Raw genomic sequence first — 57,671 nt, 5'->3', positions numbered from 1 at the left:
TGGAATCCAAATGTATCTGTTATTTATAGCAATGCTTTCCGTTAATTTAGGGTTACTTAACTTACTACCTATACCAGTGCTTGACGGCGGACATTTAATATTTATATTATATGAAGCAATTACAGGTAAATTACCGAATCCTAAGACTAAAAACATTTTGTTACAATTAGGAGCAATAATCATAATTTTTCTTATTATAATTGCTGTTTCCAACGATATACAAAATTTGTTTTCCTAAATTTATAGATTTGCTTGCTCTCGTTTATATTATCTACTATAGTGGGGTACATTCATTATGTTTAAATGCATTAGTTAGGAGAACTTTATATATTATTCTTAGCTAAAAGCGGGAATCTAGTTCTTTGTCATCCTGCGACTTGAACGCGGTATCTAATTTATTATTTTTACCGTGGTCAGGCCACGGGATGACATTGGGTTTAAACACAGAAATTTAAATTAAATCTTAAAGCAGGTTTTAGGTGACAATCAGATCAATTAGTAAGTTAACAATTTTATTATTAACGATTTTTTATTATCATATTTCATTAGCTGACTCTGTAATTCGTAAAATAACTATCGAAGGTAACCATAGGGTTGAGCGTTCTACTATTGAGAGCTATTTAAAGCTTAAGGCAGGAGAGACCTATAATAATTCTAAAGAAGATGAGGCAATAAAACGTTTATATGCCACCTCACTTTTTAGAAATATAAATATGCATATAACAAATGATGGTAATTTAATAGTTAACGTTACTGAAACGCCTTTTATAAGTAGTGTAGTATTTAGCGGTAATTCTAAAATCAAAACTAATATGCTCGCTAAAGAAATTTACACAATGTCGGGTGAATCTCTTAGCCAAGCTAAAATTGAATTAGATGTAAAGAAAATATTAGAAATTTATAAACGTAGCGGACGTTTTGCTACTATGGTAACACCTAAAATCGAAAATTTAGAAAACAACAGAGTTAAGGTTATTTTTGATATAGCAGAAGGACCAAAAACCGGTATTAAATATATTTATTTTAGCGGTAATGAAAATTATAGTGATTCAGAACTTAAATCTATTGTTTTAACTAAAGAATCTCGTTGGTTTCGTTTTTTAGAAAGTAACGATACTTACGATCCTGATAGAGTGGAATATGATCAAGAATTACTGAGAGAGTTTTATCAATCTGTAGGTTTTGCAGATTTTAGAGTAATTTCGGCATCAGCAGAACTCAATAATACTAAAGAATATTTCACCCTTACCTATTCCATTGAAGAGGGGGGAAAATATAGCTTCGGTAATATTACAATAGACAATAAATTAACTAATATAGATATAACAGCGTTTAATAAAATTGTTAATATTAAACAAGGCAAGGTTTTCAATATGAAAAAGGTTGACGATATAGCTGAAAAAATCAGAGAATATTTTACAGCGAACGGTTACCCTGCAGTAAATGTTTATCCAGATATAATGAAAAATGCTAATCATACTGCAGATATTAAATTTATTATTGAAAAAGCCGATAAAGTTTATATTAATAAAATTAATATTATTAATAACCTTAAAACCGAAGACCCTGTTATAAGAAGAAAATTTAAAATAGAAGAAGGTGATATAATTAATCGTTCATATATTGAAAAAGGTGAGCGTAATCTTAGAAATTTAGATTATTTTGAGAAAGTAGCAATTAGCTTAGCTCCAACTAAAGCTAAAGATAAATATGATGTTAACGTTGAAGTTGATGAAAAATCTACTTCCTCTATAGGTTTTGATTTAGGATATAATACTGCTGGCGGTTTATTCGGACGTTTCTCTTTCTTAGAGCGTAATTTAGTTGGTACCGGGAAACTGCTTAATGCCGGTGTACAAGTAAGTAAAAACACTACAAGCTATTACGGTGGTATTACCGCACCGCACTTTTTAGATCGTGATTTATCACTTAGCGTAAACACATTTAGAAACTATACCGGACGCGGTGCTAGTGTATTAAATACCACTGATCAAAGCTATAAGTTACACTCTATAGGAGTCAAAACTTCTCTTGGTTATGAAATTAAAGAGGGTTTAGGTCACGAAATAGATTATTTAATCAAACGTGATATTTTAAGTGCTCCAACTCCATCAAGCTCAATATTCTTAAAGGAACAAATGGGAAAGTTCATTACTTCTGCTATAGGACATACTATTACTTATGATCAAGCCGATAATAAAATTGTTCCAAAGGATGGTTATTTAGTAAGTGGCACACAAGAATTTGCCGGCGTTGGAGGTGATAACAAATATATAAAGCATGAAGTTGACGGTAAATATTATAAATCTTTCATACATAACAAGCTTACTTTAAAATTATCTGCTTCCGGAGGTGATATTGCAGGGCTTGGAGGAAAAATTATTAGAATTTCCGATCGCTTTAATTTAGGTGATTATAGTTTAAGAGGCTTTGCAAGCGGTGGTGTAGGACCTCGTGAAAAGGTCACTAACGAAGGACTTGGCGGTGAGCGATATTACACATTCTCAACAGAGCTTAATTTTCCAACACCTATACCTGAGGAATTTAATTTAACTGGTGCAGTCTTTATGGATTTAGGAAGCGTTTGGGGAGTAGGCCTAAATAAGAAACAATATCAAACTCCAAACGGTTTTTATAACGATAAATCTCTTAGAGCTTCCGTTGGTTTCGGCTTTATTTGGGTAACACGTTTTGCACCGATCAGAATGGATTGGGGTTTCCCGGTTAAGAAGAAGAAATATGACGATACGCAGCATTTCCATTTAAGATTTTCGACGCATTTATAAAGATGTTTCATTGTCACCCCATGGCTTGTCCACGGGGTCCAGTTAAGGCTGCTAGTCTTTAGCATTTTTAAATTTTTTTATTGGATTGCCACGCTCCTTGTCAGTCGTTGCTTGCAATGACAAAACATGTCTCGTAGGAATCAATATCTCAGCATAATATAATCATATTTCAGCCGATGTAGCTCAACTGGTAGAGCGACGCATTCGTAATGCGTAGGTCTGGGGTTCAAATCCCCACATTGGCACCATTTTCTAAATAAAAACTATAACCCTATTTGTGGTAAATAACTTAAAATACTAATCATCTATTGTCACCATCAATCCAAATGGTCAAAAAGTCCAGCAGAACCTAAAGCGGTTTTAAAAATCTAAAATGCTTATAAAATAAGTAATGATACTGAAAGACTTATTGCTGTTGATATAAAAAATGACCAGTTTGTAATATTTGATAATACAGGTGGTAATGTAGCTCCTCATGTAAGGACATATAAAGAAATAGAGAAAAAACATGCAAATAAGGTAATAAAAACTTTAATGAAATCTTGAAACAGTATAAATTATTGGGATAACAAAATGAAATAAACAATGACAGATAAATTATGGTATGAAAAAATAAATGAAGAAGATGCATATATCAGAAAAACACTTCAAAAATATATAGATTTATATTTCTTTGATTCTATAGAATTTAAAGCAGTAGAAGATATAACCTTAGAAAATTTAGGTGAATTTTTAGAAGTAATATTAAAACATTATCAATAATATCATTTTCATTTAGGCGAATTATATGATACTGGAACAACATTAGAAGAATATTTCGATTATGTTTTTATGGATTATGAAAAATATATAAATTATCCTAAATATTCTAAAGAGAATAGACGTAATTTAGGTTGGTTAGATAATATATACAAATGTGTAATCCAAGACTATTTCCAGAAGATGTCCCGCATTTAATAGGATTTTTATACGCTAAAGATGGAGAAGTGACAAAGGCTTAAGAAAAGCTAAATACCTACCTTGCCCAATTTGATTTAATGAAAAGACAAGATGAAGATTACAGATGCTGAGAAACAATCACAAAAGAACGTCAGCAAACTATAGCAGAAAATAAACCTTTACCAATAAGACCTATGAGTATTGAACTATCAAACTGCTTGAAAGATTGAAGTTGGAAACTTTTTTAAGACCATCATAGAGCTAGCGAAAACATCGGGAGTACAGTTGGCGAGATGATAGCGATAGAGAAAGTAGCGGAACTTGCAGTAAATGCTGTAAATAACAACGCACTATCTGGTTTAGGGTAGAAGATAGAAAATAAAATAGCGGGAAGCGTTACTCCAGCTTTAAATTCTAATAACGGGATATTACTAAGTGCTTACAGTCTTTTAGAGCAGGACGATAACAAGAGAACATAACGCCATTCGTGATTCCCTGAGCCATAATATGGGCAAGATTGCAGCAACTGCGGTAATGCACTTTATTAACCGCAAGGTCACCTAAGTATTTTAAACTGGGTCTCGCTACAAATGAACTAGGATGACAGAGTGGAATTAATCCATGCAACAACACCAATGCTACACGGACATGACAATAAGGTCTTTTTAAGAGTGGTGTAAAACAAAACTACCTTTTTTAGGTAATTCCATTATATTTTGTAAAGAACTATAAGTTTTTGCTAAAAAATAATATATACTTAGCTTTATATAAAAAGTGAAAGTCAATTGTCACCTTTTATATTCAACTTCTTAAGCCGAATAGCAGATCATACAATAATTCGCTATTCGTGTTAATTAACTATTATCTTTTTTCTTGGAGGAATATAGATTGTTTCATCTTCAGCATACGAAATCTTTTCTAAAAGCCCGATAAAACGGTTGTTATTAGGTACTAACTTTACTATCGCCCATCCCTCTTCTATTGATTTCTTTATGCGTTCTATATCAGATTTATGCTCCGAAAAAGATATAACTTTTTGTGCTGGGTTTTGCATATTGATAAATCAATTATAGTGAACCAACATTATAGTAAATATTTTTAATAAATCAACTACATATTTATTATTTGCTAAATATAAATAAAATGATTACTATATATTATGTCTTGTCTACTTATATCCTAATAAATAGTTCAATTAAAAAATTAAAAGTTGTACGATAATTTTTTATTTTAAACATATATGTCACTTATTAACTTTATTTAATTTAAACTGTATAATTTAATTATGTCAAATGATAATTTACAACCGCCTGCTCTTTCTAAAAAGCAATTATTTGCTTTTTTTGGTATGGTTGTCGGCATGTTTATGTCGGTACTTGATATTCAAATTGTCGTTAGCTCATTACCCCTAATAGCTGCCGGTCTTGCCGCTTCAAGCGATGAACTTTCTTGGGTTCAAACATCGTACTTAATAGCCGAAGTTATCATTATTCCTATTACCGGCTTTTTAGCAAGGTTACTTGCTACTAGAATTTCTTATTTTATTGCAGCTTTAGGGTTTACGGTTATGAGCGTATTATGTTCGCTTGCAACTAATATTGAATCCATGATTATCTTTAGAACATTACAAGGCTTTTTTGGCGGTGCTATGATACCAACGGTCTTTAGTACTGTTTTTATACTTTTTCCTGCATCGCAACGTCCTATCGTTACTATCTTAATTGGACTTGTCGTAACTGTTGCCCCTACTTTAGGACCTACACTCGGTGGATATATTACGGAGATTTTATCATGGCATTTTATATTTTTATTAAACGTCATACCCGGTATTTTCGTATGCACGGTAGTTTTTTTATATGGGGATTTTGATAAACCAAATTATAAATTACTGAAAAATTTTGATTTTCTCGGTATATTATTAATGGCTTTAACGCTCGGCTTATTACAGTATGTGTTAGAAGAAGGAAACAAAAAAGGTTGGCTTGAGGATAATTTAATACTATTCTTAAGTATTGCAGTAGTTTTAGGTTTTATTTTATTAATTATTAGAGAACTAACCTTTATTAATCCAATTTTAGACTTAAAAACATTTCTTTATAAAGACTTTACTTTTGGTTGCCTTTATTCGTTCGTTATGGGTATCGGATTATACGGGGTAGTATATATATTACCGCTATTTCTCTTTACTATTGCCGGATATAATACATTACAAATCGGGGCTACTATGATGGTGACGGGCGGAGCACAATTTTTATCTGCACCACTCGCCGTTAGAATGTTAAGGCTAGGGATAGATTTACGCCTGATGCTTATTATAGGGCTTGGAGGGTTTGCTCTTGGATGTCATTTAAATAGTTTTCTAACGCCTGATTCTAAATTTGCTGCATTTGTGCTTCCTCAATTTGTTAGAGGGCTTTCATTAATGTTTTGTTTTATACCGACTAATAATATAGCTCTTGGTAATATGCCGAAAGAAAGAATAGGCAACGCTAGCGGGCTTTATAATCTTACTCGTAATTTAGGAGGAGCGGTAGGGCTTGCAATAATCAGTACTATACTTACTAATGATACTAAAACCTTTATGCAATATTTATCGGAAAATATCTCGTCTACTTCTATAATGGCATTAGAACAACTAGATTCTTATACTGAATTATTAAGCAGAAAAGTTTTGAATCCCGAAAAAGCATCATATTTGTTATTAGCAAACAAATTAAATCATGATGCTTTTGTAATTGCAATAAATAATATATTTAATATGATAGGGTTGTTATTTGTATTTATAATGCTGCTAATACCTTTTACTTCAAAAATCAAATTAACCGAAAATGTTAATGCTCACTAAAATTAAATTTATATTATATTTTCCCTGGTTATTATTAGAAATATGGGAATCGGCTTTCGCAGTTATTAAAATAATTTGGCAAAGAAAGATAGGAATAGAGCCGGTTTTTGAATGGGTTGACGCAGAAGGGCTAGAAGAAATAGGCGAAATGATGTATGGTAATTCGATTACTCTAACTCCAGGTACAGTAGCACTTGATATAAATAATAATATGTTATTAGTGCATGCACTCAATAAATCATCGATTACCAACCTACAAAGAGGTATAATGATTACAAAAATTAAGCAGATATTCAAAACAACTTGAAGCAGAAAATGATATCAGATATAAACGCTCTAAAGTATAAAAAAGTTTTACTTAAAGTGTCAGGGGAAGCTTTAATGGGAGATAAGCAATTTGGGCATGAATATAACGTAATAAAAAAGATTGCCAGCGATATTAAAGAAGTTATCGATTTAGGAGTAGAAGTCGCTATTGTAGTCGGCGGTGGAAATATTTACCGCGGGATTAATGCAGCACTTGTCGGTATGGACCGAGCTTCAGCGGATTATATAGGTATGCTTGCAACGATGATTAATGCTTTAACTTTACAAAACGTTATGGAAAGCCTCAATATCTATACAAGAGTTCTATCGGCTATTCCTATGATGAGCGTGTGCGAGCCTTATATTCGCCGCAAAGCTAAAAGACATATGGAAAAAAAGCGTGTAGTAATTTTTGCCGGCGGTACGGGTAACCCGTTTTGTACAACCGATAGTGCCGCAGTACTTCGTGCAATCGAAATGAATTGCGATATTTTATTAAAAGCAACTCAGGTTAACGGTGTATATGATTCCGACCCTAAAAAAAATCCGGATGCTAAAAAATATTTCACTATTAGCTATAAAGATGTTATAACTAATAACCTGCAAGTCATGGATACGGCAGCTATTGCAGTTGCAAGAGAAAATAAATTACCTATAAGGGTATTTTCGATAAAAGAACAGGGCAATTTTGCTAGAGTAATACAAGATAAAGGGGAATATACAACAATTGAGGAATAATATATTGTAGTGTGAATTGTTGTATGATTTTTATGTCATTCCAGCATAGGTGTTGTTGCGTAGGGATCAAATCGTCATTGCAAGCAGCCATAGGCTGCGTGGTAATCTAGAAAAAATAATAAAATTCTGTAACTCAGAATTTTTACTAGATTGCTTCGTCAAAACTTATAGTTTTTCCTTGCAATGACGGCAAAACCAATCTACACAGGAATGACATCGGGGGCATTTCCTAATACACATAAAACAATGTCTCAATTCGTGTACTAATAATAATATATGGATAAATCAAGATGAATAAAGAGCATTTAAAGAAAAACTTACAAGAAAAAATGGAGAAAGCTCTAAAAGTTTTAGATCATGAGCTTAAAGGGCTACGTACCGGTAGAGCTTCAGTTAATTTACTTGATAGCGTAACCGTGGAAGCTTATGGGAGTAAAATGCCACTTTCACAAGTTGCTTCTCTATCCACCCCTGATGCACGAACAATTAACGTGCAGGTTTGGGATAAATCTATGGTATCATCGGTAGAGAAAGGAATTACGATAGCAAATCTTGGCTTAACTCCTGCAACGGATGGTCAATTAATCAGACTACCGATACCGGCTTTAACTGAAGAAAGACGTAAAGAACTGGTAAAGCTTGCTCATAAATACGGTGAAGATGCTAAAATTGCATTACGTAATATTAGAAGAGATGGCAATGAAGAACTTAAAAAGCTAGAAAAGGATAACGTTATCGCAAAAGATGAGCATCATAGCTTATCTGAACAAGTACAAAAGCTAACCGATGATTATAGTAGTAAAGTTGACTCGGTAATAAAACAAAAAGAACAAGAAATAATGACTGTTTGATTTTCTATGTCATTCCTGCTTTAGATTTGTTGCGTGGACCGGTAAAATCCACTGTGTCAACTTGTGGCTTGACCACGGGGTCCATAAAAACAATAAAAAATACTAATAATGTTAGTATTTTTAACTGGATCCCGCAATCAAGTTGCGGGATAACAGCGGGGGAATTGATCTACGCAACAATACCTTACGAGGAGCGAAGCGATGTGGCAATCCAGAAAAATCGATCCAGGCAACAATGCCAAGCGAGCATGACATAAATTGAATCTATACTCAAAATAAAATGACAAAATTAGTTAGAGATTTAATTCCAGAAATTATTTTAAAATCAGGCAGAATACCAGTTACTCATATTGCTGAATCATATGAGTATAAAGAATTATTAAAAAATAAACTACTAGAAGCAGTAGAGGAATTTTTACAAGATGAGTATATGGAGAAGTTGCCGATATATTGAAGTACTTGAAACAATCTGTAATAGAACCTTGTATCACAGGCTGTATCCAGGATCTAGCTCACAAGTCGCAGGATGACAGAAATACCGTTAACACATAGGCAAGCCTTCATGGAAATAACATCAGATTATACCATTCAAAATAATAAAACTATGATAACAAAAGCAAAAGCACAGAAAATAGCAAAATTAGCTAGATTAAAATTTGAAGAAGATATTGTAGAAAAATTTTCTACTCAGCTTAGTACTATTATGGATATGATCGATATTTTAAATGAAATAGATTGCAAAGATATAGAGCCTTTAACTTCAGTTTCTAATATGAATGCTAGAATGCGAGAGGACGCCGTTACAAGTTCTGATTTATCAAGTGAGTTATTTGATAATGTAAGTGGAAATAGTGCTCCGCTGGCTAAAGAAGTAAAGTATTTTATTACTCCAAAGGTTGTTGAATAATTATGACAGAACTAAACAAATTAACAGTAGCAGACAGTATAAAAGGTCTAAAAAATAAAGATTTTACAAGTACGGAATTAATATGTGCACATATTAAACAAATAGAGAAGCATAGAAACCTAAATGCTTATGTTACCGAAACTTTTGACTTAGCTTTAAAACAGGCTGAAGCAGCCGATCAAAATTATGCTCGAAATAACGCAAGAACCCTTGAGGGTATCCCGTTTGCCGCTAAAGATCTTTTCTGCACGAAAGGAATTAGAACTACGGCATGTTCTAATATACTAAAAAATTTTATACCTAATTATGAATCAAGTGTTACACAAAATATTTTTGATAAGGGCGGTGTGATGCTCGGCAAAACCAATATGGATGAGTTTGCTATGGGTTCAGCAAATATCACTAGTTGTTTTGGAAATGTAATTAGCCCTTGGAAAGCAAATGATGATAATGCTGACTTAGTTCCAGGTGGTTCTTCAGGCGGTTCAGCTACGGCAGTTAGCGGATTTATGGCATCTGCTGCTCTTGGTAGCGATACAGGCGGCTCGGTACGTCAACCTGCAAGCTTTACAGGTTTAGTCGGTTTTAAACCAACATATGGTCGTTGCTCAAGATACGGAATGATATCGTTTGCTAGCTCCCTTGATCAAGCAGGAATATTTACTAGAAGCGTTTTAGACAGTAGCATTATGCTTGAAGCGATGATGGGGTTTGACGAAAAAGATTCTACTTCGATTAAAGAAGAAGTTCCAGAGCTACAATCCGCTATCGGAAGTTCTATGAAAAATATGAAGATAGGCGTGCCTCTTAGCCTTAGTGAGGGCAGCATTATTGAACCTGATATTATGAAAATGTGGCAAGATACCATAGAACTACTTAAAAACGCCGGTGCTGAAATAGTTGATATTACTTTGCCGCATGCTAAATACAGTGTTGCTGTTTATTACGTAATAGCACCGGCTGAAGCTTCTTCAAATTTATCTAGATATGACGGTGTTAGATACGGTCTTCGCGTAGAACGTGAAAATATGACACTTGACGAAATGTATGAAATGACTAGATCAGCCGGATTTGGGGAAGAAGTAAAACGTCGTATTATGATTGGAACATATGTGCTATCATCTAGTGGTATGGATACATATTATCTAAAAGCTCAAAAAGTACGTCGTTTAGTTGCAAACGATTTTAATAATGCTTTTGCAAAAGTTGATGCCATTTTATTACCGGCTGCCCCGACTGCAGCTTTTAAAATTGGTGAAAAACAAAATGATCCGACTATTATGTATTTAAACGATTTATTTACTATTCCTGCAAGTTTAGCCGGTTTACCTTGTGCATCAGTTCCTGCTGGATTATCGGCACGCGGTTTACCTCTTGGGATACAGATTATAGGTAAACAATTAGACGAATATAATGTTTTGAAAGTAGCATCGACAATTGAGTCAGGTGTAAAACATATTAAATTTGAGCCAAAGGGTTTTTAATTATGGTATATATTGAAGGTAATACGGGGAAATGGGAATATGTAATAGGGCTTGAAATCCATGCTCAAATTTCCTCAAAATCTAAGCTTTTTTCAGGAAGTAGTACTATTTTTGCAGCAAGTCCAAATTCGCAGGTTGCCTATGTTGATGCAGCAATGCCCGGGATGTTACCGGTATTAAATAAGCATTGTGTACACCAAGCAATTAAAACAGGACTTGGGCTTAAAGCTAAAATAAATAAATATTCAGTATTTGATCGTAAAAATTATTTTTATGCCGATCTACCGCAAGGGTACCAAATTTCACAATTTTACTATCCTATAGTACAAAACGGCACTATGGAAATATCGACTAGTACCGGCGGTCTTAAAACTATTCGTATTAACCGTTTGCATTTAGAGCAAGATGCAGGTAAATCTATGCATGATCAATCACCACATTACAGCTTTATCGATTTGAATCGTGCCGGTATTGGGCTTATGGAAATTGTGACCGAACCTGATATATCATCACCGGAAGAAGCAGCTGAATTTGTAAAAAAGCTAAGAAATTTGTTACGTTATATTGGCAGCTGTGACGGTGATATGGAAAAAGGCTCGATGCGTTGTGATGCTAATATTTCAGTAAGACGTAGCGGCGAACCACTCGGTACAAGATGTGAAATTAAAAATATTAATTCAATTCGTAACATCATTAAAGCAATAGAATTTGAAGCCAAGAGACAAGTAGACTTGATTGAAAGCGGTAAAGAAATAATTCAAGAAACACGCCTATTTAATACCGATAGCGGCGAAACAAGAACTATGCGTTTAAAAGAAGAAGCACTTGATTATAGATATTTTCCTGATCCTGATTTATTACCGCTTGTTATTTCTGATGAGTTAATAAATGAGCTAAAAGCAAGTTTACCTGAGCTACCTGATCAAAAGATTGAAAAATATATGAAGGAATTTAGCTTAAGTAAATATGATGCCGAAGTAATAGTAGCCGATGAATCGGTTGCTGAGTATTTTGAGAAAGCAGCAAATGAATGTAACCCTATAATGCTTACTAATTGGCTAACTAGTGAATTGTTTGGCCAATTAAATAAAGCATCGATAAAAATAAATGAATGCAAAATTACCCCTAGTAACTTTGCAAAACTGGTAAAATTAATAGAAAATGATACTATTTCCGGTAAAATTGCAAAAACCGTTTTTGCCATTATGTTTGAAACTGGTAAAGCACCTGATAAAATAGTAGAAGAAAAAGGGCTTGTACAAGTTTCAGATAATAACGTGCTACACACGGTAATTGACAAGGTAATAGCTGAAAATCCTGAATCAGTAGAGGGTTATAAAAGTGGTAAGGATAAATTATTCGGTTTCCTTGTAGGGCAGGTCATGAAAAAAACCGGCGGTAAGGCTAATCCGAAGCTTGTGAATCAGATTTTAAAGGAGAAATTGAGTTCTTGATGCTATTCCTTTGAAGGTATTGCCCGCATGGATAGATTTTCCTGTCATTGCGAGCAACTATAGACTTTGTTGCATGGCTCGGTTTCATCGTCATTGCAAGCAGCCGTAGGCTAAGTGACAATCACGCCAAATATCCTGAGATTGCTTCGTCAATTACTACATAATTTTTCTCGCAATGACGATTTGATATCCGTACAACAAGGGCAATGCCTCGTAGGATGCAGAACATACTCAAACTTAAAACATTATTTTTATGAAATTTCTGAAAATATTTTTACTATCTTGCTTACTAGTTTCTTGTGAAAAAAAAGAAACGGAAAAAACTTTAATAGTTGGTACTGCTGCAGATAATCCTCCTTATGAATTTATCCAAAACGGAGAGATTGTTGGAATCGATATTGATATTATCAAAGCAATAAGCGAACGTCTAAATAAAAAAGTTATCATAAAAAACTTCGACTTTAACGGTTTACTTGCAGCTTTGGTTAGTGAAAATATTGATGTTGCGGTGGCGGAGCTTTCTGTAACACCGGAGCGTGCCGAATATATCAGCTTTTCCGATAATTATGCTACTGCAAGATTTGCTATAATATATAGAACAGGCGATAATATACAAAATAGCAAAGATCTAGAAAATAAAATAGTAGGGGTACAGCTCGGTAGTGTTTTAGAAAAAAAAGCACACGATCTATCACAGACGATAAATATTAAAGTTCATTCTTTAGCAAATCATTTAATGTTGGTTGAAGAATTAAAAGCTAGAGTCATAGATGCTATTATTTCTGAGGAATTTCAAGGCAAAAAATTAAAAGAAAATAATTCAAATTTAGAAAGCAGTATTTTAGAAGAATTTTCATCCGATTTTGCTATAGGCATGTCTAAAAACTCAGGACTAATTAATGAAATTAATGAGGCAATCGATTCATTAAAAAAAGACGGAACCATTAACAAAATTATGAAAAAATGGCTGGGACAGTAACAGAAAGTCAATTTAAAGATGCTATGAGCCGATTCCCTAAGGGAGTAACTATTATAACAACAAATTACAATAACGAACTTTTTGGCTTTACTGCTAGTTCTCTTACTTCCGTATCTTTAAAACCGCCATTAATATTATTTTGCCTTAATAAAAACTCTTTTAGTATAAACAGTTTTCAAAAAAGCGATAGGTTTGCAATTAGTATTTTAGCAGAGAATCAAATTGATATCTCAAAACATTTTGCTAAATCACAATCTAATAAATTTACAAAAATTGATTATGAGCTTGGCAACAAAACTGATTGCCCTTTAATAAACGGTGCAACTTATCATATAGAGTGTAATAAATATGCTTCTTACGATGCCGGTGATCATGTTATATTTATCGGTGAAGTAATAAATACCGCTATTAAAAATGATTTAAAGCCTCTATTATATTTTCATAAATCGTATACAAAGATTTAATTTTGGTTATTTTTTGCTGCAAATTATAAGATTTTTTGAAATATAAGTAACTATTCCAGCAAAAATCTTATTAATTTTCGCTAGAAGTACCTCAAAATAGCTAATCAATTAAAAATATTCACAGAACCTAGTTTATTAATTTGAAAAATTGGCATCGTCTAATAAGATCTGTGGTTCGAACTATATTATAAGTATCCAAGGACTTTAGACGCCTTGCTATTATCCAAATTAAACTTCGTCTACTTACTATTCATTTATTAGGAGTATACATTGCCAATATGTTAAATATCGGTCTTAGTGGTTCTACCGGTAAAATGGGAGAAACCATTCTAGAGAGAATAGATAAATTTAAAGATTGCAAAATTGCAGCAAAATTTAATAGTACTAATAATTTAGATGATTTAGATGATTTTTGTAAAAATTCTGATGTGATCATCGATTTTTCTACCCCTGAAATATTAGAAAAATTAATTAATTATGCATTAAAACATAATACAAAATTAGTAATCGGCACCACAGGTCTCCAACCTCAACATTTTAAGCTTTTAGAAAAAGCAGCTCAAACTTTACCTGTTTTATATTCTGCAAATATGAGTATAGGAGCGAATTTGCTTAGCTATCTAGCTAAAGAAGTAACAAAAATACTAGATGATTATGATGTTGAAATTCTAGAAACGCATCACCGTAATAAAAAAGATTCACCCTCAGGAACTGCTGTTATGCTTGCTAAAACAATTGCAAGCAAAAAAGGATTAAATATAACATTTAATCGTGGTAATAGACTAAGAAGCGAAAAAGAAATAGGTATTTCCTCGCTCCGTGGTGGAAATGTTCACGGTATACATGAAATATCTTTCCTAGGTGACGATGAAATAATCACCTTAAAACACGAAGCTCTGAATAAAAATTCTTTTTCTATTGGTGCAATTAAAGCCGCTATTTGGCTACAAGATAAACCTTCTGCTTTATATTCAATGCAAGATATTTATAAAATATAATTAATATAGCTTGAAAAAATACCTTTAAGAGGCTATATTTTATTATGTAAATAACATAAAGGTTACTTATGATCGATTATACAAAAACTCTAACTGCCACCTCAAAAAATAAAACTTTTGATGAAGGCTTAAGAAAATATATGCTTAAAGTATATAATTATATGACTTTAGCACTTTTACTAACCGGTGTAGCAGCCGTAACGACTATATCAGTTGAGCCTATTTATAATTTAATGTTTCAAACAGGTTTCGGTACTATTATAATGTTTGCTCCGCTCGGTATTGCTTTATATTTCTTTATGGGCTTCGGACGAATGAACCTGCAAACAGCACAAATATTATTTTGGGTTTATGCCGGTTTAACCGGTATGTCGCTTGCATATTTAGCTCTTATTTATACCGGTGCATCAATAGCTCGTACTTTCTTTATTTGCTCTTCCGTTTTTGGAGCAATGAGTTTATACGGTTATAGTACAAGTAGAGATTTAACATCTATGGGTTCATTTTTTGCAATGGGTCTTATAGGTCTTATCATTACTTCATTAGTCAACTTGTTTCTAAAAAGTTCGGCTCTTTCTTTTGCTACTTCTCTTATTGGAATAGTAATATTTATGGGATTAATTGCTTGGGATACTCAAAAGATTAAGTCTATGTATTACATGGCAGGGAATGATGAAGTAGGGCAAAAGCTTTCTATTATGGCAGCCTTTACTTTATATTTAGATTTTATAAATCTTTTCCTACATTTAATAAGATTTTTAGGCAATAGAAGAGATTAATTGGTATCATTTTTGTAAAGTCATGATTTTATTTCATTGCTTCGGTTTTTTCCTTGTTATGTCATGATCAAATCTATAGTACTGAATAGTTTTTAAAAAGACCTCGATGTTATATCCCCGCAAAAGCGGGGACTTTGTTGCACGACTTGGAAATTTATTCAATGTCATTCCTACGTGGTATTGTTGCGTAGTTTCCTCACCATGATGAGGATTTTGACCCACGTAACAACATTTTTTCACTATTAGTTAATATTAATCCGGTTATTTTTATGTCTTAAAGAGAAAACTCAACAGAAATTATTATTACACGAGCAGCTTTTTAAAACCCTGGAAACTAACGATACAGAATTGAATGCAAGAATATTGAGAACCTGCGAAGGCATTGCCGAATCTGTTATTACCCTTTCTAATGATCAATCTCCTACTGCTGAAAGCCTATATATTAGCTATATAGCCCTAGCCGGTTTAAATACTAACGATTTAGTTAAAGTTACAACAATAATAAAAAACTCGTTTCCAGGAGATAAAAACAAGGGATTAAGGGAAATAATTGATGCATCTCTTTTACAACATTTAGTTGTTGCAGAGGTCATTAAACAACAGGTTGAATCAGATAATGGCCGATATAACGCAGATTACAGGGAACTTAAAGAAATAAGGGATCCTAATGATCCTAAAAAGTAATTGATGCTATGCTACGTGATAAGGGGGTAGCACAACAAGCTGAGTTTGAGGGAACAGAAAAAAAGTAGCAGGCATCTCAGCCGGCTATATTGCTAAAGATAACGCCGGGAATACTTTTATTTTATAAAACTCATGCTGCATGCAAAAAATACAAGATAATCAGGCACCAAAACAGGCTATTACTGTACAAGAATTAATAGGCTCTACCATGGTATCAATTTTTATTACATGATCACGCACCAAAAGAAGGGCTAGTAACAGCGGATGAAAAACACCCTGATTCACTTTATGTACGTTCTAAGTTTTTTGATAATGCTGTAACACTAACAGAATCTTCCGGTTTATCAGGTCAAACTAGAGTCAGAGCTAATGATCAAAATTTAAAAAAGTTGGAAGAATTTGAAAAAGCCATAACTACTTGTCATATGCTGGGAGAAGTAGATTGTCATGCTAGTAATTTAATGGTACAGGATGGTAAAACAATAACCAAAATTGATTATGGTCGCTTTTTTTAGCATTTCATAAGAATTTTAGCAGTATAATTTAACTAATAGCTGCAATGCGTACATCCTAGTGTTGGCTACAATGCTACTATTAAAGCAGGTAATTTCTCATTTAGTATTGGTAAATATAGCGAATCGTTAAATAAAATGATAAGTCAATTTGATGAGAAACAGATGAAAGCAATAGTTGATCAAAAAATTGATGAATTAAAAAAACTGGGTTTGATCCAAAAAATATTGCGTTATCCACTAATATTAAAAATTTTGATGATTTAAGCAAACACTATAAAGGCACAACAATGGAGCAAAGAGTTGGATGGGAAATGGGAAGAAAAAGAAGTTGAGGTTAAGACAGATAAAGTAGAAGCACAAATTTCTGATCCTGCAAAATCAATGCGTATACAAGACAAATCTACAGGCGAAAAATTGGCATCACTAATTGTTGATTTTACAAAGCAGGCAACAACGAAAAACGTAACTGATAAAGCAGTAACAAAATTCTACGACAATATAATAAAAGCGCTAAAAAAAGAAAATTATCTTACCGAGCAAGATATTGATGGTATAAAAAAATTTAAAATATCAGGATAATATTGAAAACACGACCAACTTATTAAATGCTAAATCTTGCAAGTTAAATTCTAAAGATACTACATATTACAAAGTAGGAAATTTTTGTGAAAAGAGGGGTTTACCTAGTATCTCAAATTATTTTATAAAACAAATTTCTCCTGAGAATTTGAATAAAATTCATAATACAGAAAAACTTATAGCAGAAAGTATAAAAATTGGTAATGTACTACAACAGCAGAAGCAAGAAGGACTCGAAACAAAAAGAGTAGAAACAGTAAAAGGAATCGTATTCTCTAAATTACGAGCTAGGAAGGAAGACATCAACAAAGGTAAACATTGTTGAGTGTATGCCTTAAACGTCATTGCGAGCAATCACAGAGTCGTTGCATAGTCCTAATGTCATTTCTCTAACTAAAAGCGAGAATCCAGCACTTTTCGCTGTCATACCGTGGCTTGACCACGGTATCTAGAAAAAAATTTTAAAAAGACTAGATCCTGAGATCAAGTCACAGGATAAGATTAATAGTTACTAGCTCTCCGCTTTTAGCTCGAAATAACATACTACAGGCCAAATTGCGGTATGACATAATAACATACAACAACTATAAATTCTTATTCTTTTTCTGCATTTTTTCTAGCAGACGGTGAGAGCATAATGCTTAGCTCTTTTAGAGCTTTATCCTCTACATAGCTTGGGGCGTTCATTAGTAAATCTTCAGCCTGCTGGTTTAAAGGAAACGCAATTATTTCCCTTATATTTGTTGCTTCCGCAAGCAACATAACAATTCGGTCAATACCGGGAGCTATTCCACCATGTGGTGGAGCTCCAAACTTAAATGCTCTAATCATCCCTCCAAATCTCTTATCAACTTCCTCTTCACTATAACCTGCTATGGAAAATGCTTTATACATAATTTCCGGCTTATGGTTTCTAATAGCACCGCTAGACAGTTCAACACCGTTACAAACAATATCATATTGGTATGCGGTAAGTTCTAATAACTCTTCAGTGGTTTTAGCTTGCTCTAAAGCATCTATTCCACCCTGCGGCATAGAAAACGGATTATGGCTAAAATCAATTTTTCCTGTTTCTTCATTTAACTCATAGAATGGAAAATCGGTAATCCAGCAGAATTTAAAACAATCTTTTTCAAGTAAATCAAGCTCTTCACCAAGTCTTATTCTAACCTTACCAGCAAGTTTAGCAGCTTTCTCTTTCTTATCGCTAACGAAAAACACAGCATCACTGTTACTAATACTAGCTGTAGCTTTTAGACTCTCTAATTGCTGCGGGCTTAAGAATTTTACTACCGGTCCTTTGGCTTCACCGGTTTCACTAAACTGAATATAGCCAAGTCCACCTGCTCCTTCTGATATCGCAAACTCTATCATTTTATCGAAGAAACTACGAGGCAGTGCAGCTGCCTTAGGTGCAGGAATTGCACGAACTATGCTACCTTTTTTAATATTCTCTCTAAAGATTGTAAAATCGGAATCTCTAAATATCTCAGTTACATCAGCAACTATAATAGGGTTACGCAAATCAGGCTTATCAGAGCCGTATTTTAGCATAGATTCATTATATGGGATACAAACGAAAGGAGTCTCTGATACTTTCTTATCCGTGAATTTAGTGAATAAATCATACATCACAGGCTCAATAGTACTAAATACGTCTTCCTGTGTAACAAACGACATTTCTACATCTAGCTGATAAAACTCGCCAGGTGATCTATCGGCTCTTGCATCTTCATCCCGAAAACAAGGAGCAATTTGGAAATAACGATCAAAGCCTGACACCATCAATAACTGCTTGAATTGCTGAGGTGCTTGCGGTAATGCATAGAACTTACCCGGATGCATTCTACTTGGTACTAAAAAATCCCTAGCCCCCTCAGGTGAGCTTGCTGTTAAAATCGGAGTTTGAAACTCGGTAAAACCGCTTGCCATCATCAAATGACGAATATGAGAAATAATTTGTGAGCGGAGTATTATATTATTATGTAATTTCTCACGTCTAAGATCTAAAAAGCGATGTTTAAGCCTAGACTCTTCGGGAGCGTCTTTTTCGGTATTAATAACAAAAGGTAGAGTGTCCGCAGCTGACTCAACACTAAATTCTACAGCTAGCACTTCAACATGACCTGTCGGAAGCGTATTATTAATCGTGTCTTCTGATCTTGCTACAACTGTACCCCTTACCGTAATTACCGACTCATAACGCAAACGACTTGCATCCTCCATAAGCTGAGGGCTTTGATCGGTAAACACGATTTGAGTTATACCGTAATGATCACGTAAATCTATAAAAACTAGATTCCCATGATCTCTTCTTCTATGTACCCAACCGGATAGCTTAACTTCTTTTTCTACATCGGATATTTGTAATTCGTTACAATTATGAGTTCTGTATTTATGCATCTTTATTTTTTATTATACGATTTCCCTTATATTGTATACATAAAATTGCAAATTTTCACAAATAAAAACTAAAAATTTATCTTACCAAAGTTTTATCTTGATATTGCAGCAGCTTTTGGCTTTGATGGGTGTTGCTGATAATTTTGTTGTTGAGGTTTTACTTGATTTAACTCACCTTTAATCCATTCATATATTGCTTTCTTAGGATTTTTAATTATCTCTGCAACATTTTCGACTAGATTTATTATTCCTTTAACTAACGATAATACATCTTTTGCTATTTCACCTATAGAATTATTACCTGCTTGTAGTTTTTCTTGGTCTTGCTTAGACAAATTACTACGTATCCTATTCATTCTTGATTTAAGCTCATCTTGTTCTAGCTCTTCTTTTGTAAAATGTGACTTAAGTTTTCTATCAACAATTTTTTGTTCTTCCGGAGTTAAATTTTTATATTGATCAACAAGCTTATTAACTTTTTCTTGTTCTTCCGGTAGTTTTGAAATATTTTCAGCAATATTTGGCATTTGTTTCTCTTATAAAAGTTAAAACATATTAATTTTGTAGATTATATACATATTTTAACTTTATACAAGAAAAACTTTAATAGAAATTAACCTTTGAACGCAGCCTTAATACCTAGAAAGTCTAAAAAATTTCGTAATTCTTGACGTGCAAGCACATGTGAGCTATTAAATGCTCTATCATATTTTGCAGTTTTTAGATCAAGTAATGTTAGACCTTGTAAAAATAACTCCCTATATATTACACGTTCACTAAATCCTTCTGTGAGTTTAAAGTTAATTCTTTTAGCAAGTTTAGCTAATACATTTCCTACGCGTCTTTTATTTAATGCATCAAGATTACTTAAACGATTACGAAGTATTACCCAATCTATACTAATTCTATCACGACTAGCGCGTTCCATTTTCTGCTCCCAAATCATTTGACTATATATTGATGGGCTAATAATTTCATCCTTGCTATCGACTTTTGCTATTACGTCTAAATCTAGAAAGCTATCATTAATCGGTGTAATAATTGTATCGGCGTAAGAATGAACAACCTTTGATAAAGGAGTATGACTGCCTGGGGTATCAATCACTATATAATCGACATCCTGATTATTTTTGAGTATCTGCTCAAAACTCTTTGCTTGCTCTTCTACTTCACTTTCTGATATATGAAAATGTTTCGGTACTAATACAGATTTATCAGAATTGTGTTTATTATATAAATCTCGATTTTTTAAATAATTCGTTAACGAACTTTGACGTGAATCGGTATCTATACTTACTACCGAATAATTTTGATAAAGCAGAGCGATTATTAGATGCATAGAACAGGTAGTTTTACCTGCTCCGCCTTTCTCATTACCTATAACAAATATATAAGGTTTATTTATTGTGTTCATAATTATATTCAGAATAAACGAATAGTAAATAGACAAAGTTTAATGTCATTCTTAGCTCAGTATTGCCCATCCGGATAGTTTTTTCTATCATTGCGAGAAAATTACGTAAGTAAGTGACAAAGCAACCTCAGGATATTTGACGAAATTGCTATGCAGCCTACGGCTGCTTGCAATGACGACTCGGTATATCCATACAAGGCAATGCAAGAATAGTATTTAAGTATATTCTTTGATAAATTTCTCTAGTAATCTCACACCGTATCCTACTGCCCCCTTAGGACCGAGTGCTGAAGCTTTATTACTATTTGCAACGCCTGCTATATCTAAATGAGCCCAATCTACTCCACCTTTAATGAAACGTTTAATGAAATGTGCAGCTATGCAGCTTCCAGCAACTCTCGGTACGTTCCCGATATTTGCCATATCGGCTATGTCGGAGTTAATCATTGCATCGTACTCATCGTGCAGCGGCATTCTCCAAAGTTTTTCATTAACTTCTTCCCCTACTTTTATTAACTTATCAGCTAACTCATCATTATTGGAAAAACAACCAGCATATGTATTACCAAGTGCTATGGTTATTGCTCCTGTTAGAGTTGCAACGTCAATCACACATTTAGGCTTAAATTTTTCTTGTGCATACCAAATAGCATCAGCAAGTACTAAACGCCCTTCTGCATCGGTATTTAAAACTTCGACAGTTTGCCCTGACATGGTAGTTACTACATCTCCTGGACGCTGTGCATTACCAGACGGCATATTTTCGACAAGCCCTACAACACCAACTAGATTTATAGGTAATTTTTGACCGGCAACTGCAATGATGGTACCCACAACTGCTGCAGAACCTCCCATATCGTATCGCATTAAGTGCATATCACTTGACGGTTTTAATGAAATACCGCCTGTATCAAAAATTACTCCTTTACCGACCAAAGCAATAGTCGGGGCATCTTTACTGCCGCCTTGATATTCCATCACCACTAACTTTGACTCGTTTTGTGAACCTTGCCCCACACCAAGTAATGCTCCCATACCAAGGTTTTTCATCTCACGTTCACCGATAACATCAACATCTACCCCTAGCGGTTCAAGTATATCAACTATTCTTTCGGCATAAATTTGAGGAGTTTTAATATTTGACGGTTCATTACTTATATCTCTTGTAAAAAATACTGCTTCAGCAATTAATTTTTTGATTTCAAATAATTTTGCCGTTTCAGTGCTATTATCGGTAAAAATTTCAATTGACTCTACTGCGAACTTCTCTGCTTCTTTTAAGGTAGTTCTATATTTATCAAATCTGTAAGAAGCAAGAAACGCACCACTAGCAACTAAAGATGCAAATGTTTGAGATGTAAACTTGCTAATTCTATTTGTAAGTTTTAAGCCGATAGTAGAAATTTTACAACCGGTTGCATGCTGTAAGATTTTGCCACCTAACTCTTCAATTTTTGCTTCAGTTAATTTTTCTTCATTCCCAAGACCTGCTATTATCAAATATCTAATCTCGCCTGATTTAATGACGGATGGAATAACCTTGATCTGTCCATATTTACCGGTAAATTGCAGTTTATTCTGAATAGTTTTAGAAATTAATCCATGATGTTGTTGATCAAGTCCTATTAAATTACTATCAAGCTTTAACTGTTCATCAATAAAAACTACTAGGCCTTGATTAGTAGATGATTCTTCATTCACAAAGTTTATGTTAAGCATACTTACTCCTGATATTATTTTTGATTTTGGATCATTCTATTTATCTTGATAAAACTTTACAAGTATTATAATTAATTTAAAACAAAATCTCATTAAATAGCAATTGACAAATGTTAACGTTTTTTATATCTTACTGACGAATTAGTTAAATTTAAGTAATAATATGCCAGTATATGACATCACTTCTCATTTAATTAAGCAGAAGTATAAAGTAATTATATCATCATGTGAGTTAAACCAAAATATGGGCAAGATTTATAGTCTCACGCCTCATCCAATACGGTATACTTGCCTTAACTATTTAAAATTATTATCTCTACCTATATCGCTAACATTTTATATAGCAAAGCTTTGTTTTTCGGCTGATCCGGTATGGAAATGGATCGGAGTTAATATTTTGCGTGAGAAGATGGGTCAAGCAACAGCTAAAAAAATATTACACGGCTTACCTGACGAAGTAGAACCAGGTCAAAATATACCTAAAATTGTCGAGCATGTATTTAGACAATATGAAGAAAATCCTACATTAACCCCTTTGATTGAACCTACATTTATACAAAAATTTTTAGTAAAGGTCGATAAATATATTCCTACTGTGTCTAAAATAATAAAGTTTTGGAATGAAGGAGGAATTCACTATTCTGATGAAATACAAACAAAACGAGCATTAATTGACGTTATTTATAAACAAATTATTGCTAAAGCTTATGAGGTAGGTAAAAAAGGAGGAAAACTTGAAATAATAGATGTGATAGCACTTTTCCCAGAGGTAAGTTTTGAAGAAAAAGTCAATGCTGAACCAGAAAATCTTGAAACAGAGGAGGTGGAAGTAAGCGATGAAGAGTCTTTAATTTCTGAATTGCCTGTTAGACATCTTGCCAAACCAGTTTATAGAGAGGAATTTCAAAGAGATACGGAATGCAGTACTGCAGTGTATATAGACGACATACGTGAGGATGCAAGTACTGAATCGACGTCTAAATTACCTCTAGAAGCGCAGTTTGGAAAAATGTCTATTGATCAAAAGCACGAAGAAGCTACTATTACTACTAATGTAAATAATGGTATTAACCCATTAGTAAACTTACTCATGTTAAAAGCTTTACATGATGAAATTTGTCAAACAGTACTAAAAACTTATGTTGAACATTGTTTAGCAGAAGTTCAGATGTCTAAAAATCAAGAAATACTTAAAAACTTCCAACATGAAGATTCTTTTTTAGCATACAGTAATTACAATAATACGTATACCTTTGAACAACCAGTATCTTATTTAGGTCAAACCTACGAACATTTAACGGCACCGATTGCTTGTTATTAAAGCATCGTTTCTGCAAGCGGTAAATGAGAAAAAGCCTATAAAAATCAAGTTTTTATAGGCTTTTTTTGTCACTAATGTGTAGTAAGGTTCTTTTTCTGGATTCCCGCTTCTAGCTAGGAAGGCACTACCCCTGTCATTGCGAGAAAATTGCATAGCAATTGACGAAGCTAGCTCAGGAGGTTGTTATTATTTCATGAGATTGCCACCAGCATACATGCTGCCTCGTAATGATATTTTTTTTATAAACTATCTGCAACTTAGAAAAGAGCAAATGGTCTGTAAGTCGAGGAGCGGAGCGTATACTAATGTTCAGTATCCTAGGACTTACAAAGACAACAAATCTTTCAAATTCTATCTTTAGTATATTTATACATTCTCTTCATCAAGCTTTACGGCTGCTTTACGCATTTTATCCATAAAGTAACCGGTTCCAGCAGGTACTAATCGTCCAACTATCACGTTTTCTTTTAGTCCTCGCAACTTATCTACTTTACCGGCAATAGCTGCTTCAGTTAAAACTCTAGTAGTTTCTTGGAATGATGCTGCAGAGATAAACGATCTAGTTTGCAGAGAAGCTTTAGTAATACCTTGTAATATTAATTGTGCTTCAGCAGGTTTTAAACCATTTTTCATAGCTTTTTCATTTATCTCATCAAATTCATGTCTATCTATTTTTTCACCTACTAATAACGTAGTTCCACCTGAATCCGTAACCTCTACTTTTTGTAACATCTGACGGATAATAACTTCTATGTGCTTATCATCAATCTTTACACCTTGTAGACGATAAACGGCTTGCACCTCCTTAACAATATAATTTGCAAGAACCTCTACGCCCATTACTTTTAAAATATCTTGAAGTACCGGATTACCGTCAATCAATAAATCACCTTTTTTAACAAAGTCACCTTCGTTAACTACAACATGCTTGCCTTTTGGTACCATATACTCAATAGACATTGTTTCATCAATCGGATGTATAATAATACGTCTTTTAGATTTATAGTCCTTACCGAATTCTACTCTACCGTCAATTTCGGCAATCACCGCATGATCTTTAGGGCGCCTTGCTTCTACAAGCTCGGCAACTCTTGGTAAACCACCGGTAATATCTTTAGTAGTGGTTGATTCTTTCGGTATACGTGCAATGATATCACCTACCGATATTTGTACTCCGTCTTCTACGCTTAAAACTGCTCCAACCGGCAAGTAATACCTAGCTTCTAAACTGTTTGATAAGGTGATAACTTCACCTTTAGCATCTAAAAGCTGTATACGCGGGCGTAATTCTGCACCGCGTGAATATTGCTTTGATTCAATAATAACTTTACTCGGTATTCCGGTAGCTTCGTCAGTTACGTCACGAATAGAAATACCCTCAACCATATCTTTGAATAAAACTTTACCTGACTTCTCCGTGATAATCGGTATAGTATAAGGATCCCATTCTGCTAGTTTTTGAGTTTTAATCACCATATCACCGTCATCAACAAGTAATCTAGCACCGTATGGAATTTTATGACGAGCCTTTTCATTACCGTTATTATCAAGCAATAATAATTCACAATTTCGGCTCATAACAATTTTGCGTTCTTCGGAATTAATAACAACGTTACGACTTATAATTTTCACTTTTGCATCATAGGAAGCGTCTACGGAAGAAACCTCAGCACCTTTTGTTGCCGCACCTCCAATATGGAAAGTTCTCATTGTAAGCTGCGTACCTGGTTCACCGATAGATTGAGCAGCAATAACCCCGATTGCTTCCCCCTCCGATACTAATGTACCGGTAGCAAGATCCCTACCATAACATATGCTACATATACCGGTAGTACTTTCACAGGTTAATACGGATTTAATCATAATTCTGTCGAGTCCCGCCGACTCAATCTGCTCTAACTTTGCTTCATTAATAAGCTCGCCTTTATTGAGAATTAGATCATTAGTTACCGGATGAAATATATCAACAGCAGCAGTACGACCTAAAATCTTTTCAGCTAAAGGTACTATAACTTCTCCGCCTTCAATAAAACTCTTAACTTCAATTCCTTTATCAGTTCCACAATCTTTTTCAGTAATAATACAATCTTGTGCAACATCTACTAATTTTCTTGTTAAGTAACCTGAGCTTGCCGTTTTTAAAGCTGTATCTATTTGCCCTTTACGCATTCCATTAGCAGAATTAAAACACTCAAATTCAGTTAATCCTTCCTTAAAGTTAGAGATAATAGGAGTTTGTATAATTTGACCGTTTGATTTGGTCATTAAACCTCGCATACCGCCTAGCTGCTTAATTTGCTGGAAAGAACCTCTTGCTCCGGAAATAGCCATCATATATATAGCATTTATTTTCTGATGATTTGGAGCATCATTAACCGGCGGTGTAGCAATCTCTTTCATCATGTCGTTTGCTACTCTATCGGTACATCTGGACCAAGCATCGACTACTTTATTATATTTCTCTCCGTAAGTAATTAAACCATTTGAATATTGTTGTTCAAATTCTTTTATTTCAAGCTGAGTTTCGTTGATATGAGTACTCTTAGATTCCGGTACTACCATATCGTCCATTCCAAAAGAAATGCCTGAAGAACAAGCATATTTAAAACCTAGTTTCATTAGCTGATCGGCAAAAATTACCGTAGCTTTTTGACCACAGTGACGATAAACTAAATCTATAACTAATGATATGTCTTTTTTAGCTAGTTGTTTATTAATAAACTTGAATTCTATATTAGGGTTAGAAGGCAATAACTCACCGACCATTAACCTACCGTAAGTAGTATCAATGATAACAGGGACAATTTTACCTTCGGCATTTAACTGATTTCTGCGATATTTTATCTTTGTATGAATAGTTATAAATTTATTATACAAAGCATGTTCCATCTCAGCTAAATCTGAGAACATCATCCCTGTACCTACTTCATTATCAAATGCAAGGGTTAGATAATATAAACCAAGCACTATATCTTTATCCGGTACAATGATAGGACGACCGTTTGCGGGGCTTAAGATATTATTTGTAGACATCATAAATACCCTAGCTTCAAGCTGTGCTTCAATCGATAATGGGATATGTACTGCCATTTGATCACCATCAAAATCCGCATTGAATGCAGCACACACAAGCGGATGAAGCTGGATCGCTTTACCTTCAATTAATAGCGGTTCAAATGCTTGAATACCAAGCCTATGTAACGTCGGGGCCCTATTAAGTAAAACCGGATGCTCTCTAATTACCTCTTCAAGCACGTCCCACACTTCGGATTTTTCAGCTTCCACCATTCTTTTAGCGGCTTTAATAGTTGTAGCGATGCCGTACAACTCAAGCTTAGAATAAATAAACGGCTTAAACAACTCCAGAGCCATTTTTTTAGGTAAACCACACTGGTGAAGTTTAAGCTCAGGTCCTACCACGATAACCGAACGTCCTGAGTAGTCAACCCTCTTACCTAGCAAGTTCTGACGGAAACGCCCCTGCTTACCTTTAAGCATATCACTTAATGACTTAAATGGACGCTTATTAGCATTTTTTGCTGCTCTACCGCGACGACCGTTATCAAATAACGCATCCACCGCTTCTTGTAACATTCTTTTTTCGTTTCTGACTATTATATCAGGAGCTTTTGACTCTATTAATTTCTTTAAACGATTATTTCTATTAATTACTCTTCTATAAAGTTCATTTAAGTCTGAAGTAGCAAATCTTCCACCATCAAGCATAACAAGCGGTCTAATTTCAGGAGGAATAACCGGTAAAACATCCATAATCATCCATTCCGGCTTGTTTTCCGACTCTAAAAAATCCTCTACTAATTTTAAACGCTTTACTAATTTTTTCTTTTTGACTTCTGAAGAAGTGGTTTGTAATTCCTCGTATAATTCTTGCTTTAACTGTGAAAAATCAAGCTCTTTGAGCATTTGTTGTATTACTTCTGCACCTATAGAGGCAGTAAACGCATCTTCACCGTACTTATCTTTTGCTTTCTGTAATTCTTCCTCTGTTAAGAGTTCGCCTTTTTGTAAAATCGACAGCCCTGGATCAACTACTACATAATTTTCAAAATAAAGAATCTTTTCTACATCTCGCATTGTCATATCAAGAAGTGTACTAATTCTTGAAGGTAGCGACTTTAAAAACCAAATATGAGCAACGGGAGCTGCAAGTTCAATATGCCCCATTCTTTCACGTCTTACTCTAGAAACCGTAACTTCAACACCACATTTTTCACACGTAATTCCACGGTTTTTCATCCGCTTATATTTACCGCATAGACATTCATAATCTTTTACCGGACCAAAAATTCTTGCACAAAATAAACCATCTTTCTCAGGTTTAAAAGTTCGATAGTTAATTGTTTCAGGTTTTGTTACTTCACCGAAAGACCACGAACGTACCTGATCAGGACTTGCTATATTAATCCTTATCTGATCAAATTGTTGAGTATTACTTAATTGTCCGTAAAAATTTACTACGCTCATAAATACTTTTCCTTAAAAATTACTCGTATATACTTGGTGAATTTTAAAAATTGGCGTTGTCGCTCTACAAGTTCTGCGGTGCTCACGTATTAAGTATATGCTTCGCTCCTTGCCTTGTGACCTCCTAGCTCTTTTTGAAATTGACCTTCGTCTACCAAGAGTTCTTATTGCACCCTATATGTCATTCCCGCAAAAGCGGGAATCCAGTAAAACAGACAAAAAACAAGTTTTTTATCTGTTTAAATGACCTATCTTTCTTAACTTGAAGTTACTTCAAGTTTTACGTTAAGACATAAAGATCTAAATTCTTTTATCATAACATTAAATGATTCAGGAATGCCTGATTCAAAATTATTTTCACCGCGTACTATAGAATCATAAGTTTTGATCCTACCGTTTACATCATCCGACTTAACTGTTAACATTTCCTGTAACGTATAAGCTGCACCGTAAGCTTGTAATGCCCAGCATTCCATTTCCCCGAAACGCTGTCCGCCGAAATGAGACTTACCTCCAAGCGGTTGCTGCGTTACTAAGCTATAAGGTCCTATAGAACGGGAGTGAATTTTATTATCAACTAAATGATGCAATTTCAACAAATATTTCTGCCCTACGGTTACCAGACGGTCAAAATATTCACCGGTTCTACCGTCAATTAATTTCACTTGTCCTGAAGGGTCTTGACCGGCAAGCTTTAGCATATCTTTAACATCCTGAACTTTTGCTCCGTCAAATACAGGAGTTGCAAAATGTACGCCTTTACTTACTTTCTTACAAAAAGAAATAATCTCTTCTTCTGGTCTTTCAAGTATAGAATTAATATTTTCTCCATACAGTTCAATTAAGAATTTCTTAATCTGCTCAATACCTATATGTTTATTTTTATATTCCTTTACTAAGGTAGATATTTTTTTTGCTAAATTTATTGATGCCCACCCAAGATGCGTTTCTAAAATCTGTCCTATATTCATACGGGACGGGAGCCCTAGAGGGTTAAGAACGATATCTACCACAGTTCCATCTTCTAAAAACGGCATATCTTCTTCAGGTACGATACGTGAAATAACACCTTTATTTCCGTGTCTTCCTGCCATTTTATCCCCGGGTTGTAATTTATGCTTAGTTGCAATAAATACTTTTACTACTTTTAAAGCTCCCTGAGGTAAATCATCACCACTTTGCAATTTCTCTACCTTAGTAGCAAATCTTTTATAAAGCGCCCCTTTTTTCTCATCATAATGAGTCTTTATCTGCTCTATTTCATTCATTACATTTGCATCTTCCACAGTAATCTGCCAAAATTGCCCTTTAGATAAGCCTTTTAGCATTTCAGTAGTAATAGTTTGTCCTACTTTTACTTGCTTAGGACCGTTAATAATTACCTGCCCTACTAAAAGCTTTTCAAGCCAATTAAACACAAAATACTCAATAATTTCTAATTCATCGTCTCTGTCTTTTGCTAATTTTTCAATTTGTTGTTTTTCAATAGCAATAGCTCGCTGGTCTTTTTCTACACCTCTACGAGAAAATACCCTTACTTCTACTACAGTTCCGCTAACTCCGGAAGGTACATGCAGCGATGAATCTTTTACGTCAAAAGCTTTTTCCCCAAAAATAGCACGTAGTAGTTTCTCTTCAGGAGTAATAGGCGATTCACTTTTCGGTGTTACTTTTCCGACTAAAATATCACCGGCTTTTACTTCTGCACCTATATAAATTATTCCGACCTCATCAAGATGACGCAATGCTTCTTCACTTACATTCGGTATATCACGAGTAATTTCTTCAGGACCAAGGCGTGTATCTCTAGCTATTACTTCAAACTCTTCAATATGAATAGATGTAAATACATCCTCTTTTACTATACGTTCGGATATTAAAATGGAATCTTCAAAATTATAACCGTTCCAAGGTAAGAAAGCTACAAGCACGTTTCTACCTAAAGCAATTTCACCGTTATCCGTACTAGGACCGTCAGCTATAATATCGTTTTTCTTAACGTAATGACCGACCTTAACTAAAGGCTTTTGATTTATACAAGTATTATGATTAGATTTTTGGAATTTTAGTAAGTTATAAATATCAACCGAAGGAGCACCGTCAACTTTTTGTTCTAGAGTTCTAATCACGATTCTATTTGAATCTACCTGCTCAACAATACCGTCATGTAATGCAAGCACTGACGCTCCGGAATCTTTAGCTACTACCCCTTCAACTCCGGTACCTACAAAAGGTGCATCCGTTTTAATTAAAGGAACGGCTTGTCTTTGCATGTTTGAACCCATCAAAGCACGGTTAGCATCATCGTTTTCTAAGAAAGGTATAAGAGAAGCCGCAACCGATACTACCTGCATAGGAGTCACATCAATGAAATCTACCTCATACGGTTCTACCATTACAAAATTACCGCCTTCAACACGGCAATTAATAAACTCTCCTTGCAGCTTTCCGTCTTTATTAACTTTAGAATTTGCTTGTCCGATTTTGTATTTACCTTCTTCAATAGCAGAAAGATATACCACTTCATCGGTTACATATCCATCTTTAACTCTTCTATACGGACTCTCTATAAAACCGTGTTTATTTATTCTAGCATAAGTAGCCATAGAGTTAATTAACCCGATATTCTGACCTTCAGGTGTTTCAATAGGACAAATACGACCGTAATGAGTCGGATGTACGTCACGCACCTCAAAACCTGCTCGATCTCGACTAAGACCTCCGGGACCGAGTGCTGACAGCCTTCTTTTATGAGTTATTTCTGATAATGGATTGGTTTGATCCATAAATTGGGATAATTGGGAGGTACTAAAAAATTCTTTTACTACTGAAACTAAAAGTTTTGAATTTACTAAATCATGAGGCATTACGGTATCAACATCACCTGCCGACATCCTTTCAATTACAGATTTTTCCATTCGGACTAAACCTATTCTAAATTGATTTTCTATCAATTCACCTACCGATCTAACCCTTCTATTACCTAAATGATCAATATCGTCTATGATACCTTTACCGTCTTTAAGCTCTACTAAAACTCTTACGATATTTTTAATATCATCAATTGTTAAAACTGTAACTTCTTCAGAAATATTCAATTCTAACCTAGAATTCATTTTTATTCGCCCAACTTCTGAAAGATCATATCTTTCTGCATCAAAGAATAAATTATAAAACAGACTTTCAGCCGCTTCGATATTAGCAGGCTCGCCTGGTCTTAGAACTCTGAAAATATCACATAATGCTGCCTCACGATCCTGATTTTTATCAGCAAATAAGGTGTTCCTTATATATGGACCGGATTGAGGATTGATTACTAATACGTTAACATTTTTAATTTTAAGATCATTAATAACATTTAGCATATCAGCAGTAATCATTTCACCGATTTTTGCTAATACTTCATCGCTTGCAGGATCTCTTAAATCTTCGGATAGATATTTGCCGATTAAAGTTTCATGAGCTACTAAAATATTACTAAGCCCTTCCCCAAAATATTTTTTAGCCAAACGCGGAGTAATTTTTTGTCCTGCTTTCAGTAGAATATTTCCGGTATCTGCATCTACTAAATCACTTGTTAAACGATGAGCAGTAATATGCTGAGGTATAAATTTAACCGCCCAACCTTTATTTTTAACAAGCTTATAAGTTACTGAATTATAATAAAATTTTATAATTTCTTCAGTACTCATACCTATAGCTCTAAGCAAAGTAGTAGTATAAAGCTTTCTTTTTCTATCAATCCTGAAATAAATAATATCCTTAGCGTCGAATTCTAAATCAAGCCAAGACCCTCTATATGGAATAACACGAGCAGAATATAAAAGCTTGCCGGAAGAGTGGACTTTTCCTTCATCATGATAAAAGAATACACCAGGTGAGCGATGCATTTGTGATACAACTACTCTTTCCGTACCGTTGATAATAAAAGTACCGTTTTTAGTCATTAATGGGATATCACCCATATATACTTCTTGCTCTTTAATCCCTTTAATTTCTCTAGTACCAGTACCCTCATCTATATCCCAAATACTTAATCTTAAAGTAACTTTAAGAGGAGCAGCATAACTTAAACTTCTTTGACTGCACTCTGCTACATCATATTTTGGAGTCTCGAATTCATATTTTACAAATTCTAAATTAGCAATATTGGAGGAATCTGAAATAGGAAAAATTGAGTTTAATATAGATTGTAAACCTTTGTTTTTTCTTTCAGAATCTTTAATATTTAACTGTAGAAAGTTTTTCTCATATGAATTTTTTTGAATTTCAATCAAATTTGGTATATCTGCTACTAAATTTATGTGACCGAAATTTTTTCTTATTCTTCTATTATGTGACAAGGGTTGTGCTTCTATATTATCCCTTAATGAAACCATATAATCTCCTGACTGATAAAATTACTGCCCGTATTGCAGTGATTAGGCCCTATACACTTTTAATAGAATAATCATAATTATGGCTCTTTTTAGCTGTAAATCATAAGATTTTTTTGAAATAGTAATAAACTCTTCTCTCAAAAATCTTATTAATTTTCGTTTAAAAATCTCTCCTAATTATAATCATTAATCAAAAGTATTCAGAACCTAGGTTCTGTATATAAAATTTAAATTATTTATATTTTAAACAGTAAAGTTTTTATTGGAATAGATACCTATTTCAATACAATGCTTATAATTTGCAGAAAAATAAAATATACTGCTTTAAATTTTTTTACATAGAACTTAAATTAAAGAAACCTAGTAAGTTTCTTATTTAGATCTTGTGTAGGCTCTACGAACATTTCCAAAAAGATTTGATTTTGGTTGTTTGTTGTAACAAATTATAATATTTTTTTAAAATAGGTAGCTATTCCTTCAAACATCTTAGTAATTTTTGCTCAAAATCAATTATAAAATTATTTTAATCAATAAGATTTTTAATGTAATAGCTTTATCCTATTTCAAAACAACAACTTAAACTAGCTTTAAATTAACTTCTTAAAATCCAAAAAGCCTTATTTTAGTAATTAAATTTGAATAAGGCTTTTTGGATTTTAAGAAGTTAATTTAAAGCTATAAAATATTTTATCTGTAATGTAAAAACATTAGGCCCTGTAAAAAAATTAATCTACACTTAGTTGTTTGTAATTGAAAATTATAAGATTTTTTTTGAAATACAACTGCTTCAACAAGAATCTTATTAATTTTTACTTAAAAATATCTAAAATACGAATAATGCAACTTTTCTTTACAGAACCCTGTGCAGAAATAATTATTTTAATTCAACTTTTGCTCCGGCAGCTTCTAACTTATCTTTGATTTCGTCTGCTTCTGCTTTTTTCACATTGCTTTTAATCGGCTTTGGAACTGCATCAACTAATTTCTTAGCTTCAATTAAACCAAGACCTGTGATATCTTTCACAACTTTAATTACTTCAACTTTCTTGTCACCAGCAGCTATTAAAACTACTTCAAACTCAGTTTTTTCAGCTACTGCTTCAACCGCAGGAGCTGCTGCACCGGCAGCTGCTACAGCTACAGGAGCTGCTGCAGATACACCCCATTTTTCTTCTAGCATTTTCACAAGCTCAGCTGCTTGCATTAATGTTAATGATGATAATTGTTCTTCAATTTTAGCTAAATCTGCCATAATTTTTTCCTTTTTACTTTTTTTATATTGAGAGATTACTACATCAGGTATTTTAAAGTTAATTAAATTATTTATTTGCTTCAAATTATAATACTTTTTTAAAATAAGAATAATACCCTAAAACCTTATTAATTGTCACTATAAAAGCTCTTTAATTATCAATTAAAATACCTGATGCAGTACCCTTTAAATTAATTTTTACCAGCATGTGCTTGTATTACTCTCGCCATACTCGAAGGCGGGGCTTGTAAAACACCTACAACCTTAGTAGCCAGTGCTTGTAATAACCCAACAATTTTACCCCTAAGCTCATTAAGTGCAGGCAGCTTAGAAAGTTCTTTTATTGAATGTTCATCTAATACGTGATTATCGACTATCCCACCGATAATCTTAAGATTATCATTAGCCTTAGCAAAATTAACTACTAATTTTGCCATCTCAACCGGTTCTTTAGAATAAACAATAGCAGTAGGACCCACAAATAAATTAGCAATACTATCGAGCCCTGTTTGATTTGCAGCTATTTTTGCTAAAGTATTTTTAACTACTTTAAAACCTGCTTCTTTAGATTTAAGTGATTCTCTAAACGAACTCACTTGACTAACGGTTAACCCGTGATAATGAGTAATAATTATAGAAGGCGATTCTTTATAAATATTTACAATATCCTCTACTGCTACCAGTTTTTCTGATCTTAACACCTTTTAATTCTCCTTTTATAATACAGTTTAATATATTTAAACTGATACAAATGCTTAAAATAACAAAATTTTTTTATTATTACTATACACTACCGTTAAACAACTATAAAAATTATGCTATACTAGTTAAATCTATTTGTACCGATGCTCCCATAGTAGAAGATAAATACATTGCTTTTAAATAACTTCCTTTTAATCCGGCAGGTTTTGCTTTAATTACTGCCTCAATAAACGCATTTAAATTTTTTAATAAATCTTGGTCTGAAAAAGATAATTTCCCAAGCCCTGCATGAATTATACCTGCTTTCTCTGCTCTATATTCTACCTGACCGCTTTTAGCATTTTTAATAGCATTTTTAATATCTAAAGTTACGGTACCAAGTTTAGGGTTAGGCATTAAACCTTTTGGTCCTAAAATTCTTGCAACTGAACCTATAGCTGCCATCATATCGGGAGTAGCTATACATACATCAAAATTAATTTTTCCTACTTTAATTTCATCAATAATATTTGTTGAACCTACTAAATCTGCTCCGGCATTTTTAGCTTCTTCTTCTCTTTCTTCTTTACAAACAACGGCGACTCTTACGGTTTTACCTGTACCGGCAGGTAAATTAACTACACCACGCACCATTTGATCGGAATGCCTAGGATCAATTCCAAGCTTCATAACTATTTCTAAGGTTGGGTCAAATTTAACATATGATGCTGATTTTAATCGTCCAACTGCATTTGTTAAATTATATAAAGTATCTGATTTTACTTTTTCTCTAGCTTCTCTTATCTTTTTACCGCCGCTAATTTTTACAGCAACATCTTTCTTATTTGACATAATAATTAATTCCCTACTACTTCAAGTCCCATAGATGCAGCACTACCACAAATAACTTTTGTTGCTGCTTTAATATTTTTTGTATTTAAATCAGGCATTTTTAACTTTGCAATTTCACGACAATCATCCATAGTAACTTTACCTACTACGGCTTCTTTTTTAGTAGCACTAGAACCTTTTGTAATTTTAGCATACTTCTTTAAAAAGTAAGAAGCAGGAGGAGTTTTTATTTTAAAAGAAAAACTACTATCTTCATAAACGGTAATTACAGTTGGCAGAGGTATTCCTTTTTCCATACCCTGTGTAGCATCATTAAAATCTTTACAAAATGCTGCAATATTAACTTTTCTTTGTCCTAGGGCCGGTCCTATAGGAGGTGCAGGAGTGGCTCCGACAGCCGGAATTATCAAGTTAATATAACCTTTTATTGCTTTCTGAGACATTTATAAATCTCCTTATTTTTCTCTTAAATTAATATTACTTTGTAACAACTGCATAGATCTTGCTTCTCATCATTGCGAGGACAAGCTGTAAGTTTTGACAAAACAAGGAAGAAAAAAATTCTATAAATCAGAAGTTTTTTATTATTTCTTCTAGATTGTCACAGCCTACAGCTGCTTGCAATGACGATGCATTATCCCATAACAATAACATCCTGAATATTCGTACAATACAGCTTAAGTAATTAATAAACCGTATTTAGTCCAACTTTTAATCATGTTTCTTTACTTGATTAAAATTTAGTTCTATTGGAGTTGCTTTACCAAATATTGCAACTGAAACTTTTAACCTATTTTTTTCTTGATCTATTTCTTCTACTGTACCCATGAAAGTTTCAAAAGGACCGTCTGTAACAGTTACTATTTCACCAACTTCATACAATTTAGAATTCTTTGCTTCTTTAGCTTCTGCTTCCAAATTATTAAAAATATTTTGTATTTCACTTTCTGTAAGAGCTCTTGGTGTGGTTTTGCTTCCTAAAAAGCCGGTTACTCCAGATACATTTTTTACTAAATGCCAAGATTTATCAGTCATATTCATCTTTATCAAGATATAACTCGGCATTAGTTTTTTTTCTACCTTGACATTTTTACCGCGTTTAACTTCAGAAACTTTAAAAACAGGTATTAATATATCTTCAAAAAAATCTTTCATTTTCTGTTTAGCGATTTTTCTAAGCATATCTTCTTTAATGCGTTTCTCTGCTCCTGATGCCGTATGTACTACATACCACTGCTTTACATTTTTTTCAGAAGACGGCAATATATTATTTATACTCTGTTCTGTCACCACTTATTCCTTATACTATTTGCCGATATTAAGCAAAAGCTGCATTATGTTATGTATACTATAATCAAGTACCAAACAAATTAGGCTAAAAATAAAAACTGCTACTACCACTACTAATGTTGAAGCAACAAGCTCTTTTCTAGTTGGCCAAACTACCTTATAAGTTTCTTGTTTAACTTGTTCACAAAACTTATAAATTTTATATTCTTTAAACATATTTTTGTTAGGTAATTTAATTAGACTTCTTACAAAATTCTACTTCTAGAGGCAATTGAGACAATGATCCAGCACTGGAATTCTCACATACTAGTATGTACGCTACGATTTGAGATGAAGCATTTCTTTCAAATTTCTCTCTATAAATAAATTTTGTACAAATTCTATATTTTATAGCAAAAAAGCTCTAAGCCTATAATGGCAGGAGCGACAGGTATCGAACCCGCAACCTCCGGTTTTGGAGACCGGCGCTCTACCAATTGAGCTACACTCCTATCATATCTTTAATAAAAAATCAATAAAATTTATTAAAAATATTTGTTATTATTAAAAAATTACTATAATAAACAGTACTTCTAATTTATAAGCTGCCACGGCAAAACAATATTTATTTCTGTAAGACGTGACATCCCACTCCTAAATTATTTTTTAGCTTTAATAATATCAGCTACTTGACTCGGCACTTGATCATAATGAGAGAATATCATACTAAACTGAGCTCTACCTTGAGATAAAGACCTAAGCGTATTAACATAACCAAACATTTCTGCTAAAGGAACATTCGCAGTAACTACTTGAGCATTCCCTCTTGGATCCATGCTTTGAATTTGTCCTCTACGACTATTTAAATCGCCTATAATATCACCCATATATTCATCAGGAGTGATAACTTCAACTTGCATAACCGGCTCAAGTAATTTAGGATTACCTTTCGGCATTCCTTCTCTAAATGCTGCCTTTGCAGCAATTTCAAATGCAAGTACACTAGAATCTACATCATGAAACGCACCGTCAACTAAAGTTGCTTTAAAATCAATCATAGGATAACCGGCAATAACACCGGTTTCTCTAATATTATTTAATCCTTTTTCAACACCTGGTATATATTCTTTAGGCACGGCACCGCCGATGATTTTACTTTCAAAGACAAAATTTTTATTCTTATCTTCATCTTTTAGATCTTTTACCTCTTTTAGAGGCTCAAAAATAATTTTTACACGAGCAAATTGTCCTGCACCGCCGGATTGTTTCTTATGGGTATAATCGATTTCACAAGCTTTTGTTATAGTTTCACGATATGCTACTTGAGGAGCTCCAATATTTGCTTCGACCTTAAACTCTCTTCTCATACGATCAATGATAATTTCTAAATGGAGTTCTCCCATTCCTTTTATCACTGTTTGTCCTGTTTCATAATCAGTTGACACTCTAAATGATGGATCTTCAGCTGCTAAACGAGAAAGTGCAAGGCCCATTTTTTCTTGATCGGCTGTTGATTTAGGTTCTACCGCAAGCTCAATTACTGGCTCTGGAAATTCCATTCTTTCTAAGATTACTTGCTGATCAATATCAGATAACGTATCACCTGTGGTAGTATCTTTAAGACCTGCTAAAGCTACTATATCACCTGCTGATGCTTCTTTTATATCTTCACGATTATTAGCATGCATTAATAGCATTCTACCGATTTTTTCTCTTTTATTCTTTACGGTATTAATAACAGTTGCTCCTGAAGCAATTTTACCTGAATATATTCTAATAAAAGTTAATGAACCGACAAACGGGTCATTCATAATTTTAAATGCTAAAGCTGCAAAAGGCTCAGTTACCGAAATAGGAAAATCTTTTTCTTCATCGGTACTTACTTCCATACCTTTTACTATACCTATATCAATAGGCGAAGGTAGGAAATCTACTACAGCATCAAGTAAAGGCTGTACCCCTTTATTTTTAAAAGCGCTACCGCATAAAACCGGATAAAATGCTGCTAAAATAGTACCTTTTCTGATTAATCTTTTAATCTCTTCTGCTGTTACTTCTTCACCTGATAAATATTTTTCCATAACATGATCATCTAACTCAACAACCATATCAAGTAATTTAGCACGATATTCTTCAGCTTTATCTTTCATATCGGCAGGTATATCTTCTTCAAAATACTCAGCTCCAAGTGCTTCATCTTTCCAAATCACTGCTTTCATTTTAACAAGATCAATTATACCTTTAAAATTTTCTTCAATCCCTACAGGCAACTGAATAACAAGCGGTCTTGCTCCTAAACGATCTTTGAGCATTTCAACGCATCTATAAAAATCTGCTCCCATTCTGTCCATTTTATTGACAAAACACATTCTAGGAACATTATATTTATCTGCTTGCCTCCAAACCGTTTCTGATTGCGGTTCAACACCTGCTACACCGTCAAATACTGCAACCGCACCGTCAAGAACACGAAGCGAACGCTCTACTTCAATAGTAAAGTCAACGTGTCCAGGAGTATCGATAATATTAATTATTTTATCTTGCCATCTACAAGTAGTAGCAGCTGAGGTAATGGTTATACCACGTTCTTGTTCTTGTTCCATCCAATCCATGGTAGCACCACCCTCATGAACTTCACCTATTTTATGCGATTTACCGGTATAATATAAAATACGTTCGGTAGTTGTGGTTTTACCGGCATCAATGTGAGCACATATACCGATATTACGAATATGCTCAAGTTTATTTATTTTACTCATTACCCTACCTTATCTCATTTTTTTAGGGCTAAAATGAGAGAAAGCTTTATTAGCTTCGGCCATTTTATGAGTATCTTCTTTCTTCTTAATGGCAACGCCTCTATTATTAGACGCTTCAAATAGCTCTTCGGCAAGTTTATCAACCATCATTTTTTCAGAACGTTTTGACGCAGCATTAATAATCCAACGGCTAGCAAGGGCATATCCTCTTCTTTCATCAACATGCGTTGGGACTTGATAATTAGCTCCTCCAACCCTAACTGAAGTTACTTCTAAATGCGGTTTCACGTTATGCATAGCATTATTAAAGGTTTGATATGGATTAACTCTATGCTTCTTTTCAATTTTATTAAAGGCTGAATAAACAATTTTCTCTGCAAGGGCTTTCTTCCCTTCTTTCATAACATTATTGATAAATCTTGACAGTAAAATACTGTTATATTTCATATCAGGTAAAATTACTCGCTTTTCCGCGGCATGACGACGTGACATTTTATTTTTTCTCTCTAACTAATAATTTATTTTTTTGTAACTGCAACTTGTTTACGAGGAGCACCATAACGTGACCGACCTTGCTTACGTCCTTTAACTCCGGCAATATCATAAGCACCGAGTACGATATGATATTTCACCCCCGGAAGATCAGGAACCTGACCGCCTCTTACTAACACCCTATCATGTTCCTTTACATTATGCTTTTCACCAGGAATATATGCATTTACGGTTCTTTTATTACTTAAACGCACCGTTGCAATTTTACGAAGTGCAGAGTTAGGCTTTTTAGGGGTAACGGTTTTTACAACTAGGCAAACACCACTTTTAAAAGGATTAGATTCTAAGGCAGGAGATTTGGTCTTACGAGTTTTTGACTTTCTCCCAAAACGTACTAATTGATTATATGTCGGCATTAAAAAAATACTCCAAAAAAAACTTATATATGATAATTAAAGGGCGGGGAATACTTCCACCTTTTATTTTCAATCATTTTTAAATACAAATTATAAGATTTGTAAGTTACACTAAATTTAAATTATAATTACTTTTTTCATAAAGGCAAGTATGTTTTAATTAACAATCATTTTTTTCTCAATGATTTTTGCTATAAAGCTGATTAACATCACTAAAATATAGTAACAGCACGCAGCAATGAGCATTGGAAAAAAATAATTATATGTTTCAATTGATACAACTTGTGCTCTACGCATTAAATCCATTTCTCCAAGCATAGAAATAATGGCTGATTCTTTAATCAAATTTACAAGCTCATTTACTAATGACGGGAAAATATTTTTAACTGCTTGCGGCAGAATTATATCTTTCGTTATTAAAAACTTTGGAATAGCAAGAGCTTCAGCCGCTTCAAACTGCCCTTTATCAACTGCATTAATCCCTGCCCTGATTACTTCGGAAACATATGCTCCTGAATTAAGAGAAAAAGAAATAGCTCCCGCCATAAACACACTAAATTTAATGCCTATGACATAAGGTGAAGCAAAATAAATAATACTTAATTGAATTAATAAAGGCGTTCCTCTGAAAATAGAAGTATAGAAATTCGCAAAAAGCCTTAAAGCACGATTTTTATTTACCTTACAAATAGCGAACAACATCCCTATTACTAAACCAAATATAACGGCAATAACGCTATATTTTAAAGTTACCAAAGTTCCCTCTACAATAAAAAAGATTTTTGGATAGAATTTTATTAAATACTCAAACATATTTTATATATATTTTTTTATTGTCATACCACGGCTTGACCGCGATATCTAAAAAAATAAGCATTGTTGGATCCCGCGATTAAATCGCGAGATGATATTAAAGGTTTCTAGATTCCTGCTTGCACAGGAATGACATAAGAACATTAATCAGTACACTCTCTTCACCGGCGGGACTGTTGTTACTTCATCGGTTAAAGTAGTTAAAGTCACAGGTTTATAATCAAGAACTACTTTACCTGCTTCATCGATAGAGCTAAGAGTATGCTTCATCCAACCCCCATCATTGCGATCAGGATAATCTTCACGTGCATGAGCTCCTCTGCTTTCTTTTCTTGCAGCTGCCGAATAGACCGTTACTAAAGCTTGATCAAGTAGATTATCTAGCTCTAAGGCTTCCACTAAATCGCTATTCCAAATTAAAGACTTATCGTTAATTTTTATATCTTTATAGCCGCTTCTTATTTCACTAATCATTCGTGCTCCTTCATCTAGTACCTCTTGAGTTCTAAATACCGAAGCATGGCTTTGCATAGTTCTTTGCATTTTGAGCCTTAACTCTGCAACTAAAATATTACCGTTAGCGTGGCGAACTTTATCAAATCTATTTATAATTTTTTCAAGGCTTTCTTCTTTTATAGACTTGTGGGGACTCGCAGGCTTAATAAGCTCGGCTGCTTTTAATGCAGAACTTCTACCAAATACTACTAAATCAAGCAAAGAATTTGATCCTAATCGGTTAGCACCATGTACCGATACGCAAGCCGCTTCACCGATTGCCATAAGCCCCTTTACTACGCTATTATGATTTTTACCATCTTTGATTATGACTTGACCGTGATAATTCGTCGGTATCCCGCCCATATTATAATGTACTGTAGGAAGCACCGGTATCGGCCCTTTAGTCACGTCAACATTGGCAAAAATTTTAGCCGTCTCAGAGATACCGGGCAAACGACTATGTAAAATCTCAGGCGATAAATGATTTAAATGTAAAAACACATGATCTTTATGCTTGCCAACTCCTCTTCCCTCTCTGATTTCTATAGTTATTGCTCTTGAAACTACATCTCTTGAAGCTAAATCCTTTGCAGCAGGAGCATAACGCTCCATAAAACGCTCACCGTTTGCATTAACAAGATATCCTCCTTCGCCTCTTGCTCCCTCGGTAATAAGACAGCCTGCCGAATATATCCCTGTCGGATGGAACTGTACAAATTCCATATCTTGCAGTGGAAGACCGGCTCTAATCGCCATGCCGCCCCCATCACCCGTACAAGTATGAGCAGACGTCGCCGAAAAATAAGCACGCCCGTATCCACCCGTTGCAAGCACTACATTATGCGCTCTAAAACAATGCAGACTACCGTCATCTAAATTCCACGCAACTACACCTCTACATTCACCATCTTCCATCAATAAATCAATAGCAAAATACTCAACGAAAAACTGTACTTTATGTTTTAGTGACTGTTGATATAAAGTATGAAGTATGACATGCCCTGTACGATCTGCCGCAGCACATGTACGCTGAGCTGCTTTTCCCTTGCCGTACTCTGTTGTCATTCCTCCAAAAGGACGCTGATAAATCTTCCCCTCTTTAGTTCTTGAGAAAGGTACGCCGTAATGCTCTAGCTCTAAAATCGCATCGGGAGCGTTTTTGCACATATACTCAATGGCATCCTGATCGCCTAACCAATCAGAACCTTTTACCGTATCATACATATGCCAACGCCAATCATCTTCACCCATATTCCCAAGAGCCGCACTAATTCCACCCTGAGCAGCCACAGTATGACTACGGGTTGGGAACAGCTTAGTTATACAAGCAGTATTTAGCCCTGCTTTAGCCATACCGAATGCAGAACGAAGACCTGCTCCGCCTGCACCTACAACTACTACGTCAAATTTATGATGAATGATATTATACGCTTTGGTCATTAAATTAATTTCTTACTATTTTGATACGTGAATTGTCTACCTCTGTAACCCCATGGCTTGGCCACGGGGGCCAGTAATTCAATACACAATAATGTAATGCTATAAATTGTTTTCTGGATATCGCAGTCAAGCTGCGGTATAACAATTTTTATCCTTTATAAAACATCGCTACTACAAAGGCTACAATAGTCATAATGCAAAATAATTGCACTATTATAATCAATGTATTACGTAATTTGTGACAACTTATATAATCCTCAATTACTACACACATACCAAGCATCGCATGATACAACGAAATAACCACCGTAATTAACAAAGCTACTACATTAAAAGGCTTCTTAAGCTCCCACATAATAATATTTATATCATTATTTTTGTTGGTTAACGTAAAATATATTAGCCACACAGAACATAAAGCTAATATAATCCCCGTTACTCTTTGCAATAACCAATGATGAAAACCGCTTTTAGCAGAACTGCTATTTTTTGCTTTTACAATTTCTGCTTTAAAATCATATACCATTAATTCTCTATTATTTATTTTAGCTTTTCGTCATTGCGAGGAAATTGCATAGCAATTGACTAAGCAATCTCAGACATTTGTTTCTAGGATTGTCACGTCGATGCTACGCATCTCCTCGCAATGACGTTTTTAATTACTATACCCATAACAATACCGTTAATAATACAGATCCTACCACTACACACCAACCGGTGATATTAACCAATTTTATAGAAAAACCGTAACCGATATCCCAAAATAAATGCCGAATGCCGTTACATAAATGATAAAACCAAGCGTAGCTAACAGCTACTAAGCATATTTTTATAATACAGCATTCAACAAGCTGTAAATAATTATTGTCATATTTACTAAGAATCAACCACCATGCCAAGATTGACACCGCAAAAAACAAAGCTACGCCGGTCATACGATGCAAAATTGATAATGTAGAACTTATTTGCAGCTTATATATAGTTAAATGCGGCGAAGTTGGACGCTTATTATAAATTTCTTGTTTGGTTTTAGTCATATATTTCTAACAAATAAAAAAAGGTTATGTCATTCCTGCGGAAGCAGGAATCCAGCAATTAAAAAATACACATATACTGAATTTTTAAAATTAAAAACTTTTTTTCTGGATTCCCGCTTTCGCGGGAATGACATACTACACGTTTCAATTGATCAACGACATCTATCTCTGCAACCAATGTCTTTCTACGGGCGATAAATCATCTGTCACTGTTCTCCTATCATCAAAGACAAAACATTCACCTTGCCATAAATTGTTCTTGTTTTGTGTATCTTCTAGATATTGCAGTATCCCACCCTTTAAATGATATACCTCATCATAACCTATGCTTTTAAGTAAGCTGGTGGATTTTTCACATCTGATACCACCTGTACAAAACATAGCAATTTTCTTACCTTTGAGCAATTCTTGATTCTGCTGAACCCAAGCAGGAAATTGTTTAAATGTTTTGGTATTAGGATTAATTGCTGATTTAAATGTACCGACCTCTACTTCATAATCATTTCGAGTATCTATTACTATAACATCTTGTTTTGTGATAAATTCATCCCAATCTTTCGGCTCTATATATTCGCCTTTAAACAAATCAATATTTAAATCATCAACGTTCATTGCTACGATCTCTTTCTTAAGTCTGACTTTCAATTTCTGAAAAGGATGAACATCACTATAATTTATTTTAACGTTAACATCTTTGGGCCTGATCAGTTTTATCAATTCTTCAAGTACAAGCTTTACATTTTCATATGAACCTGAAAAAGAACCGTTAAAGCCTTCATTAGCTAATAAAATAGTACCCCTAACATATTTTCTTTTACCGATAAGCAAAAGTTTCGGTATCAAATTCGCTGGTTCTTCTATATTAATAAAACTATATGCACTTAAAATTGCTATTTTTTCATTCATAAATTATTTAGGTATTATTTTTATATTCTATGTCTTACATAACCTGCAATGGTACAAACATATTACTATTACCCCTTTCAATCAGGAGCAAAATATTTTGCTTATCTGATTTTTTAGCATTTTCATATAATTCTTCTAGCTTACTTATATCGTCTATGCTTTCTTGATTAATATTGGTTATCAGATCGCCAATTTTGAAGCTACTTTCTTCTTCATCAACATTGGTTATAACTATTCCCATTTTATCTTGAGGAATAGTATATTTTTGTCTTAGTTCTTCAGTCAAATTACCAAAAGTAATATTATTTTTAGTAATAGATAAATTATTTTCTTCTTTATTTGTTATTTCTTTCTTATTGGTCTCTTCTGTAGAATCTTTGGTAACCTCTTCATTATCCGAAGTAATTTTAATAGGTAATTCAAGCTCCTTTTTATCGCGAAGTATTTTTACTTTTACTTCCTGATCAATAGGAGCATCTGCAATAATTACACGTAATTTTTTAGTATTTTTAACCGGTATATCCGCAAACTCTATTATTATATCACCTGTTTTAATGCCTGCTTTATCACCTGGCCCGTCTTCTTGTACTTTAACTACTAACACCCCCCTAGTATTTTTAAGTCCTAGCCCTTCAGAAATTTCCTCGGTTAAATCTTGTATTGTTACTCCAAGACGTCCTCTACTTACTTTTCCATCTTTCTTAAGACGTTCGATTATAGGCTTTGCAGTATTTGACGGTATTGCAAAACCGATACCTATATTAGTACCAAGCGGTGAAAAAATTGCCGTATTTACGCCGATTACTTTCTGATCCAAATTAAACATAGGACCACCGGAATTACCATTATTAATTGCCGCATCCGTTTGAATAAAATTATCGACTATATTGTCCGTATCTATATCGATATCCCGCCCTTTAGAAGAAATAATACCGCTTGTCACCGTACCGCCTAGATTACCGAACGGATTACCAATCGCAATAATCCAATCTCCTACTCTTGCATCATTTGAATCTCCAAACTCAACAAAAGGTAGAGGTTCCTCACTATCTATTTTCAAGAGAGCTAAATCGGTTTTAGTATCGTTACCTATTAATTTAGCCGATAATTCGGTATTATCTGCAAGTTTTATATTAATTTTATCAACATTTGCAATTACATGATAGTTTGTCACTATTAAGCCGTTAGGTTCAATAATAAATCCTGAACCAAGTGGGACACTTTTCGGAGTTTGATCGACCTCTTCCAAATTCAGCGGTATATTGAGCTTTTCTAAAAAACCATTAACTTTTTCTTGCAGAGGATCTTTCTTGGCATTTTCCGATTTACTATTAACATATTCTATTGTTGAAATATTAACGACTGCAGGAATTAATGGTTCAACTATATCGGCAAAGCTATAACGGGCGGCTTCACTTACTTTTAAAGGAGCAGAATTTATTTCCGTAAATTCATTCTCTTCTTGAGCTGCTACTTTTAAAGACTTACTATTTTCTTTTGCTAGAATAACGTTACTTGATATTAAAACTATTATAACAAGAACTATTTTCAGATTAACCATATACTCCAAGTAAATAAAAATTAGATAGACTAGTATACTACTTAAGATTTAGATATTTTAAAACTTCAGCATCCGGTGAAATTACAAAATTAGTATCCTCTTTCTTTAAAGAATTTTTATATACTAAAAGTGATCTATAAAATTTATAAAATTCCGGGTCGACTGAATAAGCAGCATTATATATTTTTGCCGCTTTCTCATCGCCGTCACCTTTAATAATTTGTGCATCTCGATAAGCTTTAGCAAGTATTATTTTACTTTCTTTATCTGCTTTTGAACGAATACGCACACTTTCTTCTTGTCCTTCAGCTCTAATTTGGGTTGCTTCTTTTTCACGTGCCGTTTGCATACGACGATAAATAGCCGCACTATTTTCTTTTGGTAAGTCTGCTCTTAAAATTCTAACATCTACAACATCAATACCGAAGCTTTTAGCTTCACCGTCCACTTGATTTAAGATATTTAACATTACGTTACTACGTTCCTGACTTAAAAGGCTACTTAGCGAAATTTTACCTATCACCTTACGCATTGACGATTCAAGATTACGAGTCAGCCTAATTTTTACACCTTGATAATCATGTACCGTTTTATAAAACATTACGGGATTATTAATTTGGAATTTGGCGTAGGCATCAACAATAACTCGTTTACCGTCAGCAGCCGTTAATTCTTTTGCCTCAACCTCAACATCTAAAAGACGCTTATCAAAAAATTCAACATTTTGAATAAACGGGATTTTAATATTCAGTCCTGGATTTTCTATAGTTCTAACTGCCTCACCAAACTGGAATACTACTGCAGATTGGCGTTGATCAACTGAAAATAAGGAGCTAGAAATCAGTATCAGCCCAAAAACAATTGTAAAAATTATATAATAAATCTTTTGTTGCATTTAATATTCCTTGTTGTTTAGATGTCATTCGTGTATAGCGTGAAAAACACGCTCGATGTCATTCACGCAAAAGTGGGAATGACATCGCACCCCTGCACCCCTATGGTTTAATAGCCATGTGCGGCAGTAGTGCATTATTAATAATCGTTTTATTTGAACCGCCTAATATCTCTTCTACTACTTCTAAATATAATCTATCTCTAGTTACTTGCCTACCTGTAGCATATTGTTTATAAATAGCATTAAATCTTTGGCTATCACCTTCTGCTTTCGATATAACTTCTGCTCTATAACCTTCTGCTTCTTGTATAATCTTTGCCGCCGCTCCTCTAGCTTCCGGCAAAATCTTATTATTATAGGCTTGAGCTTGATTTATTTCTTTTTCTTTATCTGCTTTTGAAGTTTGCACGTCTCTATAAGCGTCTATTACTTCGGCAGGCGGCTCGGCTTTTAATAATTGTACTTTCTCAATCATAACGCCGGCATTATAACTATCCAATATCTTCTGTGCTAATTTCTCTATTTTATAAGTAATCTCCTGCTTTTGATCGGATAATACCCAAGAAATAAGAGTATTGCCTATGACTTCCCTAACGGCACTCTCGACTGTTGCTTTTACTGTTTCTTCAGGCCTTTGTACGTTAAAAATAAAATCCTCAAGATTACTAATATGCCACATTACGTCACAATTTAAAGCAATGATATTTTCATCACCGGTAAGCATTATACTTTCACCGACAATATTTTTAGTATTATCGCCACCGCTACGCAGAGAGCTATTTGTACGATAACCAATCTCAATCCGACGTGATTGTTTAACTTTCTCAACTATTATCTTTTCAAAAGGCGCCGGTAAATGATAATTAAGCCCAGGGTAGCCCTTACGCACAAAACGCCCAAATCTTATTACCGCTGCTTCTTCGCCTTCTTTTATTTCATAAATACCCGAAGCGAGCCATAAAACAACCACTGCGACAACAGCTAAAATTATTGTTTTAGCATTGAAATTAAACGGGAATTGAAACTGATCAAAATTAAATTGATTTTTACGCGGTCTTGTGAATATGTTATCTTCTTGATCAGAATCAAAATCTTTCCATGGGGATTTTTTTAAAATTGAGACATATTTTTTATTAAGCATTTGCTTTGTTGTTTTATATTATATTAAAGATGAGATAATTATATATATTATAGTATATAACGTCAAGTTATGAGCTTAAACAGCTTTAAAAAGGAAATTTAATTATGGCGAATTTACACAAACGACAAATTATAGATAAAATTCAGCATATTACCTTTAAAGACGGTACTTTTTTAAATGAAGTTATATCAGATATTATAATTAAAGGTAATAATATCGGTTTCTCAATAGATATATCAGGTAAAAACAAGTTAGAAGCTGAAGAAATTAGACTTAAGGCAATTAATAAACTTAACGAAATTTCGGAAGTAAATAAAATAACAATTGTTTTTACCGAAAGTAAACCGATGGAGACAAAAGTTCAAAAACCAAAACATTTTGTAGAAAATGTAAAAAAAATTATCTTAGTAGCATCAGGTAAAGGTGGAGTCGGGAAATCTACAATATCGGCTCTTATCGCTCAGCAGTTAAGTCTAGCAAATTACCGAGTCGGGATAGTAGATGCGGATATTTACGGTCCGTCAATTCCGCATATATTCGGCATTAACGAAGTACCGAAAACGCAAGATGGACGAGTAATACCGGTACTTGCTCAAAACATCGAAATTATGTCTATAGGCTTCTTCGTTAAAGACCACTCGGCAATTATTTGGCGTGGTCCTATGGCAAGTAAGACTATTTATCAATTATTATCGGTAACAAAATGGGATAATTTAGATTATTTAATTATCGATATGCCGCCGGGGACAGGTGATATTCATTTAAGTATACTAGAAAATTATCATTTAGATGGCGTAATAATCGTAACTACAACACAAAAAATATCAGGAATAGACGTAATACGCTCTATAGATTTATATCAAAAACTAAATTTACCTATTTTAGGAATAATTGAAAATATGAGCTATATGCTTAAAAATAATAGTGGCGGATATTTATCGCAAAAATATAATATACCACTAATCGCTCAAATTCCAATCACACCGCAAATAGCCGAGGCTTGTGATCAGTCACTACCTCTAACAAACTTATTAACATTACCTTTAGAGAAGTATTTACAATGAAAATACACGTATTGGCAGATGATAGAACAGGCAACACCCATCAGGCTATTGCACTTGCTGAAAAATTAATGGAAGAATATACAACAATTAAGCTTGAATATAATTGCTTAGCTAAGCTACCGAACTTTTTACTAAAATATTATCCTATTCATATAAAAAGTGAGCTATTGCAGTATCTTTTGGATAAGTCCCCACCTGATATGATAATTACCGCTGGAAGAAGAACGGCAGTACTCGCATTTTATTTAAAAAAGAAATTTAAAGATATCAAGTTAATACAAATAATGCAGCCTAATCTTCCTTACAATGCATTTGATACTGTTATTCTGCCTTATCATGACCAACGTCATTGCGAAGCTACAAAGTGGCTGAAGCAATCTCAGGGCTTTTTTACTAGATTGCTTCGTCAATACTTCGTATTTCCTCGCAATGACGACTTTAAAAACATCATCCCCATCAACGGAGCTATCAACAATGTAACCGAAAAGTTCGCCGCGGCGAACTTGGAACTCCAAAAACATTATCCTAATCTTAAACAATTTATTGCAGTGATAATCGGTGGAAATAATAAAAAATTTAATTTCCATGAAGATACAGCAGTTTTATTTGCTTCATTATTAAACAAAATATATACTAATCAAAAAATACCTTTTTTCATTAGTTTTAGTAGACGTACACCACACACTGTAAAATCAATTATTAAAAATAATATACCGTCCTCTACAATTATTTATGATCCGAACGAAGGCGCAGGCTATAATCCTTATATCGCTATGTTCTCCAAGGCAAAATATATAATCTCTACGGCCGACTCAATCTCAATGTGCAGTGAAGCAGCTTCAAGTGGTAAGCCTCTTTATATATTCTGCCCACCAAACTTTAATTCTTCAAAGCATAAGATTTTTATAAAGCAGCTAGTAGAACAAAAGATAGCAAGAATTTTTGATAAGTCGGCTATTGTTCTAGAAGAATATAGCTACCAACCCTTAAATGAAGTAGGAAGAGTAGCTGAAATTATTAAATCTTTAATCAAAAGCTGGTAATTATATGGATAAAGACATACAATCATATATATTCATTAATAAGCTAAAATCTTTACCATTTGTCAACGAAATATGGCTTTTTGGCTCTCGTGCTAGAGGGGATAACGATGAACGTTCCGATATTGATATTGCAATTATCTGCCCTAATATTACAGATCAAGAATGGCTTAGAAGTGATGTCTATTATAGAGAATGCCGACACGCTTTTAAAAATAGATTGTGTAAGGTTTGAAAGTACTAAAATAAGCTCTGAACTTTATAAAAATATATTAAAAGAAAAAAATTATATATGTCAAAAATAAACCTTAAACTTGAAAAATTTCGTAAAGCTTTTATGATGCTTGAAGATATTTATTTAAAACCGACAACAGAAGATAGGGCTTATATTGTGCCACTATACAAAGATTTGAATTTACTTTTGAACTCGCTTGGAAGTTTTTAAAAGAATATTTTTCTCAAAAAGGCACAATTCTTCACTATCCTAAAGAAGTGATAAAGGAAGCTTTTGTTGCCGGTATTATAAATGATGAGAGTTTATGGATTTATATGCTTACTGATCGTAATATGACATCTTATACTTATGATAAAAAGCTTGCTGATGAAATTATAACCGAATAAGAAATTATGTTCCTGAACTTAAGAAATTACTAAATATCATTAATTTAAAGATTTAATAATACCTTGCAGAGTTTGGACTCCAGGGGGAGAAAGACTATTTATACGTGTAAATATATTAGTGATATTTTGTTGCATGGCAGGTTTTTCATCGGGAACCTTGAAGAATCCAACTTATCAAGTTTGCCGAATAAATTTACTAAAAAATGCTCTATTTCTTCTTTAGTAGCTAATTTTTGAATGTTATGTACATCCTCTCTGGGCGTAGAATTACGAAATCACTCATAGCATATAATAATAACCGCTTGAGCAATATTTAATGAGCTAAATTCGGTTGTATTAATAGTGATAATCTATATTAGCACATGCGATTTCTTCGTTGCTAAGCCCATTATTTTCCTGCCCGAACATTATCCCGACTTTTTCAGAATTTGGATAATCTAAAGGTAAATTTTGTGAAAATACATAATCTTTATTCATAGCCCTTTTAATACAAGTAGTAGCACATAAATATTTGAGGTCTTTAATGCTATCCTCTAGGCTATCAAAAATTTTTGCACGATCTATAATATTAACCGCTCCGACTGCATTACTACGTTTTTGCTCATTAGGCCAACCGTCTCTTGGAGCTACGATTCTAAGCTCATTTAAGCCAAAATTCTTCATTGCTCTTGCAGTAGCCTCGATATTCGCACCCATTTGCGGGGCAACTAATAGTATTATTGGATTCATTTTAATAATTTTTTGTAACTAAGCAGGTATAGGCAATTGCTACAGCATCAGCTTCATCGGAATTGGTAATTAAGGAAGTGCCAGGCAGCAAAAGCTTTATCATATGCAAAATTTGGTCTTTCTCTGCATGCCCATATCCTGTTACGGTTTTTTTTACCGTATTTGGCTTAAACTCTCGCATGTCCAAATGATATCTACCGATCAGCGACATTATCGCCCCTCTAGCATATCCAAGCTTTAAAGAAGTCACGCTATTAGTATTAACAAATGTTTCTTCAATCGCTGCCATATTTGGTTGATATTCTAATATTACTTTTTCTAATGTACTATTAATAAAAGCAAGTCTATGATGAATTACATCCTTACTATTTGTTCTAATAATGCCACTAGCTAAATATTTCAACTGTGTGGTCTCCTTTGTCACTACTGCCCATCCAAGACTCCCAAGTGCTGGATCAATCCCAAGTATTATCATGATTATTTAATGTTATTGGCATTATTATATGGCTTTTATGTCATTCCCGCTTTCGCGGGGATGACATCGAAAACTATCCAACAAAACCTGTCAAGCCACAGGGTGACAGCTGTATCTCTTCATATACTGATAAAATTCTTGATTATTCTCCCACAGCTCACGCACCTTAACGAATAAAAATAAATGAACAGGAAATCCAAAAAACCTCTCCATTTGCATTCGGGATTTGGCTCCTATTTCTTTGATTTTAGAGCCGTTTTTACCGAGTATTATAGTTTTATAGCTCTCTCTTGAAACTACTATAACTTGATTAATCTTTACAGATTTGTCTTTAAGCTCTTCCCATTTTTCAGTTTGTACGGTTAATTTATAAGGGAGTTCTTGCTGCAAATTTAAAAATAACTGCTCTCTTGTAATTTCTGCTGCAATAAAACGCATAGGTAAATCCGTGATGTCGTCTTCCGCATAAAGCCAAGGAGAAATTTTGGCCTTACTTATTATATATTCAAGTAATCCATCAATATTTTTGCCTGATAAAGCAGATATAAGAAAAAGCAAGCTATCAGGATGATTTTCTGTTAAAAAAGCTTGAATGTCATTTAGATATTTTGATTCGATGTCTATTTTGTTCAATAAAAATATTGGAACAATATTAAGTAAGCAAAGCTTATCTAAAATATTATACGTTATATCATCAAACGACTTTAGACTATCAATAATTAACAGAACTAAATCCGCACTATGCAAACTAGACCATGCACATCTTACCATTGCTTTCTCTAAGCTCCCTTTCGGCTCAAATATACCGGGCGTATCGTATAAAATTACCTGCGTATTTTTTAAGGTAATAATACCGGTAATAATTGACCTAGTAGTTTGAACTTTTGGGGTAACGATTGAAAGCTTCTCACCGATTATTCTGTTTAATAAAGTTGATTTTCCGCTATTAGGTCGCCCGATTATACAAACCGATACCGTTTTCTGATTAGACATCTTCCCAAACTTCACTTCTAGGGGTAATTTAGACATCGATCCAATACTCGAGTGTGTATGCTGCTGCGGCAAGTGCTTCCGTGTCTCCTTTAAATTCCTCTCTATAAGCTGGTTTGGCAAGATGTCTATTAGTCATTTTTAAGTCTATGCAATAAGCTTCGTGCTGCGTTTTTCTCTGCTTCTTTTATTGTGTGACCAGTACCTGTTTGTTCATAATCTTTTACTTTTACAAGAACCGTAAAAGTCGATGAATGGGGGGCTCCTTCTCTTTTTATCAGACGATATATAGGTAGGTGATGATCACTAGCTTGAGCCCATTCTTGTAAAGTAGTTTTTGGGTCATGATCCGTTAAATTCTGAACTTTTATAAATTCTGCCCATAACTTCTCGATAATATCATAGGTTGTTTCAATATTGCTATCAAGATATATAGCTGCAATTAAAGCTTCTGTGGCATTTTCTATATTATTAAGACTATCACGCCCGCCTGCTACTTCTTCGCCATGAGTCATAATTATATAATTTTTTAAAGTAAGTTTAGTTCCAACCATGCATATTGTTTCTTTGCAAACCAAATATGATCTAATTTTAGCTAAATTCCCCTCATTATAATTTGCAAAATTTCTAAATAAAATTTCTGTGATTACTAAATTTAATACGGCATCACCTAGAAATTCTAATCGTTCATAATCTTTATCATCCTTGTACTCGTGATGTTGCCTTAAAGACGGGTGACTCAATGCCTCTATTAAAAGCTCTTTATTTTTGAAACTATAGCTAAGTAGCTTTTCTAACTTTTCAAATGATTCCATTACGCATCCGTGTTATAAAGATTTCTGAAAATTCGATTTAACCTAACAGATTCAATCCATGGCTTTAACTTTAGTACTAGATTAATAACGCCTATATCATTATCCCACCAAGTCATTTTTGTTGAGAACCAAATAAATTGTGCTTTAGCAATAAAATTTTCAAACGGTACAAATCCAAGATTTACTCTACTATCATTTGACTGATCTCTATTATCCCCTAAAAAGAAATATTTCCCTTCAGGTACATAAAAAACATCCGTATTACCGTATCTATCATTATATATAACGCCATAAATAGGAGCAAGCTTATAAGAAAAATATGTTCTACCGTTTGGCAGTGTTTCTTTAAACTTTAAATATTTTATTCCCTCTTCGCTCATATAAGTTCCAACTTCTGTGCGTTCTATTTTTTTGTCGTTAATATATATTACGTCATCAATCAATTGAATTTTATCGCCGGGTAGTCCTATTAAACGCTTTATATATCTAACACTCATATCGTTAGGCGGACGAAAAACTACAATATCACCACGCTCCGGTTCACGAGCAAATATTCGCCCTTTAAAAAGAGGAATAAAATCAAAAAAAGATAAAGAATAATTACTATAACCATAACTATATTTCGTAGAAAATATATAGTCATTCTCAAGTATGGTTGCTTTCATAGACCCGGTCGGAACGGTAAACGGCTCCATAATAAGTATTCTAATAAGTAAAGCGATACAGATTACAAAAGCAAAAGACTTCCACTCTTGCTTAGCTGTTTTATTAGTGTTTGATTTTGTATTATCTGTTTGCATAATCTCTTAATTATTTATAAATTGGAATCGCCATTGCGAGGAAATTACAAAGTAATTGACGAAGCAACCTCAGGAGTTTGTTATTATTTCATGAGATTGCTACGCTCCTTTCTCCTTTCAGTCGCTTGCAATGACGGGTTAGTATCCACGCAGGCAATATCTCCTCACAATGATGATAAAGTCAAACCACGCTATAACTCTTTATCCTCGCCTCAATCTCGCTTCTAAAATGGCGTATCAGCCCTTGAATCGGCCAAGCTGCCGCATCACCTAAAGCACAGATAGTATGCCCCTCTATTTCTTTCGTAACGTTAAGGAGTTCGTCTATCTCAGATTTTTTAGCATTACCTTTAACTAGCCGCATCATAACTTGCCACATCCAACCCGTACCCTCACGGCAAGGAGTACATTGCCCGCAAGATTCATGCATGTAAAATTTACTAAGCCTTGCTATTGCATAAATAATATCGGTAGATTGATCCATAACTATAATACCGCCTGTACCAAGTCCGGAGCCTGCAGTTCTTAAACTATCAAAATCCATATCCACTTCACATAATGACTTAGGAAGTAAAGGCACGGAAGAACCACCCGGGATTATGGCTTTAAGATTATCCCATCCACCACGAACACCACCCGCATATTTCTCAATCAATTCTTTTAACGAAATGCCCATTGCTTCTTCAACATTACAAGGCGTGTTAACATGCCCTGATATACAGAAAATCTTAGTTCCCGTATTGTTAGGTTTACCTATACCAGCAAACCAGCTGGCTCCTCGTCTTAAAATGGTTGGCACTACTGCGATAGACTCAACATTATTTATAGTAGTCGGACAGCCATATAACCCAAAGCCGGCAGGAAAAGGCGGCTTTAAACGAGGCATACCTTTTTTACCCTCTAAACTTTCAAGCAATGCCGTTTCTTCGCCACAAATATAAGCACCCGCTCCACGATGTAAATAAATATTACAATCAAAGCCCGAACCGCAAGCATTCTTTCCTATTAACCCTTGTTTATAGGCTTCATCTAAGGCACGCTGAATATTAGAGGCTTCATTATAAAACTCACCTCTAATATAGATATAACAATTATTCGCGCCTATAGCAAAGCTTGCAAGCAAGCAACCTTCTATTAATTTGTGCGGCTCAAACCTTAATATATCACGATCCTTACAAGTGCCAGGCTCAGACTCGTCGGCATTTACTACTAAATAGCAAGGCTTCTCTAAATTTTTAGGCATAAATGACCATTTCATACCAGTAGAAAATCCGGCACCTCCTCGCCCTCTAAGCCCTGATTTCTTAACCTCTTCAACGATGAAATCTCTACCTTTATCAAGCAAAGCTTTAGTATTCTCCCAATCGCCTCGCTTCTTGCTAGATTTCAAATCATGGCTTTGCTGCCCATGCAGGTTAGTAAAAATTTTGTCTTCTTCTTTTAGCATAAACTATTCTCGTTATGGCTTAAAAACGTCATTGCAAGGAAATTACAAAGTAATTGACGAAGCAATCTCGTGCCAAAATCCTGAGATTGTCACACAGCCTACGGCCACTTGCAATGACAATTCTTTACCTTCCTATTACTTTTTTATTAAACTTCCTATTAACAAACATTGTAAGTATCGGAGCAGAGATAAAAATTGAGGAATAAGTACCAGCTATTATCCCAAAAAATACAAGTACGCTAAAACTACGAATTACCTCACCGCCAAAAAGAATCAGGGCTAAATTGGCAAGTAGCGTGGTAATGACAGTTAAAATAGTTCTGGATAAAGTCTCATTAATACTTAAATTTATAATTTCCGTGATATTTTTTTTATGGTATTTACGTAAATTTTCTCTAATCCTATCATATATTACTACCGAATCATTAACGGAATAACCTATAATAGTTAACACTGCAGCAATAGTACTTAAGTTAAAATCAAGCTTTGTCATACTCATAAACCCAAGAGCAAGTATTACGTCATGCACTAAGGCGATAAGTATACCAAGACCGAAATACCACTCAAAACGCACCCAAATATAAACCATAATCGCTAAGAAAGAAAATAGCATCGCCATAGCCCCCGCTTCTATTAGCTGCCTACCGAC

General features: G+C 34.0%; 54 protein-coding genes, 2 tRNA genes and 4 pseudogenes (2 of these 60 only partly in view). 27 read left to right on the top strand and 33 right to left on the bottom strand.

The genetic code is table 11. The features are described from left to right. The 5 genes and pseudogenes from rseP to QUD19_RS03275 form a co-directional block, all read left to right on the top strand. A protein-coding gene (rseP, locus tag QUD19_RS03295; RefSeq protein WP_498808629.1) for an RIP metalloprotease RseP crosses the window boundary here: on the top strand, positions 1 to 238 show its final stretch. The gene continues 836 nt to the left of window position 1, outside the view; 238 of the gene's 1,074 nt are visible here — the last part of the coding sequence; the start codon falls outside the window, past its left edge; the stop codon is at positions 236 to 238. A 241-nt stretch (positions 239 to 479) separates the two neighbouring features. Next, positions 480 to 2,786, top strand: a complete 2,307-nt coding sequence (gene bamA, locus QUD19_RS03290; RefSeq protein WP_498808628.1) for an outer membrane protein assembly factor BamA — start codon at positions 480 to 482, stop codon at positions 2,784 to 2,786. Positions 2,787 to 2,958: 172 nt separating this feature from the next. Then, positions 2,959 to 3,034: transfer RNA gene (locus QUD19_RS03285), tRNA-Thr, on the top strand. 337 nt (positions 3,035 to 3,371) lie between these two features. Continuing rightward, positions 3,372 to 3,955, top strand: a pseudogene (locus QUD19_RS03280) (hypothetical protein). 63 nt (positions 3,956 to 4,018) lie between these two features. Beyond that, a pseudogene (locus QUD19_RS03275) lies at positions 4,019 to 4,204 on the top strand (hypothetical protein). Positions 4,205 to 4,575: 371 nt separating this feature from the next. On the opposite strand, the gene QUD19_RS03270 reads toward QUD19_RS03275, so the two are convergent. After that, positions 4,576 to 4,779 carry a DUF2674 domain-containing protein gene (locus QUD19_RS03270; protein ID WP_498808627.1) on the bottom strand — a complete coding sequence of 68 codons (204 nt, stop codon included), beginning with the start codon at positions 4,777 to 4,779 and terminating at the stop codon, positions 4,576 to 4,578. Between the two features lie 231 nt (positions 4,780 to 5,010). Between QUD19_RS03270 and QUD19_RS03265 the strand changes: the two genes are divergently transcribed. The 16 genes and pseudogenes from QUD19_RS03265 to QUD19_RS03190 all read left to right on the top strand — a co-directional run bounded on the left by QUD19_RS03265 (position 5,011) and on the right by QUD19_RS03190 (position 17,633). After that, on the top strand, positions 5,011 to 6,570 hold the full coding sequence (locus QUD19_RS03265) for a DHA2 family efflux MFS transporter permease subunit (protein ID WP_498808626.1): 1,560 nt from the start codon (positions 5,011 to 5,013) through the stop codon (positions 6,568 to 6,570). Then, on the top strand, positions 6,554 to 6,877 hold the full coding sequence (locus QUD19_RS03260; RefSeq protein ID WP_498808625.1) for a monovalent cation/H+ antiporter subunit E: 324 nt from the start codon (positions 6,554 to 6,556) through the stop codon (positions 6,875 to 6,877). The genes QUD19_RS03265 and QUD19_RS03260 overlap by 17 nt, the downstream gene beginning before the upstream one ends. Positions 6,878 to 6,885: 8 nt before the next feature. After that, positions 6,886 to 7,614, top strand: coding sequence for a UMP kinase (gene pyrH / locus QUD19_RS03255; protein ID WP_498808624.1), 729 nt, complete (start codon positions 6,886 to 6,888; stop codon positions 7,612 to 7,614). 290 nt (positions 7,615 to 7,904) lie between these two features. Continuing rightward, positions 7,905 to 8,465, top strand: coding sequence for a ribosome recycling factor (frr, locus tag QUD19_RS03250; RefSeq protein WP_498808623.1), 561 nt, complete (start codon positions 7,905 to 7,907; stop codon positions 8,463 to 8,465). Between the two features lie 280 nt (positions 8,466 to 8,745). Next, entirely contained in the window at positions 8,746 to 8,919 is a 174-nt protein-coding gene (locus QUD19_RS03245) for a nucleoside triphosphate pyrophosphohydrolase family protein (protein ID WP_498808622.1), read from the top strand. Between the two features lie 150 nt (positions 8,920 to 9,069). Further along, on the top strand, positions 9,070 to 9,372 hold the full coding sequence (gatC, locus tag QUD19_RS03240; protein ID WP_498808662.1) for an Asp-tRNA(Asn)/Glu-tRNA(Gln) amidotransferase subunit GatC: 303 nt from the start codon (positions 9,070 to 9,072) through the stop codon (positions 9,370 to 9,372). A gap of 2 nt (positions 9,373 to 9,374) precedes the next feature. After that, positions 9,375 to 10,856: an Asp-tRNA(Asn)/Glu-tRNA(Gln) amidotransferase subunit GatA gene (gene gatA / locus QUD19_RS03235; protein ID WP_498808620.1), complete on the top strand. Its 1,482-nt coding sequence runs from the start codon at positions 9,375 to 9,377 to the stop codon at positions 10,854 to 10,856. 2 nt (positions 10,857 to 10,858) lie between these two features. Beyond that, positions 10,859 to 12,310, top strand: coding sequence for an Asp-tRNA(Asn)/Glu-tRNA(Gln) amidotransferase subunit GatB (gatB, locus tag QUD19_RS03230; protein WP_498808619.1), 1,452 nt, complete (start codon positions 10,859 to 10,861; stop codon positions 12,308 to 12,310). 253 nt (positions 12,311 to 12,563) lie between these two features. Beyond that, a complete protein-coding gene (locus tag QUD19_RS03225; RefSeq protein WP_498808618.1) occupies positions 12,564 to 13,289 on the top strand; it encodes an ABC transporter substrate-binding protein in 726 nt (241 codons plus the stop codon). Continuing rightward, positions 13,274 to 13,753 (top strand): flavin reductase family protein, encoded by a 480-nt coding sequence (locus QUD19_RS03220; protein ID WP_498808617.1) that lies wholly within the window; start codon positions 13,274 to 13,276, stop codon positions 13,751 to 13,753. The genes QUD19_RS03225 and QUD19_RS03220 overlap by 16 nt, the downstream gene beginning before the upstream one ends. Positions 13,754 to 14,031: 278 nt before the next feature. Next, entirely contained in the window at positions 14,032 to 14,751 is a 720-nt protein-coding gene (dapB, locus tag QUD19_RS03215; RefSeq protein WP_498808616.1) for a 4-hydroxy-tetrahydrodipicolinate reductase, read from the top strand. A 68-nt stretch (positions 14,752 to 14,819) separates the two neighbouring features. Continuing rightward, entirely contained in the window at positions 14,820 to 15,530 is a 711-nt protein-coding gene (locus QUD19_RS03210) for a Bax inhibitor-1/YccA family protein (RefSeq protein WP_498808615.1), read from the top strand. A 363-nt stretch (positions 15,531 to 15,893) separates the two neighbouring features. Beyond that, positions 15,894 to 16,214, top strand: a complete 321-nt coding sequence (locus QUD19_RS03205; RefSeq protein ID WP_498808614.1) for a hypothetical protein — start codon at positions 15,894 to 15,896, stop codon at positions 16,212 to 16,214. Positions 16,215 to 16,522: 308 nt separating this feature from the next. After that, a pseudogene (locus QUD19_RS03200) lies at positions 16,523 to 16,993 on the top strand (T4SS effector phosphatidylinositol 3-Kinase RisK1); the annotation flags it as partial. Positions 16,994 to 17,029: 36 nt separating this feature from the next. Further along, entirely contained in the window at positions 17,030 to 17,308 is a 279-nt protein-coding gene (locus QUD19_RS03195; protein ID WP_498808613.1) for a hypothetical protein, read from the top strand. A gap of 148 nt (positions 17,309 to 17,456) precedes the next feature. Beyond that, positions 17,457 to 17,633 carry a hypothetical protein gene (locus tag QUD19_RS03190; RefSeq protein WP_498808612.1) on the top strand — a complete coding sequence of 59 codons (177 nt, stop codon included), beginning with the start codon at positions 17,457 to 17,459 and terminating at the stop codon, positions 17,631 to 17,633. A 269-nt stretch (positions 17,634 to 17,902) separates the two neighbouring features. On the opposite strand, the gene aspS is transcribed toward QUD19_RS03190, so the two are convergent. The 4 genes from aspS to QUD19_RS03170 form a co-directional block, all read right to left on the bottom strand. Next, positions 17,903 to 19,711 (bottom strand): aspartate--tRNA ligase, encoded by a 1,809-nt coding sequence (aspS, locus tag QUD19_RS03185; RefSeq protein WP_498808611.1) that lies wholly within the window; start codon positions 19,709 to 19,711, stop codon positions 17,903 to 17,905. Positions 19,712 to 19,803: 92 nt separating this feature from the next. Further along, the gene (locus tag QUD19_RS03180) at positions 19,804 to 20,238 is read right to left on the bottom strand and encodes a DUF3106 domain-containing protein (protein ID WP_498808610.1); all 435 of its coding nucleotides are present in this window, start codon (positions 20,236 to 20,238) and stop codon (positions 19,804 to 19,806) included. A gap of 86 nt (positions 20,239 to 20,324) precedes the next feature. Beyond that, a complete protein-coding gene (locus tag QUD19_RS03175) occupies positions 20,325 to 21,125 on the bottom strand; it encodes a division plane positioning ATPase MipZ (RefSeq protein WP_498808609.1) in 801 nt (266 codons plus the stop codon). A 216-nt stretch (positions 21,126 to 21,341) separates the two neighbouring features. Continuing rightward, on the bottom strand, positions 21,342 to 22,844 hold the full coding sequence (locus tag QUD19_RS03170; protein ID WP_498808608.1) for a leucyl aminopeptidase: 1,503 nt from the start codon (positions 22,842 to 22,844) through the stop codon (positions 21,342 to 21,344). A gap of 163 nt (positions 22,845 to 23,007) precedes the next feature. On the opposite strand from QUD19_RS03170, the gene QUD19_RS03165 reads away from it, so the two are divergent. Further along, the gene (locus tag QUD19_RS03165) at positions 23,008 to 24,165 is read left to right on the top strand and encodes a palindromic element RPE1 domain-containing protein (protein WP_498808607.1); all 1,158 of its coding nucleotides are present in this window, start codon (positions 23,008 to 23,010) and stop codon (positions 24,163 to 24,165) included. A gap of 366 nt (positions 24,166 to 24,531) precedes the next feature. Here QUD19_RS03165 and rpoC read toward each other — a convergent pair whose 3' ends face one another. The 20 genes from rpoC to hflK all read right to left on the bottom strand — a co-directional run bounded on the left by rpoC (position 24,532) and on the right by hflK (position 49,041). Then, positions 24,532 to 28,650 carry a DNA-directed RNA polymerase subunit beta' gene (rpoC, locus tag QUD19_RS03160; protein ID WP_498808606.1) on the bottom strand — a complete coding sequence of 1,373 codons (4,119 nt, stop codon included), beginning with the start codon at positions 28,648 to 28,650 and terminating at the stop codon, positions 24,532 to 24,534. 257 nt (positions 28,651 to 28,907) lie between these two features. Further along, positions 28,908 to 33,029 (bottom strand): DNA-directed RNA polymerase subunit beta, encoded by a 4,122-nt coding sequence (gene rpoB, locus QUD19_RS03155; RefSeq protein WP_498808605.1) that lies wholly within the window; start codon positions 33,027 to 33,029, stop codon positions 28,908 to 28,910. A gap of 874 nt (positions 33,030 to 33,903) precedes the next feature. After that, positions 33,904 to 34,281 carry a 50S ribosomal protein L7/L12 gene (gene rplL, locus QUD19_RS03150; protein ID WP_498808661.1) on the bottom strand — a complete coding sequence of 126 codons (378 nt, stop codon included), beginning with the start codon at positions 34,279 to 34,281 and terminating at the stop codon, positions 33,904 to 33,906. A 191-nt stretch (positions 34,282 to 34,472) separates the two neighbouring features. Then, positions 34,473 to 34,982, bottom strand: a complete 510-nt coding sequence (gene rplJ / locus QUD19_RS03145) for a 50S ribosomal protein L10 (protein ID WP_498808604.1) — start codon at positions 34,980 to 34,982, stop codon at positions 34,473 to 34,475. Between the two features lie 112 nt (positions 34,983 to 35,094). Further along, positions 35,095 to 35,814, bottom strand: coding sequence for a 50S ribosomal protein L1 (gene rplA, locus QUD19_RS03140; RefSeq protein WP_498808602.1), 720 nt, complete (start codon positions 35,812 to 35,814; stop codon positions 35,095 to 35,097). 5 nt (positions 35,815 to 35,819) lie between these two features. Continuing rightward, positions 35,820 to 36,257, bottom strand: a complete 438-nt coding sequence (rplK, locus tag QUD19_RS03135; protein WP_498808601.1) for a 50S ribosomal protein L11 — start codon at positions 36,255 to 36,257, stop codon at positions 35,820 to 35,822. Between the two features lie 268 nt (positions 36,258 to 36,525). Continuing rightward, positions 36,526 to 37,104 carry a transcription termination/antitermination protein NusG gene (nusG, locus tag QUD19_RS03130; RefSeq protein ID WP_498808600.1) on the bottom strand — a complete coding sequence of 193 codons (579 nt, stop codon included), beginning with the start codon at positions 37,102 to 37,104 and terminating at the stop codon, positions 36,526 to 36,528. Between the two features lie 15 nt (positions 37,105 to 37,119). Continuing rightward, positions 37,120 to 37,320 carry a preprotein translocase subunit SecE gene (gene secE, locus QUD19_RS03125; RefSeq protein WP_014413185.1) on the bottom strand — a complete coding sequence of 67 codons (201 nt, stop codon included), beginning with the start codon at positions 37,318 to 37,320 and terminating at the stop codon, positions 37,120 to 37,122. Between the two features lie 199 nt (positions 37,321 to 37,519). Continuing rightward, a tRNA-Trp gene (locus tag QUD19_RS03120) sits at positions 37,520 to 37,595 on the bottom strand. Positions 37,596 to 37,742: 147 nt separating this feature from the next. Beyond that, complete coding sequence (gene fusA / locus QUD19_RS03115) at positions 37,743 to 39,842, bottom strand: elongation factor G (RefSeq protein ID WP_498808599.1); 2,100 nt, start codon at positions 39,840 to 39,842, stop codon at positions 37,743 to 37,745. Positions 39,843 to 39,851: 9 nt separating this feature from the next. Then, positions 39,852 to 40,334 (bottom strand): 30S ribosomal protein S7, encoded by a 483-nt coding sequence (rpsG, locus tag QUD19_RS03110; RefSeq protein WP_498808598.1) that lies wholly within the window; start codon positions 40,332 to 40,334, stop codon positions 39,852 to 39,854. 26 nt (positions 40,335 to 40,360) lie between these two features. Continuing rightward, positions 40,361 to 40,750 carry a 30S ribosomal protein S12 gene (rpsL, locus tag QUD19_RS03105; RefSeq protein ID WP_498808597.1) on the bottom strand — a complete coding sequence of 130 codons (390 nt, stop codon included), beginning with the start codon at positions 40,748 to 40,750 and terminating at the stop codon, positions 40,361 to 40,363. A gap of 156 nt (positions 40,751 to 40,906) precedes the next feature. Next, entirely contained in the window at positions 40,907 to 41,563 is a 657-nt protein-coding gene (locus QUD19_RS03100) for an amino acid ABC transporter permease (RefSeq protein WP_498808596.1), read from the bottom strand. 147 nt (positions 41,564 to 41,710) lie between these two features. After that, positions 41,711 to 43,501 (bottom strand): succinate dehydrogenase flavoprotein subunit, encoded by a 1,791-nt coding sequence (sdhA, locus tag QUD19_RS03095; protein WP_498808595.1) that lies wholly within the window; start codon positions 43,499 to 43,501, stop codon positions 41,711 to 41,713. Positions 43,502 to 43,649: 148 nt separating this feature from the next. Continuing rightward, a complete protein-coding gene (gene sdhD / locus QUD19_RS03090; protein WP_498808594.1) occupies positions 43,650 to 44,027 on the bottom strand; it encodes a succinate dehydrogenase, hydrophobic membrane anchor protein in 378 nt (125 codons plus the stop codon). Between the two features lie 136 nt (positions 44,028 to 44,163). After that, positions 44,164 to 44,538: a succinate dehydrogenase, cytochrome b556 subunit gene (gene sdhC / locus QUD19_RS03085; protein WP_498808593.1), complete on the bottom strand. Its 375-nt coding sequence runs from the start codon at positions 44,536 to 44,538 to the stop codon at positions 44,164 to 44,166. A gap of 162 nt (positions 44,539 to 44,700) precedes the next feature. Then, complete coding sequence (gene trhO, locus QUD19_RS03080) at positions 44,701 to 45,444, bottom strand: oxygen-dependent tRNA uridine(34) hydroxylase TrhO (RefSeq protein ID WP_498808592.1); 744 nt, start codon at positions 45,442 to 45,444, stop codon at positions 44,701 to 44,703. A gap of 34 nt (positions 45,445 to 45,478) precedes the next feature. Then, the gene (locus tag QUD19_RS03075) at positions 45,479 to 47,005 is read right to left on the bottom strand and encodes a Do family serine endopeptidase (protein ID WP_498808591.1); all 1,527 of its coding nucleotides are present in this window, start codon (positions 47,003 to 47,005) and stop codon (positions 45,479 to 45,481) included. 37 nt (positions 47,006 to 47,042) lie between these two features. Next, positions 47,043 to 47,900: a protease modulator HflC gene (gene hflC / locus QUD19_RS03070; RefSeq protein ID WP_498808590.1), complete on the bottom strand. Its 858-nt coding sequence runs from the start codon at positions 47,898 to 47,900 to the stop codon at positions 47,043 to 47,045. Positions 47,901 to 48,000: 100 nt separating this feature from the next. Then, on the bottom strand, positions 48,001 to 49,041 hold the full coding sequence (gene hflK, locus QUD19_RS03065; RefSeq protein WP_498808589.1) for an FtsH protease activity modulator HflK: 1,041 nt from the start codon (positions 49,039 to 49,041) through the stop codon (positions 48,001 to 48,003). Positions 49,042 to 49,145: 104 nt separating this feature from the next. Here hflK and QUD19_RS03060 point away from each other — a divergent pair, with 104 nt between their 5' ends. From QUD19_RS03060 to QUD19_RS03040, 5 genes are read left to right on the top strand one after another with little or no spacing between them, the layout of a single operon-like run. Then, a complete protein-coding gene (locus tag QUD19_RS03060) occupies positions 49,146 to 50,105 on the top strand; it encodes an Mrp/NBP35 family ATP-binding protein (protein WP_498808588.1) in 960 nt (319 codons plus the stop codon). After that, positions 50,102 to 51,148 carry a mitochondrial fission ELM1 family protein gene (locus QUD19_RS03055; RefSeq protein WP_498808587.1) on the top strand — a complete coding sequence of 349 codons (1,047 nt, stop codon included), beginning with the start codon at positions 50,102 to 50,104 and terminating at the stop codon, positions 51,146 to 51,148. Before QUD19_RS03060 ends, QUD19_RS03055 begins: the two co-directional genes overlap by 4 nt. Before the next feature lie 4 nt (positions 51,149 to 51,152). After that, the gene (locus QUD19_RS03050; RefSeq protein WP_498808586.1) at positions 51,153 to 51,380 is read left to right on the top strand and encodes a nucleotidyltransferase domain-containing protein; all 228 of its coding nucleotides are present in this window, start codon (positions 51,153 to 51,155) and stop codon (positions 51,378 to 51,380) included. 57 nt (positions 51,381 to 51,437) lie between these two features. After that, complete coding sequence (locus tag QUD19_RS03045) at positions 51,438 to 51,590, top strand: hypothetical protein (RefSeq protein WP_498808585.1); 153 nt, start codon at positions 51,438 to 51,440, stop codon at positions 51,588 to 51,590. Further along, the gene (locus QUD19_RS03040) at positions 51,545 to 51,766 is read left to right on the top strand and encodes an HI0074 family nucleotidyltransferase substrate-binding subunit (protein ID WP_498808660.1); all 222 of its coding nucleotides are present in this window, start codon (positions 51,545 to 51,547) and stop codon (positions 51,764 to 51,766) included. Before QUD19_RS03045 ends, QUD19_RS03040 begins: the two co-directional genes overlap by 46 nt. Before the next feature lie 39 nt (positions 51,767 to 51,805). On the opposite strand, the pseudogene QUD19_RS03035 reads toward QUD19_RS03040, so the two are convergent. The 8 genes and pseudogenes from QUD19_RS03035 to secF all read right to left on the bottom strand — a co-directional run. Further along, positions 51,806 to 52,495 (bottom strand): annotated as a pseudogene (locus QUD19_RS03035) (RNA methyltransferase). Between the two features lies 1 nt (position 52,496). Then, positions 52,497 to 52,970: a crossover junction endodeoxyribonuclease RuvC gene (ruvC, locus tag QUD19_RS03030; RefSeq protein ID WP_498808584.1), complete on the bottom strand. Its 474-nt coding sequence runs from the start codon at positions 52,968 to 52,970 to the stop codon at positions 52,497 to 52,499. 90 nt (positions 52,971 to 53,060) lie between these two features. Then, positions 53,061 to 53,963, bottom strand: a complete 903-nt coding sequence (era, locus tag QUD19_RS03025) for a GTPase Era (RefSeq protein ID WP_498808659.1) — start codon at positions 53,961 to 53,963, stop codon at positions 53,061 to 53,063. A gap of 28 nt (positions 53,964 to 53,991) precedes the next feature. Next, on the bottom strand, positions 53,992 to 54,099 hold the full coding sequence (locus QUD19_RS03020) for a palindromic element RPE1 domain-containing protein (RefSeq protein ID WP_498808583.1): 108 nt from the start codon (positions 54,097 to 54,099) through the stop codon (positions 53,992 to 53,994). Continuing rightward, positions 54,092 to 54,775 carry a ribonuclease III gene (gene rnc / locus QUD19_RS03015; protein WP_498808582.1) on the bottom strand — a complete coding sequence of 228 codons (684 nt, stop codon included), beginning with the start codon at positions 54,773 to 54,775 and terminating at the stop codon, positions 54,092 to 54,094. The genes QUD19_RS03020 and rnc overlap by 8 nt, the downstream gene beginning before the upstream one ends. Further along, positions 54,775 to 55,575, bottom strand: a complete 801-nt coding sequence (gene lepB, locus QUD19_RS03010; protein WP_498808580.1) for a signal peptidase I — start codon at positions 55,573 to 55,575, stop codon at positions 54,775 to 54,777. The genes rnc and lepB overlap by 1 nt, the downstream gene beginning before the upstream one ends. Positions 55,576 to 55,756: 181 nt before the next feature. Next, entirely contained in the window at positions 55,757 to 57,022 is a 1,266-nt protein-coding gene (nuoF, locus tag QUD19_RS03005; RefSeq protein WP_392505982.1) for an NADH-quinone oxidoreductase subunit NuoF, read from the bottom strand. Positions 57,023 to 57,146: 124 nt separating this feature from the next. Then, positions 57,147 to 57,671 carry the 3' portion of a protein translocase subunit SecF gene (gene secF, locus QUD19_RS03000; protein ID WP_498808579.1) on the bottom strand. The gene runs 402 nt beyond the window's last position, so 525 of the gene's 927 nt are visible here — the last part of the coding sequence; its start codon lies off the right edge, out of view; its stop codon occupies positions 57,147 to 57,149.

This window comes from Candidatus Rickettsia kotlanii, assembly GCA_030295365.1.
Classification (GTDB): domain Bacteria; phylum Pseudomonadota; class Alphaproteobacteria; order Rickettsiales; family Rickettsiaceae; genus Rickettsia; species Rickettsia kotlanii.
The sequence above is the reverse complement of the archived record's forward strand: the minus strand, read 5'-3'. Positions and strand labels throughout refer to the sequence as shown.

Coding starts and splice junctions, on each gene's coding strand:
- QUD19_RS03270 (WP_498808627.1), bottom strand. CDS start 4,779: ATGCAAAACCCAGCACAAAAAGTTATATCTTTTTCGGAGCATAAATCT.
- QUD19_RS03265 (WP_498808626.1), top strand. CDS start 5,011: ATGTCAAATGATAATTTACAACCGCCTGCTCTTTCTAAAAAGCAATTA.
- QUD19_RS03260 (WP_498808625.1), top strand. CDS start 6,554: ATGTTAATGCTCACTAAAATTAAATTTATATTATATTTTCCCTGGTTA.
- pyrH (WP_498808624.1), top strand. CDS start 6,886: ATGATATCAGATATAAACGCTCTAAAGTATAAAAAAGTTTTACTTAAA.
- frr (WP_498808623.1), top strand. CDS start 7,905: ATGAATAAAGAGCATTTAAAGAAAAACTTACAAGAAAAAATGGAGAAA.
- QUD19_RS03245 (WP_498808622.1), top strand. CDS start 8,746: ATGACAAAATTAGTTAGAGATTTAATTCCAGAAATTATTTTAAAATCA.
- gatC (WP_498808662.1), top strand. CDS start 9,070: ATGATAACAAAAGCAAAAGCACAGAAAATAGCAAAATTAGCTAGATTA.
- gatA (WP_498808620.1), top strand. CDS start 9,375: ATGACAGAACTAAACAAATTAACAGTAGCAGACAGTATAAAAGGTCTA.
- gatB (WP_498808619.1), top strand. CDS start 10,859: ATGGTATATATTGAAGGTAATACGGGGAAATGGGAATATGTAATAGGG.
- QUD19_RS03225 (WP_498808618.1), top strand. CDS start 12,564: ATGAAATTTCTGAAAATATTTTTACTATCTTGCTTACTAGTTTCTTGT.
- QUD19_RS03220 (WP_498808617.1), top strand. CDS start 13,274: ATGGCTGGGACAGTAACAGAAAGTCAATTTAAAGATGCTATGAGCCGA.
- dapB (WP_498808616.1), top strand. CDS start 14,032: ATGTTAAATATCGGTCTTAGTGGTTCTACCGGTAAAATGGGAGAAACC.
- QUD19_RS03210 (WP_498808615.1), top strand. CDS start 14,820: ATGATCGATTATACAAAAACTCTAACTGCCACCTCAAAAAATAAAACT.
- aspS (WP_498808611.1), bottom strand. CDS start 19,711: ATGCATAAATACAGAACTCATAATTGTAACGAATTACAAATATCCGAT.
- QUD19_RS03180 (WP_498808610.1), bottom strand. CDS start 20,238: ATGCCAAATATTGCTGAAAATATTTCAAAACTACCGGAAGAACAAGAA.
- QUD19_RS03175 (WP_498808609.1), bottom strand. CDS start 21,125: ATGAACACAATAAATAAACCTTATATATTTGTTATAGGTAATGAGAAA.
- QUD19_RS03170 (WP_498808608.1), bottom strand. CDS start 22,844: ATGCTTAACATAAACTTTGTGAATGAAGAATCATCTACTAATCAAGGC.
- QUD19_RS03165 (WP_498808607.1), top strand. CDS start 23,008: ATGCCAGTATATGACATCACTTCTCATTTAATTAAGCAGAAGTATAAA.
- rpoC (WP_498808606.1), bottom strand. CDS start 28,650: ATGAGCGTAGTAAATTTTTACGGACAATTAAGTAATACTCAACAATTT.
- rpoB (WP_498808605.1), bottom strand. CDS start 33,029: ATGGTTTCATTAAGGGATAATATAGAAGCACAACCCTTGTCACATAAT.
- rplL (WP_498808661.1), bottom strand. CDS start 34,281: ATGGCAGATTTAGCTAAAATTGAAGAACAATTATCATCATTAACATTA.
- rplA (WP_498808602.1), bottom strand. CDS start 35,814: ATGTCAAATAAGAAAGATGTTGCTGTAAAAATTAGCGGCGGTAAAAAG.
- rplK (WP_498808601.1), bottom strand. CDS start 36,257: ATGTCTCAGAAAGCAATAAAAGGTTATATTAACTTGATAATTCCGGCT.
- secE (WP_014413185.1), bottom strand. CDS start 37,320: ATGTTTAAAGAATATAAAATTTATAAGTTTTGTGAACAAGTTAAACAA.
- fusA (WP_498808599.1), bottom strand. CDS start 39,842: ATGAGTAAAATAAATAAACTTGAGCATATTCGTAATATCGGTATATGT.
- rpsG (WP_498808598.1), bottom strand. CDS start 40,334: ATGTCACGTCGTCATGCCGCGGAAAAGCGAGTAATTTTACCTGATATG.
- rpsL (WP_498808597.1), bottom strand. CDS start 40,750: ATGCCGACATATAATCAATTAGTACGTTTTGGGAGAAAGTCAAAAACT.
- QUD19_RS03100 (WP_498808596.1), bottom strand. CDS start 41,563: ATGTTTGAGTATTTAATAAAATTCTATCCAAAAATCTTTTTTATTGTA.
- sdhA (WP_498808595.1), bottom strand. CDS start 43,501: ATGACCAAAGCGTATAATATCATTCATCATAAATTTGACGTAGTAGTT.
- sdhD (WP_498808594.1), bottom strand. CDS start 44,027: ATGGTATATGATTTTAAAGCAGAAATTGTAAAAGCAAAAAATAGCAGT.
- sdhC (WP_498808593.1), bottom strand. CDS start 44,538: ATGACTAAAACCAAACAAGAAATTTATAATAAGCGTCCAACTTCGCCG.
- trhO (WP_498808592.1), bottom strand. CDS start 45,444: ATGAATGAAAAAATAGCAATTTTAAGTGCATATAGTTTTATTAATATA.
- QUD19_RS03075 (WP_498808591.1), bottom strand. CDS start 47,005: ATGGTTAATCTGAAAATAGTTCTTGTTATAATAGTTTTAATATCAAGT.
- hflC (WP_498808590.1), bottom strand. CDS start 47,900: ATGCAACAAAAGATTTATTATATAATTTTTACAATTGTTTTTGGGCTG.
- hflK (WP_498808589.1), bottom strand. CDS start 49,041: ATGCTTAATAAAAAATATGTCTCAATTTTAAAAAAATCCCCATGGAAA.
- QUD19_RS03060 (WP_498808588.1), top strand. CDS start 49,146: ATGGCGAATTTACACAAACGACAAATTATAGATAAAATTCAGCATATT.
- QUD19_RS03055 (WP_498808587.1), top strand. CDS start 50,102: ATGAAAATACACGTATTGGCAGATGATAGAACAGGCAACACCCATCAG.
- QUD19_RS03050 (WP_498808586.1), top strand. CDS start 51,153: ATGGATAAAGACATACAATCATATATATTCATTAATAAGCTAAAATCT.
- QUD19_RS03045 (WP_498808585.1), top strand. CDS start 51,438: ATGTCAAAAATAAACCTTAAACTTGAAAAATTTCGTAAAGCTTTTATG.
- ruvC (WP_498808584.1), bottom strand. CDS start 52,970: ATGATAATACTTGGGATTGATCCAGCACTTGGGAGTCTTGGATGGGCA.
- era (WP_498808659.1), bottom strand. CDS start 53,963: ATGTCTAATCAGAAAACGGTATCGGTTTGTATAATCGGGCGACCTAAT.
- QUD19_RS03020 (WP_498808583.1), bottom strand. CDS start 54,099: ATGACTAATAGACATCTTGCCAAACCAGCTTATAGAGAGGAATTTAAA.
- rnc (WP_498808582.1), bottom strand. CDS start 54,775: ATGGAATCATTTGAAAAGTTAGAAAAGCTACTTAGCTATAGTTTCAAA.
- lepB (WP_498808580.1), bottom strand. CDS start 55,575: ATGCAAACAGATAATACAAAATCAAACACTAATAAAACAGCTAAGCAA.
- nuoF (WP_392505982.1), bottom strand. CDS start 57,022: ATGCTAAAAGAAGAAGACAAAATTTTTACTAACCTGCATGGGCAGCAA.